General features: G+C 39.5%; 58 protein-coding genes and 2 pseudogenes (2 of these 60 cut by a window edge). 10 read left to right on the forward strand and 50 right to left on the reverse strand.

Annotation, left to right across the window (positions count from 1 at the left end):
* The 8 genes from JOD45_RS04895 to JOD45_RS04930 form a co-directional block, all read right to left on the reverse strand.
* Nucleotides 1–224, reverse strand: the 5' portion of a protein-coding gene (locus JOD45_RS04895; protein ID WP_205002748.1) for an FxsA family protein. The gene continues 178 nt to the left of window position 1, outside the view; 224 of the gene's 402 nt are visible here — the first part of the coding sequence; its start codon is at nucleotides 222–224; the stop codon falls past the left edge of the window.
* 4 nt (nucleotides 225–228) lie between these two features.
* Complete coding sequence (locus tag JOD45_RS04900; protein ID WP_205002749.1) at nucleotides 229–651, reverse strand: acyl-CoA thioesterase; 423 nt, start codon at nucleotides 649–651, stop codon at nucleotides 229–231.
* Between the two features lie 87 nt (nucleotides 652–738).
* Nucleotides 739–2,490 carry a pyruvate kinase gene (gene pyk, locus JOD45_RS04905; RefSeq protein ID WP_205002750.1) on the reverse strand — a complete coding sequence of 584 codons (1,752 nt, stop codon included), beginning with the start codon at nucleotides 2,488–2,490 and terminating at the stop codon, nucleotides 739–741.
* Nucleotides 2,491–2,521: 31 nt separating this feature from the next.
* Nucleotides 2,522–3,481, reverse strand: coding sequence for a 6-phosphofructokinase (pfkA, locus tag JOD45_RS04910; RefSeq protein ID WP_205002751.1), 960 nt, complete (start codon nucleotides 3,479–3,481; stop codon nucleotides 2,522–2,524).
* 64 nt (nucleotides 3,482–3,545) lie between these two features.
* Nucleotides 3,546–4,523: an acetyl-CoA carboxylase carboxyl transferase subunit alpha gene (gene accA, locus JOD45_RS04915; protein WP_205002752.1), complete on the reverse strand. Its 978-nt coding sequence runs from the start codon at nucleotides 4,521–4,523 to the stop codon at nucleotides 3,546–3,548.
* Nucleotides 4,523–5,380 carry an acetyl-CoA carboxylase, carboxyltransferase subunit beta gene (gene accD / locus JOD45_RS04920; protein ID WP_205002753.1) on the reverse strand — a complete coding sequence of 286 codons (858 nt, stop codon included), beginning with the start codon at nucleotides 5,378–5,380 and terminating at the stop codon, nucleotides 4,523–4,525. Before accD ends, accA begins: the two co-directional genes overlap by 1 nt.
* Before the next feature lie 220 nt (nucleotides 5,381–5,600).
* Nucleotides 5,601–6,803, reverse strand: a complete 1,203-nt coding sequence (gene ystJ, locus JOD45_RS04925) for an NADP-dependent malic enzyme (protein ID WP_205002829.1) — start codon at nucleotides 6,801–6,803, stop codon at nucleotides 5,601–5,603.
* 161 nt (nucleotides 6,804–6,964) lie between these two features.
* On the reverse strand, nucleotides 6,965–10,339 hold the full coding sequence (locus JOD45_RS04930; RefSeq protein ID WP_205002754.1) for a DNA polymerase III subunit alpha: 3,375 nt from the start codon (nucleotides 10,337–10,339) through the stop codon (nucleotides 6,965–6,967).
* Between the two features lie 123 nt (nucleotides 10,340–10,462).
* Here JOD45_RS04930 and JOD45_RS04935 point away from each other — a divergent pair, with 123 nt between their 5' ends.
* Nucleotides 10,463–10,795 carry a YtrH family sporulation protein gene (locus tag JOD45_RS04935; protein WP_205002755.1) on the forward strand — a complete coding sequence of 111 codons (333 nt, stop codon included), beginning with the start codon at nucleotides 10,463–10,465 and terminating at the stop codon, nucleotides 10,793–10,795.
* A gap of 3 nt (nucleotides 10,796–10,798) precedes the next feature.
* Entirely contained in the window at nucleotides 10,799–11,311 is a 513-nt protein-coding gene (ytrI, locus tag JOD45_RS04940; protein ID WP_205002756.1) for a sporulation membrane protein YtrI, read from the forward strand.
* A gap of 70 nt (nucleotides 11,312–11,381) precedes the next feature.
* Here ytrI and JOD45_RS04945 read toward each other — a convergent pair whose 3' ends face one another.
* The gene (locus tag JOD45_RS04945) at nucleotides 11,382–12,314 is read right to left on the reverse strand and encodes a DHH family phosphoesterase (RefSeq protein ID WP_205002757.1); all 933 of its coding nucleotides are present in this window, start codon (nucleotides 12,312–12,314) and stop codon (nucleotides 11,382–11,384) included.
* Nucleotides 12,315–12,412: 98 nt separating this feature from the next.
* Between JOD45_RS04945 and JOD45_RS04950 the strand changes: the two genes are divergently transcribed.
* The gene (locus JOD45_RS04950; RefSeq protein ID WP_205002758.1) at nucleotides 12,413–12,736 is read left to right on the forward strand and encodes a YtpI family protein; all 324 of its coding nucleotides are present in this window, start codon (nucleotides 12,413–12,415) and stop codon (nucleotides 12,734–12,736) included.
* Here the strand turns inward: JOD45_RS04950 and JOD45_RS04955 are convergent.
* On the reverse strand, nucleotides 12,720–14,033 hold the full coding sequence (locus JOD45_RS04955) for a DRTGG domain-containing protein (protein WP_205002830.1): 1,314 nt from the start codon (nucleotides 14,031–14,033) through the stop codon (nucleotides 12,720–12,722). The two genes, JOD45_RS04950 and JOD45_RS04955, sit on opposite strands and share 17 nt — an antisense overlap.
* A gap of 114 nt (nucleotides 14,034–14,147) precedes the next feature.
* A complete protein-coding gene (locus JOD45_RS04960) occupies nucleotides 14,148–14,831 on the reverse strand; it encodes a metal-dependent hydrolase (protein ID WP_205002759.1) in 684 nt (227 codons plus the stop codon).
* A gap of 529 nt (nucleotides 14,832–15,360) precedes the next feature.
* Here JOD45_RS04960 and JOD45_RS04965 point away from each other — a divergent pair.
* Nucleotides 15,361–16,461, forward strand: coding sequence for a M24 family metallopeptidase (locus JOD45_RS04965; protein ID WP_205002760.1), 1,101 nt, complete (start codon nucleotides 15,361–15,363; stop codon nucleotides 16,459–16,461).
* A 46-nt stretch (nucleotides 16,462–16,507) separates the two neighbouring features.
* Here the strand turns inward: JOD45_RS04965 and ald are convergent, their stop codons facing one another.
* The 4 genes from ald to JOD45_RS04985 all read right to left on the reverse strand — a co-directional run bounded on the left by ald (nucleotide 16,508) and on the right by JOD45_RS04985 (nucleotide 19,291).
* Complete coding sequence (ald, locus tag JOD45_RS04970) at nucleotides 16,508–17,632, reverse strand: alanine dehydrogenase (protein WP_205002761.1); 1,125 nt, start codon at nucleotides 17,630–17,632, stop codon at nucleotides 16,508–16,510.
* A gap of 179 nt (nucleotides 17,633–17,811) precedes the next feature.
* Complete coding sequence (locus JOD45_RS04975) at nucleotides 17,812–18,174, reverse strand: hypothetical protein (protein WP_205002762.1); 363 nt, start codon at nucleotides 18,172–18,174, stop codon at nucleotides 17,812–17,814.
* A 42-nt stretch (nucleotides 18,175–18,216) separates the two neighbouring features.
* Nucleotides 18,217–18,987, reverse strand: a complete 771-nt coding sequence (locus JOD45_RS04980; protein ID WP_205002763.1) for an SDR family oxidoreductase — start codon at nucleotides 18,985–18,987, stop codon at nucleotides 18,217–18,219.
* A gap of 139 nt (nucleotides 18,988–19,126) precedes the next feature.
* On the reverse strand, nucleotides 19,127–19,291 hold the full coding sequence (locus JOD45_RS04985) for a hypothetical protein (protein ID WP_205002764.1): 165 nt from the start codon (nucleotides 19,289–19,291) through the stop codon (nucleotides 19,127–19,129).
* A gap of 130 nt (nucleotides 19,292–19,421) precedes the next feature.
* Between JOD45_RS04985 and JOD45_RS04990 the strand changes: the two genes are divergently transcribed.
* A complete protein-coding gene (locus JOD45_RS04990; protein WP_205002765.1) occupies nucleotides 19,422–19,721 on the forward strand; it encodes a hypothetical protein in 300 nt (99 codons plus the stop codon).
* A 17-nt stretch (nucleotides 19,722–19,738) separates the two neighbouring features.
* Here JOD45_RS04990 and JOD45_RS04995 read toward each other — a convergent pair whose 3' ends face one another.
* A complete protein-coding gene (locus tag JOD45_RS04995) occupies nucleotides 19,739–20,242 on the reverse strand; it encodes a molybdenum cofactor synthesis domain-containing protein (RefSeq protein ID WP_205002766.1) in 504 nt (167 codons plus the stop codon).
* Nucleotides 20,223–21,083 (reverse strand): EcsC family protein, encoded by an 861-nt coding sequence (locus tag JOD45_RS05000; protein WP_205002767.1) that lies wholly within the window; start codon nucleotides 21,081–21,083, stop codon nucleotides 20,223–20,225. The genes JOD45_RS04995 and JOD45_RS05000 overlap by 20 nt, the downstream gene beginning before the upstream one ends.
* A gap of 153 nt (nucleotides 21,084–21,236) precedes the next feature.
* Between JOD45_RS05000 and JOD45_RS05005 the strand changes: the two genes are divergently transcribed.
* On the forward strand, nucleotides 21,237–22,043 hold the full coding sequence (locus JOD45_RS05005) for a uroporphyrinogen-III synthase (RefSeq protein WP_205002768.1): 807 nt from the start codon (nucleotides 21,237–21,239) through the stop codon (nucleotides 22,041–22,043).
* A 64-nt stretch (nucleotides 22,044–22,107) separates the two neighbouring features.
* On the opposite strand, the gene JOD45_RS05010 is transcribed toward JOD45_RS05005, so the two are convergent.
* The 5 genes from JOD45_RS05010 to JOD45_RS05030 form a co-directional block, all read right to left on the reverse strand.
* Nucleotides 22,108–23,298 (reverse strand): acetate kinase, encoded by a 1,191-nt coding sequence (locus tag JOD45_RS05010; protein WP_205002769.1) that lies wholly within the window; start codon nucleotides 23,296–23,298, stop codon nucleotides 22,108–22,110.
* A 14-nt stretch (nucleotides 23,299–23,312) separates the two neighbouring features.
* The gene (locus JOD45_RS05015; RefSeq protein ID WP_205002770.1) at nucleotides 23,313–24,314 is read right to left on the reverse strand and encodes a class I SAM-dependent methyltransferase; all 1,002 of its coding nucleotides are present in this window, start codon (nucleotides 24,312–24,314) and stop codon (nucleotides 23,313–23,315) included.
* A 112-nt stretch (nucleotides 24,315–24,426) separates the two neighbouring features.
* On the reverse strand, nucleotides 24,427–24,924 hold the full coding sequence (gene tpx, locus JOD45_RS05020; RefSeq protein ID WP_205002771.1) for a thiol peroxidase: 498 nt from the start codon (nucleotides 24,922–24,924) through the stop codon (nucleotides 24,427–24,429).
* A gap of 108 nt (nucleotides 24,925–25,032) precedes the next feature.
* Nucleotides 25,033–25,572, reverse strand: a complete 540-nt coding sequence (ytfJ, locus tag JOD45_RS05025) for a GerW family sporulation protein (RefSeq protein WP_205002772.1) — start codon at nucleotides 25,570–25,572, stop codon at nucleotides 25,033–25,035.
* The gene (locus JOD45_RS05030; RefSeq protein ID WP_239549095.1) at nucleotides 25,545–26,189 is read right to left on the reverse strand and encodes a DUF2953 domain-containing protein; all 645 of its coding nucleotides are present in this window, start codon (nucleotides 26,187–26,189) and stop codon (nucleotides 25,545–25,547) included. The genes ytfJ and JOD45_RS05030 overlap by 28 nt, the downstream gene beginning before the upstream one ends.
* Before the next feature lie 224 nt (nucleotides 26,190–26,413).
* Between JOD45_RS05030 and JOD45_RS05035 the strand changes: the two genes are divergently transcribed.
* Entirely contained in the window at nucleotides 26,414–27,214 is an 801-nt protein-coding gene (locus tag JOD45_RS05035) for an NAD kinase (protein ID WP_380897185.1), read from the forward strand.
* 24 nt (nucleotides 27,215–27,238) lie between these two features.
* Here JOD45_RS05035 and JOD45_RS05040 read toward each other — a convergent pair whose 3' ends face one another.
* From JOD45_RS05040 to refZ, 8 genes are all read right to left on the reverse strand, one after another.
* Nucleotides 27,239–28,837: an amidohydrolase gene (locus JOD45_RS05040; protein ID WP_205002775.1), complete on the reverse strand. Its 1,599-nt coding sequence runs from the start codon at nucleotides 28,835–28,837 to the stop codon at nucleotides 27,239–27,241.
* Between the two features lie 66 nt (nucleotides 28,838–28,903).
* Complete coding sequence (gene mbcS / locus JOD45_RS05045; protein ID WP_205002776.1) at nucleotides 28,904–30,472, reverse strand: acyl-CoA synthetase MbcS; 1,569 nt, start codon at nucleotides 30,470–30,472, stop codon at nucleotides 28,904–28,906.
* 153 nt (nucleotides 30,473–30,625) lie between these two features.
* Complete coding sequence (locus JOD45_RS05050) at nucleotides 30,626–30,835, reverse strand: alpha/beta-type small acid-soluble spore protein (RefSeq protein WP_275583925.1); 210 nt, start codon at nucleotides 30,833–30,835, stop codon at nucleotides 30,626–30,628.
* Between the two features lie 148 nt (nucleotides 30,836–30,983).
* Complete coding sequence (gene thiI, locus JOD45_RS05055) at nucleotides 30,984–32,186, reverse strand: tRNA uracil 4-sulfurtransferase ThiI (protein ID WP_205002778.1); 1,203 nt, start codon at nucleotides 32,184–32,186, stop codon at nucleotides 30,984–30,986.
* A 5-nt stretch (nucleotides 32,187–32,191) separates the two neighbouring features.
* Nucleotides 32,192–33,334, reverse strand: coding sequence for a cysteine desulfurase family protein (locus tag JOD45_RS05060; RefSeq protein WP_205002779.1), 1,143 nt, complete (start codon nucleotides 33,332–33,334; stop codon nucleotides 32,192–32,194).
* Between the two features lie 147 nt (nucleotides 33,335–33,481).
* Nucleotides 33,482–35,164, reverse strand: coding sequence for a septation ring formation regulator EzrA (gene ezrA / locus JOD45_RS05065; RefSeq protein ID WP_205002780.1), 1,683 nt, complete (start codon nucleotides 35,162–35,164; stop codon nucleotides 33,482–33,484).
* A 386-nt stretch (nucleotides 35,165–35,550) separates the two neighbouring features.
* Complete coding sequence (locus JOD45_RS05070) at nucleotides 35,551–35,817, reverse strand: hypothetical protein (RefSeq protein ID WP_205002781.1); 267 nt, start codon at nucleotides 35,815–35,817, stop codon at nucleotides 35,551–35,553.
* Nucleotides 35,818–35,847: 30 nt separating this feature from the next.
* A complete protein-coding gene (refZ, locus tag JOD45_RS05075) occupies nucleotides 35,848–36,522 on the reverse strand; it encodes a forespore capture DNA-binding protein RefZ (protein ID WP_239549084.1) in 675 nt (224 codons plus the stop codon).
* A 144-nt stretch (nucleotides 36,523–36,666) separates the two neighbouring features.
* Between refZ and JOD45_RS05080 the strand changes: the two genes are divergently transcribed.
* Both JOD45_RS05080 and rpsD read left to right on the forward strand, forming a co-directional pair.
* Nucleotides 36,667–37,146: a GAF domain-containing protein gene (locus JOD45_RS05080; RefSeq protein WP_205002782.1), complete on the forward strand. Its 480-nt coding sequence runs from the start codon at nucleotides 36,667–36,669 to the stop codon at nucleotides 37,144–37,146.
* 227 nt (nucleotides 37,147–37,373) lie between these two features.
* Nucleotides 37,374–37,976: a 30S ribosomal protein S4 gene (gene rpsD, locus JOD45_RS05085; protein WP_205002783.1), complete on the forward strand. Its 603-nt coding sequence runs from the start codon at nucleotides 37,374–37,376 to the stop codon at nucleotides 37,974–37,976.
* Between the two features lie 335 nt (nucleotides 37,977–38,311).
* Here rpsD and JOD45_RS05090 read toward each other — a convergent pair whose 3' ends face one another.
* The 4 genes from JOD45_RS05090 to JOD45_RS05105 form a co-directional block, all read right to left on the reverse strand.
* Nucleotides 38,312–38,797, reverse strand: a complete 486-nt coding sequence (locus JOD45_RS05090) for a DUF1648 domain-containing protein (protein WP_205002784.1) — start codon at nucleotides 38,795–38,797, stop codon at nucleotides 38,312–38,314.
* A 693-nt stretch (nucleotides 38,798–39,490) separates the two neighbouring features.
* A complete protein-coding gene (locus tag JOD45_RS05095) occupies nucleotides 39,491–39,667 on the reverse strand; it encodes a hypothetical protein (protein ID WP_205002785.1) in 177 nt (58 codons plus the stop codon).
* Nucleotides 39,668–39,787: 120 nt separating this feature from the next.
* The gene (locus JOD45_RS05100; RefSeq protein ID WP_205002786.1) at nucleotides 39,788–40,354 is read right to left on the reverse strand and encodes a hypothetical protein; all 567 of its coding nucleotides are present in this window, start codon (nucleotides 40,352–40,354) and stop codon (nucleotides 39,788–39,790) included.
* A gap of 333 nt (nucleotides 40,355–40,687) precedes the next feature.
* Nucleotides 40,688–42,064: an MATE family efflux transporter gene (locus tag JOD45_RS05105; protein ID WP_239549085.1), complete on the reverse strand. Its 1,377-nt coding sequence runs from the start codon at nucleotides 42,062–42,064 to the stop codon at nucleotides 40,688–40,690.
* 116 nt (nucleotides 42,065–42,180) lie between these two features.
* On the opposite strand from JOD45_RS05105, the gene JOD45_RS05110 reads away from it, so the two are divergent.
* On the forward strand, nucleotides 42,181–43,002 hold the full coding sequence (locus JOD45_RS05110; protein WP_205002787.1) for a MerR family transcriptional regulator: 822 nt from the start codon (nucleotides 42,181–42,183) through the stop codon (nucleotides 43,000–43,002).
* 35 nt (nucleotides 43,003–43,037) lie between these two features.
* Here the strand turns inward: JOD45_RS05110 and JOD45_RS16515 are convergent.
* The 16 genes and pseudogenes from JOD45_RS16515 to acsA form a co-directional block, all read right to left on the reverse strand.
* A pseudogene (locus JOD45_RS16515) lies at nucleotides 43,038–43,344 on the reverse strand (transposase); the annotation flags it as partial.
* 93 nt (nucleotides 43,345–43,437) lie between these two features.
* Complete coding sequence (gene wrbA, locus JOD45_RS05120; RefSeq protein WP_205002833.1) at nucleotides 43,438–44,049, reverse strand: NAD(P)H:quinone oxidoreductase; 612 nt, start codon at nucleotides 44,047–44,049, stop codon at nucleotides 43,438–43,440.
* 102 nt (nucleotides 44,050–44,151) lie between these two features.
* Nucleotides 44,152–44,760, reverse strand: coding sequence for an alpha/beta hydrolase (locus tag JOD45_RS05125; RefSeq protein WP_205002788.1), 609 nt, complete (start codon nucleotides 44,758–44,760; stop codon nucleotides 44,152–44,154).
* Nucleotides 44,761–44,811: 51 nt separating this feature from the next.
* Nucleotides 44,812–45,786: a VOC family protein gene (locus JOD45_RS05130; RefSeq protein WP_205002789.1), complete on the reverse strand. Its 975-nt coding sequence runs from the start codon at nucleotides 45,784–45,786 to the stop codon at nucleotides 44,812–44,814.
* A gap of 132 nt (nucleotides 45,787–45,918) precedes the next feature.
* Nucleotides 45,919–46,362, reverse strand: a complete 444-nt coding sequence (locus JOD45_RS05135; RefSeq protein WP_205002834.1) for a MarR family transcriptional regulator — start codon at nucleotides 46,360–46,362, stop codon at nucleotides 45,919–45,921.
* 158 nt (nucleotides 46,363–46,520) lie between these two features.
* Nucleotides 46,521–47,429 (reverse strand): class A beta-lactamase, encoded by a 909-nt coding sequence (bla, locus tag JOD45_RS05140; protein WP_205002790.1) that lies wholly within the window; start codon nucleotides 47,427–47,429, stop codon nucleotides 46,521–46,523.
* A gap of 162 nt (nucleotides 47,430–47,591) precedes the next feature.
* Entirely contained in the window at nucleotides 47,592–48,779 is a 1,188-nt protein-coding gene (locus JOD45_RS05145) for a CynX/NimT family MFS transporter (RefSeq protein ID WP_239549097.1), read from the reverse strand.
* A 222-nt stretch (nucleotides 48,780–49,001) separates the two neighbouring features.
* Nucleotides 49,002–49,162, reverse strand: a pseudogene (locus JOD45_RS17025) (IS110 family RNA-guided transposase); the annotation flags it as partial.
* 108 nt (nucleotides 49,163–49,270) lie between these two features.
* On the reverse strand, nucleotides 49,271–50,401 hold the full coding sequence (locus JOD45_RS05150; protein ID WP_205002792.1) for an NADH-dependent flavin oxidoreductase: 1,131 nt from the start codon (nucleotides 50,399–50,401) through the stop codon (nucleotides 49,271–49,273).
* 373 nt (nucleotides 50,402–50,774) lie between these two features.
* Nucleotides 50,775–51,959 carry a D-alanyl-lipoteichoic acid biosynthesis protein DltD gene (gene dltD / locus JOD45_RS05155; RefSeq protein WP_205002793.1) on the reverse strand — a complete coding sequence of 395 codons (1,185 nt, stop codon included), beginning with the start codon at nucleotides 51,957–51,959 and terminating at the stop codon, nucleotides 50,775–50,777.
* Nucleotides 51,956–52,195, reverse strand: coding sequence for a D-alanine--poly(phosphoribitol) ligase subunit DltC (gene dltC / locus JOD45_RS05160; protein ID WP_205002794.1), 240 nt, complete (start codon nucleotides 52,193–52,195; stop codon nucleotides 51,956–51,958). The genes dltD and dltC overlap by 4 nt, the downstream gene beginning before the upstream one ends.
* Before the next feature lie 48 nt (nucleotides 52,196–52,243).
* Nucleotides 52,244–53,395, reverse strand: a complete 1,152-nt coding sequence (gene dltB, locus JOD45_RS05165; protein WP_205002795.1) for a D-alanyl-lipoteichoic acid biosynthesis protein DltB — start codon at nucleotides 53,393–53,395, stop codon at nucleotides 52,244–52,246.
* Nucleotides 53,392–54,921, reverse strand: a complete 1,530-nt coding sequence (dltA, locus tag JOD45_RS05170; protein ID WP_205002796.1) for a D-alanine--poly(phosphoribitol) ligase subunit DltA — start codon at nucleotides 54,919–54,921, stop codon at nucleotides 53,392–53,394. Before dltA ends, dltB begins: the two co-directional genes overlap by 4 nt.
* Before the next feature lie 15 nt (nucleotides 54,922–54,936).
* Complete coding sequence (locus JOD45_RS05175; protein WP_205002797.1) at nucleotides 54,937–55,083, reverse strand: teichoic acid D-Ala incorporation-associated protein DltX; 147 nt, start codon at nucleotides 55,081–55,083, stop codon at nucleotides 54,937–54,939.
* Between the two features lie 199 nt (nucleotides 55,084–55,282).
* Nucleotides 55,283–56,503, reverse strand: a complete 1,221-nt coding sequence (locus JOD45_RS05180; protein ID WP_205002798.1) for a serine hydrolase domain-containing protein — start codon at nucleotides 56,501–56,503, stop codon at nucleotides 55,283–55,285.
* Between the two features lie 261 nt (nucleotides 56,504–56,764).
* Nucleotides 56,765–57,671: the 3' portion of an acetate--CoA ligase gene (gene acsA, locus JOD45_RS05185; RefSeq protein WP_205002799.1), read on the reverse strand. It continues 812 nt past the right edge of the window; 907 of the gene's 1,719 nt are visible here — the last part of the coding sequence; the start codon falls outside the window, past its right edge; it ends in the stop codon at nucleotides 56,765–56,767.

A 57,671-nucleotide genomic window follows, 5' to 3' on the forward strand; every position in this document is an offset into this window, starting at 1 on the left:
ATGATTGACTGACCCGGGAGCCGGCCTGCGGAAAGCTCATAACGTATCGTTCTAAGGGCGGCGAGCCCCTCCCGTTTAGCCAGCCAAGCGCCTAAAACACCGGTTATAACAATGAGCAATATAGTAATGGGTATCCCTAAATATTTCCCGGATAATACAAACAAGGAAATTTCAATTGCTGGTATAAGAATAAAAATAAACAATAATGGCCTTGGCCCTTTCATTCGTCTATTGCTCCTTACAAGCTGTTTCGATTTTTTGATGAAGATCTGCCGCGACTTTCTTTAGAGCCACAGGCTTAAGATCCAAATTTGTAAAACAGTGCTCGGTTATGCCGTCGGCAACCAGCTTTTGGTCATCTTCTTTTACAAGCTCATAACGGAAGGTTATCCGTATGCCATTATATTTTGCAATTGTCGTTTTAACAATCAGTGCATCTTCATATTTTGCAGGCGACCGATAATTAACCTCAGAGCGGATCGCCGGCAGCATCAATCCATCCTTTTCCATCTCACTGTAAGGTTTCCCCATTTGTTCTCTAATGCAATCCGTTCGGCCAATTTCAAACCAATTAATATAGACGCCGTGATGAATGACTCCCATTTGATCTGTTTCTGAGTAGCGGGCAACAATTCGGGATGTTGTTTCCATAGTATCACCTTCTATAAAATTTTTACTTCTTTGCCGCTAAGATTGTTATTTTATAAAAAAAAGAGAAGGTCAACACCTTCTCTTTTACTATAACACTTTTGCATGTCCATCATAAATATTTCCGCGTTCAGCATCTACAGTTACAACCTGTCCATTTTTCAGAAGCTTTGTTGCATCTTCAACGCCAACAATGACAGGAATCTCGAGATTCAAACCAATAACGGCCGCATGCGATGTTAAACCGCCTTCTTCGGCAATAATGGCTGATGCGCGCCGGCATGCATCCATCATTTCCTTGTCTGTTCCTCTTGTAACGAGAATTGCGCCGTCAGGCATGTTTTCGTTAGCCGTCTTGGCATCATTCGCTACAAACACTTCTGCAGTCGCTGTTTTCCGGCCAATCCCTTGTCCTTTGCCAACAGTGCCTCCAACCACATGAACTTTAAGCAGATTGGTTGTACCGACTTCTCCAACAGGAACGCCGGCTGTGATAACGGCAAGGTCGCCGTGTTTAACCATACCGGATTCAAGAGATTTGTCTACAGCTAAATCGAGCATTTCATCAGTTGATGAACAATACTCCCCAAATTGCGGGAACACGCCCCAAACAAGCGATAATTTTCTCAATGCTTTCTCAGTGCTTGTAACAGCAACAATATCGGCCTTTGGACGATATTTTGAAACGACACGGGCCGTATGACCGCTCACAGTTGCAGTAATGATTGACGAAACATTAAGGTTAAGAGCTGTATGTGATACAGCCAGTCCAATCGCATCTGTTATCGTTGCTTCACTTGCCTTGCTTCGTCTGCTTAAAATTTCACGATAGTCTAATGCTGTTTCAGCTTTGGAAGCAATGCGGTCCATCGTTTTTACAGCTTCGACAGGGTAGTCGCCGGCCGCTGTTTCCCCGGACAGCATAATGGCATCAGTGCCATCGAAAATGGCATTTGCAACATCGCTTGCTTCAGCGCGGGTTGGCCTTGGGTTTCTTTGCATTGAATCAAGCATTTGCGTCGCTGTGATAACCGGTTTGCCGAGCCTGTTGCATTTCTTAATTAAATGCTTTTGGACAAGCGGGACTTCTTCAGCAGGAATTTCGACGCCGAGATCACCGCGGGCAACCATCAACCCGTCTGAAACATCAAGGATTTCATCAATATTATCGACACCTTCGCGGTTTTCAATTTTAGGTATAATATCGATATTTGCTTGATGTTCTTCAAGTAAACGGCGTATTTCAAGAACATCGGAAGCTCTGCGTACAAAAGACGCAGCAATGAAATCAACATCTTGTTCGATGCCGAATAAAATATCGTTGGCGTCTTTTTCAGTAATTCCCGGCAAGTTAACGCTGACGTTAGGCACATTGACGCCTTTTTTGCTCTTTAGTTCGCCGCTGTTTAAAACTTTTGTAATGATTTCATTATTGTTTTTGCCAATGACTTCAAGTTCGATCAAACCGTCGTCAAGCAAAATTTTTGAACCGGCGGATACGTCATCAACAAGGCCTTTATAAGTGACAGAAATCCTTTCGCTTGTACCTTGGACTTCATCCATTGAAATGATCAGCTCTTTGCCTTTTTCCAAATATACTTTCTCGGCGGCCATCATTCCTGTCCGAATCTCAGGCCCTTTAGTGTCAAGCAGTATCGCCACAGTTTTATTCGCTATTTTAGCGGCTTCTCTAATATTTTTTATTCTTTGGCCGTGCTCGGCATAATCACCATGAGAAAAATTTAAGCGGGCAACATTCATGCCGGAATTGATTAATTCAACCAGCGTCTCAACGCTTTCGCTTGCTGGTCCTATCGTACATACAATCTTCGTTTTTCTCATTATTCATTTCCTCCATTTACTTCAAACAAAATTATATAGAAAGTTCTTTGACAAGTTCAATCAATTCGCTGTCAATATCATGCTTTTTCGTTAATACATCTTCTATATCATGATAAACGACTTGATTCTTTTGTATCCCAACCATCTTGCCGGCTTTTCCATTAATCAATAAGTCAACAGCTTTAGCTCCTAAACGGCTGGCAAGTACACGATCGAAGGCTGTCGGCGATCCGCCGCGCTGAATATGTCCAAGCACAGTCACCCGGGTATCCAAATCGGCTTTCTTTTTAATTTCATCGGCTACATGAGCTGCGCTTCCTACTCCCTCAGCCACAATAATGATGCTGTGTTTCTTGCCTCTTTTATGCCCATGATAGATACGTTCAATAACGCCGTCAATGTCTTCAGGCCTTTCAGGAATGATAATGGATTCAGCACCGTCGGCCAACCCTGCCCATAATGCAAGGTCACCTGCATCGCGCCCCATGACCTCAATGATAAACGGGCGTTCATGAGACGTTGCCGTATCTCTAATTTTGTCGATAGCGTCAATAATTGTATTTAAAGCTGTATCAAAACCAATTGTAAAATCTGTACCAGGGATATCATTATCAATCGTTCCAGGGACACCAATCGTCGGAATGCCGTTTTGCGATAATTTAACTGCTCCTCTGAAAGAGCCGTCTCCTCCTATAACGACCAAACCTTCAATGCCAAACTTACGAAGCTGTTCGATCCCTTTTTTCAAACCTTCTTCAGTTTTAAATTCTTCGCATCTTGCACTGTAAAGCATCGTTCCGCCGCGATGAATGATATCACCGACAGAACCGACCTCAAGCTTCTTTATATTTCCTGAAATAAGTCCTGAATAGCCTTGGTAAATACCATAGACTTCCAGTCCATGATAAATGGCTTTTCTTACGATAGATCGAATGGCCGGGTTCATCCCCGGTGCGTCGCCTCCGCTTGTTAATACACCAATTCTTTTCATGCTAACACCTCTTTATGATACTCAAAAAAATGTGAAAGAAAAGTGCTTTCTAAGAAAGAAAGCACTAACTTTGATGGGTGAAATCGCTTGCAACCCCGTATTTCCCCATTTTACGATATTTTTCCAAACGTTTTTTGACAAGTTCTTCCGGATTAAATGGATTTAGGTCCTGCCATGCATCCCATAAATATTGATCAATGGTCTTCGCTTGTTCCTCTGGATTATGATGAGCCCCGCCCAAGACCTCCGGAATTAATTCATCTATAATGTTGAGTTCTTTTAGATCTGGTCCAGTAATTTTCATCGTTTTTGCTGCCCTTTCCGCCAGTCCGGAATCTTTCCATAACAACGCTGCCGCGCCTTCCGGTGAAATAACAGAGTACCAGGAATTCTCAAGCATTAAAATTTTATCTGTCACGCCTAAAGCCAAAGCGCCGCCGCTTGCTCCCTCGCCGATAACAACAGATATCATCGGCACTTTAAGTCCAGCCATTTCGAACAGATTGCGGGCAATAGCTTCGCCTTGGCCGCGTTCTTCAGCCGCTTTGCCTGGAAAAGCCCCCTTAGTATCAATAAATGTGATAACAGGACGCCCAAACTTTTCAGCCTGCTTCATAAGTCTCAGGGCCTTACGGTAACCCTCAGGGTGGGCCATACCAAAGTTCCGTTTAAGATTCTCCTTAGTATCTCGGCCTCTTTGTTCGCCGATAACCGTCACAGGATGGCCATGGAATTTAGCGATACCGCCGACAATCGCCGGATCATCGCCGAATAGACGATCACCATGACATTCAATAAAATCGGTGAATAAGTGCGGGATATAATCAAGTGTCGTCGGACGATCCATATGCCGCGCTATTTGCACACGATCCCATGGCGACATATTGCTGTAAGTCTCTTCTTCCAACTCTTTTAAGCGGGTTTGCAGGCGTTCTAATTCATCTGTCAGATCAATATCTTTTTCTTCCATAAAAGATTTTAATTCTCTTATCTTTTCTTTAAGTTCCTCAATCGGTTTTTCAAAATCTAATCCCGGTGCCACTATTTTTCACCTCCTCCTGTATGAATGGATAATACAGTAGACAGCGTTTCTTTCAATTCGTCTCTTGGAATAACCTTGTCAAGCTGCCCGTGTTTTAATAAAAATTCTGCTGTTTGGAAGTCTTCCGGCAGCTCCTCGCGAATTGTCTGTTCAATAACTCTTCGGCCTGCAAAGCCGATTAATGCACCGGGCTCCGCAAAATTATAGTCTCCCAATGATGCGAAGCTGGCCGTTACTCCGCCGGTCGTCGGATGAGTCATAACCGTGATGAACAAACCTCCGTCATCACTAAATTGCTTTAATACAGCACTTGTCTTAGCCATTTGCATCAGACTAAGCATACCTTCTTGCATGCGCGCCCCGCCGGAAGCAGTAAAAATAATGACTGGCAGGTTTAACTCCATAGCTCGTTCAATAGACCGCGCAATTTTCTCTCCGACAACAGAACCCATGCTGCCCATTCGGAACCTTGAATCCATCACAGCTACAACTGTGCTGTATCCGTTAATTTTTCCTTTACCGGTAACAACAGCTTCATTTAAACCGGTTTTTTCCCTGTCTTTATCAAGCTTCTCCAAATAGCCAGAGAAATCTAAGGGATTTTCAGAAATCATTTCCCGGTCAAATTCTTCAAAGCTGCCTTTATCAAACAAGATTTCGACTCTTTCATAAGCCGTTAACGGATAATGATAACCGCATGATTGACAGATATATAAATTCTTTTTTAATTCTTTAGCATACATGATCTTTTTGCACTGCGGACACTTCTTCATGATCCCTTCCGGCACTTCTTGTTTCGCCTTTTGGGAAGGGACTGTTACATACTTCTTCTTTTTCACAAAAAAATCTTTTATCAAAGCATATACACCTTCTTAACTGCCGATTCATTTAATGTATCGAACTATCAGTTTGACAAGGAAATGTAAAAAGTTACGGAGACAATTAACCATATAGCAAGGAAGGATGAAAGCATAGATGGATACTTTTTTATCCTCTCTTACTTTACACTCTAATCCTTCCTATTTCAATTAATTTTGTCTGCCCCTTTGTTTGAATTTTGGCCGAATGTATTTATTTCTAACCAATAGATGCAAGTTTTCTCGTTTTTTCAGCAATTTCTTCAGGATTTGCCTTTTTCCTAGCAACTCCGGTTTCCATAGCGGCCTTTGCTACCTCAGCTGCAACAGACGGTGCTACCCTTGGATCAAAAGGCGCCGGAATAACATAATCATCATTGAGGTCTTTTTCGCTAATAAGGTTGGCAATGGCATATACCGCCGCTTTTTTCATTTCTTCATTAATGTGTGTAGCTTGTACATCTAGAGCGCCGCGGAAAATGCCCGGGAACGCCAAAACGTTATTGACTTGGTTCGGAAAATCCGACCGTCCGGTGCCGATTACTTTTGCTCCGGCAGCTTTTGCATCTTCCGGCATAATTTCCGGAACCGGGTTGGCCATCGCAAAAATAATCGGATCATCATTCATTGTTTTGATCATTTCTTGAGTCAGCGCCCCTTCAACTGAAACGCCAATAAATACATCCATGCCTTTAACAGCATCTTCAAGTGTGCCAGTGATGTTATTGCGGTTAGTAAATTTGGCAACAGCGGCTTTGACATCATTCATGCCGTATTCTCTGCCTTCGTATACAGCGCCTCGCGAATCGCACATCACAATGTCTTTGACTCCAAATCGGTTAAGCAATTTTATAATAGCGACGCCCGCTGCGCCTGCACCGTTAACAACGACTTTTATTTCTGACATCTTTTTATTGACAAGTTTTAATGCATTAACCAAGCCAGCTAATGTAACGATGGCTGTTCCATGCTGATCATCGTGGAATACAGGGATATTTGTTTCTTTTTTAAGTCTCTCTTCAATAATGAAACAGCTCGGTGCAGCAATGTCTTCTAAATTAATGCCGCCAAATACAGGCTCCATTAATTTAACCGTTTCAACAATTTGATCAATATCTTCGGTTTTTAGACAAATAGGAAATGCATCTACACCGGCAAAGCTTTTAAAAAGAACGGCTTTACCTTCCATAACGGGCAGAGAGGCTTCCGGTCCGATATTGCCAAGACCTAAAACGGCTGTACCGTTGGAAACGACGCCAACCATGTTGCCTTTCATTGTATATTCAAATACTGATTCTTTATTGTTATAAATTTCTTTACAAGGTTCAGCAACTCCAGGAGAGTAAGCCAGACTTAAATCCTTTGCATTTCGTACAAGTACCTTTGATTTGGATTCTAATTTACCTTTATTATCTCGGTGCATTTGAAGCGCTTCTTCGCGAATGGTAGACACTTCGATTTCATCTCCTCGTAAAATGTATAGTATATATGAATATCACTACAGATGTTCAAAAATTCTTCTTAGCTTCATTGAACATCACGCACAGCTCTATTTAACCACAACATTATATCAAAATATGAATTTTATTTTAAACCCTTTATGACAACATTCTCAGATCCAAGACATTGTTTTAGCGAATGAATCAGCTTTTCGCTTGGAGACACAGCATATGATTCCGGCAATTGGATGATTTTTTTATTGGTCGAATAGTAAATAATCACCTGCATGCTGCCGGGATGGCTCGTAATCATTTCCTTTACTCGGTTTAGAACGGGTGTTTTTTCTTGATGAGAATCAATTTTAAGATAAAGTTTGCTGTTTTTGTTTTGCCTTATCTCTTCTATTGGTTTTGCCTTTTGCAAGATTAGCTTCCTTAAGTTCCCATCCTTTTCAATCTTTGCTTCTATAAAAAGCATTCTCCCCTTTTGAAACAGCTCTTCACGGCCTCGATAAAGTTTTGGAAACACTATCCCGTCTATTTGTCCGGTTTGGTCACTTAAACTAAGAAAGGCCATAAATTGTCCTTTTTTTGTTTTGATTTGCTTGGCATCCTCGATCATAACCGCAAGTCTTAATAAGTCATGAGGCGCTTGGCGATGAGCATCTTTTACAGAATTAGTTTGCGGACTTAAAAATTTTTGATAATCATCTAAAGGATGGGCTGTCAAATAAACACCTAAGGCTTCTTTTTCAAATTGGAGCTTTTCCTTTAAACTAAAAGGCGGCACTTCAACAGCTGCATATTCATCAAAATCCGCTTCCAAAAGCGTCGCTTGGTCTCGATTGCGCTGATAGTCTTCGGCAAGTTTTAAAGCCTGATCCAAAGAAGCTATTAAAGACGCTCTGTCCATGCCAAATTCATCCATAGCGCCTGAGAAAATCAACGATTCTATGGCGCGCCGGTTGACTTTCCCCGGGGATATCCGCATGCAAAAGTCAACCAGGTTTTTATAAGGGCGCCCATTTCTCTTCTCTATAATTTCTTGAACCGATCCAGTCCCGAGATTTTTGATAGCATTTAACCCAAAGCGGATACCAAGCCCTTCATTTATAAAAGGCGCCTCGCTCTTATTTACTGATGGCGGATAAACGGTGATGCCTTTTGCCTTTATTTCAAAAAGATAATCTAATAATTTGTCTTGATGATGGATAACGCTTGATAAAAGCGCAGTCATAAAGGCAACCGGATAATGTGCTTTTAAATAGGCTAACCGATAAGCAATCAAACTGTATGCCACTGCATGCGACCGATTAAAGCCATAATCAGCAAATCGAACAATTAACTGATATAAATCTTCGGCAGTTGATTGTGAATATCCTCTTTCAATGCAGCCTTCGACAAAAAATTGCCGCTGCTCCTCCAAAACATGCCTTTTTTTCTTTGAAACGGCCCGCCTGAGAATATCAGCTTCCCCTAATGTAAAACCGGCCATTTTTGCCGCAATTTGCATGATTTGCTCTTGATAAACAATAACGCCATAAGTTGATTTTAAAATAGGAGTCAGATCCTCATGCGGGTAGGCAACAGGCCGCTTGCCATGTTTGCCGTCGATATAAACATTGATAAATTTCATAGGCCCGGGGCGGTAAAGAGCATTGACCGCCACAATATCTTCAAAATCTGTCGGTCCCAATTGTCTTAAAACATCTCTCATCCCGTCGGATTCTAGCTGAAAAATCCCTGTTGTATCGCCGCGACTGAGCAATTCAAAAGTTTTTGGATCATTAAGCGGAATTTTATTGATGTCTATGGATTTACCAGTCTCTCTCTCAATCAAATTGAGAATTGTTTCTATAAATGATAAATTTCTTAGACCGAGAAAGTCCATTTTTAATAACCCTAAATCTTCAAGCACATCCATCGTATATTGCGTCACAGGGATATTCTCATGGCCTTCCTGAAGAGGAACCTTTGCCGACAGAGGAGCTTCGCTGATTACCACACCCGCAGCATGAATGGACGTATGTCTGGGAACGCCTTCAACGGCTTTAGCAAGCTGATAGAGACGGAATAGCTCCTTCGATTGTTTGAGATGCTCGCGAATTTGATGCGATTCTTGATAAGCTTGATCCAGCGTTACGCCGGGACGGGAAGGAATCAGCTTCGCCAGCCGGTCAATTTTTGCTGAATCAATGCCTAATGCTTTACCGACATCCCTTATAGCGGCTTTGGCCGCTAATGTGCCAAAAGTAATAATTTGGGCGACATGGCCGCTACCGTATTTCTCGAAAACATACCGGATCATCCGGTCCCGGTCTTTATCGGGAAAATCAATATCAATATCCGGCATTGTTACACGTTCAGGATTCAAAAACCGTTCAAACAGCAAATGATATTTCAATGGATCAACATCAGTAATTTCAAGGACATAAGCGACTAAGGAACCTGCTGCAGAGCCTCTGCCGGGTCCCGGCATTGAACCGGTCTCCCTTGCGTAGCGAATAACATCCCAAATAATTAGAAAGTAGTCATTAAACCCCATTTGATCAATGACCGCTAATTCATCATCCAGACGTTTTTGGATTGTATCATTTATTTCTGCATATCTTTTCTTTAAGCCTTTTTGGCATTGATTGCGCAAATATTCTTTACTTGTCCACCCTTTAGGCAAGTTAAACTTGGGAAGGACCACCTGATTGAAAGAAAATTCAACACGGCATTGGAACGCAATTTTTTCTGTATTAGTGATGGCATCGGGATATGATTCAAACAAAGACGCCATTTCCTGAGGAGATTTAAGATAATACTCGTCATTAATGGGTTTGTTTTCATTTCCGTCTAAGCTTTCCCCCTCGCGGATACAGGCTAAGCACTGGTAAGCAAGGGCATCGGCCTTTTCAAGATAATGGACATCATTCGAAGCGGCAAGAGGGATATCCAACGCTTTGCTTATTTTTAAAATTTCAAGCTGGCATTCCTTTTCAACCGGCATGCCGTGATCTTGGAGCTCCAAATAAAAGCGGCCGGGAAAAAGCTCTTTATAATATTGGGCTAGACGGTATGCTTTTTGTCTGTCCCCATTTAGAAGGGTTGTTTCAACATCTCCTTTTATTCCTGAAGAGAGAACAATGAGACCTTCTTTATAGTCTTCCAGCTGGCTTCTTTTCAGCCTTTTGGCTTTGGCGGCAGAAGTTTGCAATAAAGTACTTAATTTGACTAAATTCTCATAGCCAGATTGATCTTGCGCCAGTAAAATAAGCGAATGATCTCTAGGGGCAGTTTCTCTTAACTTCGACCCGCTGCCATTCTCCATATAGACTTCCATGCCTATGACAGGATGGATGCCTTCTTCTTGGCAAGCCTTATAAAAAGGAATGACACCGTACAGGACATTCGAATCCGTAATGGCAAGCGCTTTATACCCTTGAGACTTTGCCTTCGCAACCAGGCTTTTAATGCGGCATGAACTGTCAAGCAAACTGTATTCGCTATGTACATGTAGATGGATAAAAGCCATTCTTTTCAACCCTCTCAAAGTCATTCCCGTTTTTTTTTTATTATAGTACACCTCAAAGAAAAAATGGTATACTTTCAAATCTTGTCCCATAGAATGGTACAAAGATGGGAGGAGCTCTTAACCATGGATTTTCGGACATTTGCAACGATGGCGATTATGAACTTTTTCATTTCCTTCGGCGTCTTAATCGGCGGTTGCTTCATAGGCGGGATCGGGGCATTTTTGGTCAGCCGCCCGCCTTTAAGCGAAATGAATAACCTTGCAGCAAATATGAAAATCTGGGCGATCGTTACTGCCATTGGCGGCACTTTCGATACAATAGAACGACTAGAAAAAGGGTTCCTTGACGGTACGCCAAGCGAAGTCGTTAAACACCTGCTCCTGATTGCTTCTGCCATGACCGGTGCACATACGGCAACGATGATTGTGCATTGGTTTACCCAGCGGGAGTTATAAAAATTGCGAATCCCTCCATATTATCGAATACCGAGCTGGCAGCGTTTCTTATCTGGCGTCGCCATCGGCATGATCATCGGCTTTTTATTTTTTGTGCTATTATTCGGCTTGGCGCAAGAACGGCAAATAAACAAAATTAAGGAGCAGGCTACAGAGATAAAATCATTAGAAAATGACAAACGGGCGTTATTGGAAGATCAAGATAAAGAAAATAAAGAATTGGAAAAGAAACTTAAAGTTCAAGATGTACAAGTCAACATTCTATCTAGCCAAAGAATCAATTTGGACAGAATTGTTCGTTATGAGCTGGAACAGCAAATTTCTGAACGGCTGCATTCTCTTATAAAAAATGACATTGAGTCAGTTGCTGTTAATAAAGAGCTTATCTACAAAGCTGTTGAAGGACATCCATTTACCATTGATAAAAATTCCTATTACTTTAAAGTTAAAAGTCTTGTCATCTATTCGGTTATTGAAATTAATGTTGTACCCGTTCAGCCAAAAAAGAAAACATAAGAAACCTGGCCAGCGCCATTGCATGCTTTCCCAGTGCATAAAGATACTTGCCGATTGGCAAGCTTTCTATTTAAGCCATTTGGCACGCATGATTTAAATCATTTAACACTTGTTCTGTTTCTTCCCAAGAATAAATGGTCGCCCCAGCTGCATTAGGATGGCCGCCGCCGCCGTAGCGCTCTGCAATGGTATTGACTACGATTCCTTTTGAACGAAGACGCACTCTAATTTGATCCTTTTCTTCTATAAAGAACACCCATGCTTTAATATTTTCTACGTTTGAGAATGTGTTCACTAGAAGAGAGGCTTCTGCAGGCGTTACTGAAAAAGATTCCATCAGATCTAAAGTGATTTTCATGCATCCTACACCATGTTCGTTCAATGCAAAGTTCTGCAGCACATAGCCTTCTAATCTTGTTAAATGAAGCGACGATTTATAAAGGTTATCATGAAGGATTTGCCGATCAAAATCTTTCTTTACAAGCAATGCCGCCTTTTTTAAAGTTTCCGGGCTTGTCGAAAATAAAAACCGGCCGGTATCGCCTACAATGCCTGCATACAAGAGCCTCGCCGCTTCATTTGACATATGAAAATCGGGACGGGCTTCATACATATCAACAATCATTTCACTGACAGAACTGGCATCTGTATTGACCAGAACAATATCGCCGTATGGATCAACATTAGGATGATGGTCAATTTTAATTAATTTTTCTCCCATTGTATATCTTTGGTCGCTCACTCTTTCTTGATTTGCTGTATCGCAAACAATAACTAAAGCTCCCGAATAAACATCATCCTCTATTTGATCCATGCGATTTAAAAAGGTTAAGGACGGCACTTCTTCACCGACTGCATATACCTTTTTTTCCGGGTAATTATCCTTGATAAAACAGGCCAGCCCGCCTTGAGAACCTATGGCATCAGGATCCGGCCGGATATGCCTGTGAATAATAATTGTGTCATAAGACTCAATTGCTTTAAAAATTTCTTCTAGAATCATAGTGTTTCCCCCTGAAATTATTTTAAAATGATTAGCAATTGTGCAAAAAAAGCGTTAGAATAAATGTAAGAACTTTCATCTTGGAGGGTTGTCATTTTATGCCAACGTTTATCATCCTCATCGTTCTTGCTCTCATGGCTTTTATTTTCTACCGCATTAAGGTCTGGCGGATCCAAGAGCCTTATAAAAAGCTCTGGACAAGTTCTAAAGCGCATATTGCTATGGGCGCTTTCCTTTTCTTCTTTGGATTGAACAGGATTCTTTTCAGGCCTTCGAAAATCAGCATTATCGTTTGCGCTATTTTCATGTTATACGGCGCCTTTATTATTTACAGCGGCATCAAAGCATTCCGGCATTATTTGCCTTTGGCAGTTAAAGAGGCCGAAGATAATTACCGGGAGACCGCTAATAACGGTCAATAAATTGAACGATCAAAAAGGCCTTGCATACAACGACGCCTTTATGATACATTTCAATGTCGATTTTTCCATAACGGCGGGTAATTTCTAAAATTTTCGGCTGAATTTCAATAGTTGATTCAATTTGAACGGGCTTTAAGAAATACAGGGTGACATTTTCTACGACAAGGTCGCCCTTTCTTTGTTTATTAAGAACTCTTCGCCCCACTGTTGTTACGATCGAGGATACAACGCCATAGGACAGTGTCCCTAAATAATTGGTCATTTGCGGCGTCACATCAAACTGGTATAATTCATTATTCCGTTTCGAACAATCGGTCAGCTGAGCTTCAATAAGATCCTCTATGGTTTCCCCTACTTGCGGCTGCTGCTGAACCATCTGCATCGCTTTAAGAACATCCTGTCTCGTAATAATCCCAAGGAGTTTATGGATATCATCAACAACCGGCAGACACTCAATGCCTTCCCAGATCATATTATGTGCAGCTGCAGCAACAGACGTTGTCGGATTAACAACCATCGGATTTCTCGTCATCACTTGCTCAATGCGATTATTCACGTCTTCGCCAATAATGTCTTTCGACGTGACTATTCCTTGCACTTTCATGTCCTTATCAATAACCGGATAGCGGCTGTGGGTCGTTTTGCGATTCATTTCATGCCACTTTCCTACTTTGTCGTCACCATACAGAAAATCGGTATCCTCAATTGGAATCAAAATATCTGAGACGTGAAGAATTTCCTTTTTAATGAGCTGATCATAAATCGCACGGTTAATTTTTGTCGCAACCGTAAAAGTATCATAAGATGTTGAAATCAAGGGAAGTTTCAGCTCATCAGCTAATTTTTTAACCGATTCTTCCGCGTCAAAGCCGCCGGTAATTAAAACGCCCATTCCAGCCCTCAAAGCTATTTCATGAACGTTATCCCGGTTCCCTACAATCAATAGCCCGCCTGCATCAACATAACGCATCATCGCTTCTAACTTCATCGCCCCGATGACAAAACGGTTTAAAGTCTTATATAACCCTTCACGGCCTCCCAAAACTTGTCCGTCTACAACATTGACCACTTCAGCATAGGTCAGTTTTTCAATATTTCCTTTATCTTTTTTCTCAATTCTAATCGTGCCGACACGTTCAATCGTGCTGACATAGCCTTGATTTTCGGCATCCTTAATTGCCCGGTAAGCGGTTCCTTCACTCACTTGAAGCGCCTTAGCAATTTGCCGGACAGAAATTTTATGTCCTATTTCCAATTTTTTTATATAGGATAAAATCTGCTCATGTTTTGTCGCCAATTCATTCACCAAACTTTCATAATAAAGAAAACTCTGCTAGTGCCAGTTTCTATTGCCGAGTCATTCCTGATTGTATGAGAACAAGCGGATCAACAAAAGATCCGCTTATCTTGCTTACAATTCGATTGATCCGCCGGAAACCAGAGCATTTCCTTTGCCTTTTAATTTTGATACAAAGTCTACTGGATCCTGCTCGATGACGGGGAATGTATTGTAATGAATCGGGACGACTGTTTTGGCTTGAAGCCATTCAGCGGCTGTTAATGCATCTTCAGGACCCATTGTGAAATTATCGCCGATAGGAAGGAATGCTAAGTCAATTTGATGCCTTTCGCCAATTAATTTCATATCAGAGAAGAGCGCTGTATCTCCTGCATGATAGATGGTTTTTCCGTCAATTTCTAGTATAACGCCGGCTGGCATGCCTGTATAAACAATTCTTTGATTGTCTTCTTCCGTATAACTGGAACCATGGAATGCCTGAGTTAATTTGACCCTGCCAAAGTCAAAGTTAAACCCGCCTCCAATAGACATACCGTGCGTGTTAAGGCCTTTCCAGCCCAGATATGTAGCGATTTCTGCAATGCCAATCACTAGAGCATTATTTTTCTTTGCAAGTTCCACCGTATCGCCGAGGTGATCATTATGGCCGTGTGTAAGAATAATGACATCAATTTTCGGCAAATCTCCGACGCTGATATTCGCTTGGCTATTTCCTGTAATAAAAGGATCAATGATAATATTAGCCTTTGATGATTCAATGAGAACAACCGAATGTCCATGATAAGTAACTTTCATTCTGCCTTCCTCCCATTTTTTTATTGTGCTGATCTACAAGTTTAGCAATAGTTAACTTTTTTCTCCTTTTGACTGCCACTTCTAAAAAAGGGGAAAATATTCTCTATTAATAATATAACCATGCTTGACGATACATTTCAATTAAATAGGGATGAATTCATGTATTGGGACGCCATTTAACTTTTCCTTTCTCGAATACGTTTTCATTCCATTTGCCAAACTTATCTCATGAATGCAGCCATGTATCGGACAAATAAGCATTTGATATGCTGCAGTCGTGTTCATCATCGTTCATTTGCCTGCAGCCTTAACATCGCTTATTCATAAGCTGCCATGTTCCATTAAAATTCGCATTAGAGGGTCAGACTGAGAAAAACCCCATCATTTCCACCTGTCTATTGCTTTTATTATAGAAAAGGCCGGCATATTCTTGCTGCAAAAATTTTTAAAATAAAGACTTAAATATTTCTCTATAAATTTAACTTATGGTAAATTAAAGTTAACCGTATCATTGATAGGAGTGTAAATAATGAATCAACGAATTAATCGCATACAACAATGGCTGCAGCAAAACGATTATCAGTTCGCATTTATATCCGATCCTACAAATGTTTTTTACTTGACCCGCTTCATGTGCGAACCACATGAACGCTTGTTAGGCCTATTTATCTTCCCTGAAAGCGAGCCATTTCTGATTTGTCCGCAAATGGAAGTGCATCAAGCCCGAAATGCTGGCTGGCATTTTGAATTAATCGGTTATCAAGACCACGAAGACCCATGGGAAAAAGTTGAGAAAGCCTTTCAAAACCGCAAACTGAATGGTTCGCCGACCGCGGCAATAGAAAAAGATACATTGCCATTTCAAAAAGCTATGTCTCTTCGCCGCTTGAATGAACAATTATCTTTTGCTTCCATTGAATCGTTTATAGCTTCTTTAAGAATGATTAAAGACGAAAAGGAAATTGAAATATTGCAGAAAGCTGCGGAAATGGCTGATTATGCTGTCAATATCGGCGTTAATGCCATTAAAAAAGGAAGAACTGAACAAGGGATTATCGCTGAAATAGAATATGAATTAACGAAACGCGGATATTCAGAAATGGCTTTTCCAACCATGGTGCTGGTTGGCGATAACAGCGCTTCCCCGCACGGACATCCCGGAAACCGGCAAATTAAAGAAGGTGATTTTGTTTTATTTGATTTAGGCGTTGTTGTTGACGGCTATTGTTCAGACATTACAAGAACTGTTTGTTACAAACATGCCAGCGATGAACAACAAGCCATTTATGAAACTGTCCTTGAAGCAAACCAAAAGGCTATCGAGGCGGCTAAATCCGGTGTCAGAATCGGTGACCTTGACCGATTGGCAAGAGATATTATCGCTGATAAGAATTATGGAGACTATTTCACCCATCGTTTAGGGCACGGCTTAGGGCTTGGCGCACACGAAGCCCCGTCAATAAATGAAAGTAATGATGATCAATTAAAAAAGGGTATGGTCATCACCATCGAACCGGGTATATATGTTCCGGAAGTAGGCGGGGTTCGAATTGAAGATGACGTTTACATAAGTGAACAAGGACCCGTTACCTTGACAAAGTTCCCTAAAACACTGCAAATTATATCCTAAAAATAACATAAACAATGCCTTCTCAAAAATGAGAAGGCATTGTTTATTATACGTGTTGTTTTATTAAAGATTCAGCGTCTTTATATTCTACACCATGAGCTTCCGCAACAGCCTTGAAAGTGACATAGCCGTCTAATGTATTCACACCTTTTAATAGGGCAGGATCATCAAGACAAGCCTTGACATACCCTTTATTAGCGATGTTCACGGCATAAGGCACGGTTACATTTGTCAGACCGATAGTTGAAGTTCTTGGCACAGCGCCCGGCATATTAGCTACAGCATAGTGTACGACACCGTGCTTAACATAAGTTGGGTCATCATGCGTTGTAATCCGGTCTGTCGTTTCAAAAATACCGCCTTGGTCAATGGCAACATCAACGATAACAGAGCCTTCGCGCATTGACTTAATCATGTCTTCCGTTACAAGGCGAGGCGCCTTGGCACCAGGAATTAATACCGCTCCGATAACAAGATCGGATTCTTTCACTTCTTGAGCTATATTAAACGGATTAGATATGAGTGTATTAATGCTGTTGCCAAAAATATCATCTAGCTGGCGGAGCCTTTCCGGATTAAGGTCAAGAATTGTCACATCAGCGCCTAACCCAACTGCAATTTTAGCAGCATTTGTACCCACAATGCCGCCGCCGACAATAGTCACTTTAGCACGCTTAACTCCCGGAATTCCGCCTAGTAAAATCCCTTTGCCGCCGTTAATTTTTTCAAGGAATTGCCCGCCGACTTGCGCAGCCATGCGTCCGGCAACTTCACTCATTGGCGTTAACAATGGTAATGAACGATTAGGCAGCTGAACCGTTTCATAAGCAATGCCGACAACTTTATTATCAAGCAATGCCTTAGTCAATTCAGGTTCTGGAGCAAGATGGAGATAAGTAAATAGAATGAGTCCTTCATGGAAGAATGGATACTCTTCAGGAAGCGGTTCTTTAACCTTCATAACCATTTCAGCAGACCAAGCCTCTTTAGCGGACGGAACAATTCTGGCTCCAGCGCTTTGGTATTGTTCATCTGTAAAGTTTGATCCTATGCCTGCATTTGTTTCAATGAGAACTTCATGTCCCGCCTCAACAAGATGGTGTACACCAGCCGGAGTCATTGCGACACGATTCTCGTTATTTTTTATCTCTCTAGGCACACCAATTCGCATACATTATTCCCCCTAAAATATTCTATTATTTTTTCCGAATGGATAGATAACAAATTATGAAATCCCTTACATCTGAATCGTACGCCTTTTTTGGGACTTTTTCAAGTCAAAATGATAAAGCTGATAGAAGTTCGAAAATTAAGATTCTGTTCCTTACTGCTTGGGGGAAGATATCTGTCTTACTTTTGCCAGACCCATGTATATAATTCTTCATTACTGTTAATGACTCTCACATCCAATTTATCGATATTTTTATAACTGTGCCGTTTTAAAGCATTAACCATATCTTCAGCTTTCGCTTTTTTTGACACGTTCAGAAGCTGATAAATCATTTTCACTTTCTTTTCAGCTTGCTTCCCTTTTATCACACGGCTGCCTTTTTCGAACTCGTATTCATCGGGGTTAACGTACTCCCATTCATACTCTGCCCCGTTCACTATAACCGTCGCCTTAAAAGAACGCTGATCTTCTAAGCTTGATGCATAACTAGTTAGAACTGGAACAAACAGCATACAAACTGTACAAATCATCCACCGTTTCATAAAAAATCACCTCATGTTTAACATGAGGAAAATGCTGCTTATTTATTCAAATGCAGGACGGAAACGATTAATCACTTCTACTGCTCCGGTAACATCAATGACTGAACCCGTAACCATTTCTGTATCATCTTTGCTTAAGAAAAGTATCATGTTTGCGATATCTTCTCCTGTTACAGAACGCCCAAGCGGTGTCCTTTGTTCATTTAAGCGTCTGGCCTCATCTATAGTTGACTCTTTCATGTCAGACAGAATCATGCCCGGACAAACCATATTAGCCGTAATGCCGAACTCAGCCTCTTCAATGGCCAGTGTCCGCGTCAGCGAAGCCGCCCCTGTCTTCGCCGCAGCAAAAGCGCCTCGGTCGATCCACCCCGGAGCCGATCCCGCATCCTGAAAGCCATATGTAATAATCCTGCCAAAGCGCTGCTGTCTCATGACAGGAACGACTCGTTTGACTAAATGAAAAACGGCGCTTAAATTGCCATCAATCATTTCCTCCCATTCCTCATCTGAATGATCAATCAGTTTTTTTCTTTCAAATATAAAGGGACCCGCATTATTAATTAATCCATCAATTCTATTAAACCGAGTCATGGTTTTATCTACAAGCTCAATAATATCCGCCCGCTTAGTGATATCGCCTTTAACAAATTGAAGACGGTCAAGGCTGTCTTTCCACTTTTCTTTCATTTGCTCAACAGCCTTTTCATCGCTTCTGTAATTAACTGTAACCGAGTATCCCTGTTGAAGAAATTTCTCTGTGACCATGCGTCCGATACCTTTTGATCCAGCAGTAATGAGTATGTGGCGCATTGGATTCACCCATCCTTTTCCATTAAATAAATACTATTAAAATTATAAACGAGCGTTTCCGCCTCTGTAAACTGAAGGCAACTTGATTAAAAGCTTTATAAATTGGAAAAGCTACCACGTTTGACGTGATAGCTGATCATTACGCTTCGTTCTTGTCTTTCTTATCACCTGTAAAAACATTTTGATCGGTGACATAAGAATCAACGACACCGCTTTGATAAGCTTCTGTTAACTGCTGATGAACAATATTTTCCCCTTCTTCATCGTACATCAAATCGGTATGCTTATTATGTTCTTTTGCCATTAAACTTCCCCCCTCATCGTTAAAAATAACGAAAAGCTTTCACTCTTCATTATTAGCTTTTGTGAAAAATGTAGAACTTATACAAAACAGATGATAATATCTTGCTAACAGAAGATGGAGGAAAAAAAATATGCCATACCATTTTGTATATGATAAACGCTTGGGGATACAAATACCTGTACTTGAGAAAACATGGGAAGAATATCATCAAGAAACACAAGAACAAATCATTTCAGATTGGGAAAAAATAAGAGGGAAAATTCCAGATCGCATCAAGCAGCTTGAAGGAGAAATTGCAGAAAAACAAAATCAGCTCAGCCAAGAAGAGAACTTCGAAAAAAGCTGTCGATTAAACAGCAAGATAGCTGATCTTGCTTCAACGATTAATGATTTATGGATATGGTACCGAACACCCTTGAAAATAAGCTAAATACCTCAGTATTTAGCTTATTTATTGATTTCATGAATGATATGCGTTAATTCCGGAATGATTAATTTATCCATTGCTAGTTGAACAGCACCCGAAGACCCCGGCATTGAAAAAACAGCAGTTTTCCCGATAACCCCGGCAGACGCCCGGCTAAGAATCGCTGCTGATCCAATATCTTCTGTATAGCTCAGCATTCTAAAAATTTCTCCAAAACCGGGGATTTTCTTATCAACCAGCCTGTTGACCACTTCAATGGTAACATCCCGTTCAGCTATGCCTGTCCCGCCATTAATTAATAACACATCAATGGATTGGGAAACAATTTCTTTGATCGCTAATTCGATTTCCACTGCTTCGTCTTTCACTATCATGTAAGATTCCACATTGCAGCCGTGGTCTTTTAACCGGTCAATAATTAACTGACCGCTTTTATCCGTTTTTACATCGCGGGTGTCGCTTACAGTTAAGACGCCGCATTGACATTGATCCAATTTATGAGATTTATGTTCTTTGACTGACACGTCCTTCGCCTGCCTTTTCCATTAAATAACGTTTTTGATAAAAGCGATGAGCAATTTCTGTAATATGCTTGGTGGAACGATAATTAAAGCCTGCCCCAAAAGCCATTCCCATTAAGGGAATACCTTGAAATATTTTCTTCTTTAATTGTGATATGACGATTGTTTTTCCAAGCTGCTTAATGCCGGTATCAACCCAAGATAAATTCATCACATCGTCTTGGCCTTCATAAAAATATGGATTAACGCTCGTATGTATCACTTCGTCCTCAAGATCCTGCCAAGCTGACCTTTTTATTTGTTTCGGCAATAAACCGATTTCAAAAACCTTTAATGCTGTGACCATCTCAGCGGGCAATGTGACCTCATAGCCATAAGTCAGCGCTATTAACTGAACTGTATACATCTGAATTGAAAATAACAAAGGTATATCCAACCCTAATAACAAAAAACCTCCCGTTCCGGTTAATCCGCCTTGGACGGTTGAAATTAGGCGCTGCTTGCCGATATGTTTCTGTGCAATAAAATGAAGCTGATGAACATTTAATTTCTTCATGTCTTCTATATGATTAATTTCAGGCAGCAATGCTTTTCCTTCATTAATAAGCTGTGTTCGAGCATTTTGCTGCCATGAGGTGCTTTGCAATAAAGCGTGACATTGAAAAACCATCTGATCAATAGCTTGGCTTAAACTGCTTTGCCATTTCGGAGAAACCTTTGCCAGCTGATTTCGCACCCATTCCTGGTATAGCACCGTAAAATCAGTCGGTTCATATGTAAAGAATTGTTCTTCCCAAACTTTTATTTGTGAGAATACAGCCTGTTCTGTTTCTGACAAGGCCACATCAATCTCTCCTTCATCACTTTTAGTTTTATTATACTTGATTATTACCAATTGATAAAATAGTGAAACATTAGGCTATAATTATTGCGTCAAATACTGTAGAATATATTGTATACGAATTAAACTCATAAAATAAAAAGAGGTTCGCCATTTATGAAAGGTTTAAACGGAAAAACGATCGCTCTCGCTTCCTTAAGAAAATCAAAAGAAATAAGTCAATTAATTAAAAAGCATGGAGGGAACGTCAAAACATACGCTTTACAGGGGACGCGTTTCTTAAGAGAAGAAGAGATCTTAAAAGACATCAATCAGTTTATTGAATCTGATCCCGACTGGGCTATTTTCACAACAGGCATGGGAGCGGATGCCCTATTCACCACCGCTGAAAAACATCAGATGCTCGAGCCTTTCATCGATCATCTCAAACGTGCAAAAATTGCTGCAAGAGGACGGAAAACAGTTCAATGCCTTAATAAATATCGGCTTGCTCCGGTAATAACCGCTCATGATGGAACAGTAAAAGGGCTTATTGAAAATTTTCGTTCGGCGCCGCTAAAGGGCAAACGCGTTTTCCTGCAATTGTATGGCGAAAGTGCGCCTGAGCTTGTCCATTGGCTTAAAAGACAAGAGGCAGAGCTGATTGAGGTTATGCCTTATCGGCACATTCCCCCTGAACAAAATACCGTTCAAGCGCTTGCCGAAGAAATTATTTTTGGACATGTTGATGCCGCCGTATTTACAAGTGCCATTCAAGTCAAACATTTATTTGCTCAAATTAAAAGCAATGATTCAATATATCATAAAGTCATCGCTGCATTTAACAAGAAGGTCGCCGCTTGCGCCGTAGGTCAAGTCACTTCAAATGCTTTAAAGGATAATGGGGTCAAACGCGTGATTGCTCCCGACAATCAGCGAATGGGTGCAATGATTGTAAAACTGTCAAATTATTTCCGCGAATAGATGAAAAAAACAACCTTTTTTCGCTATACGAAAAAAGGTTGTTACAGGCAAACAGAGCGTAAAATTATAAATTCGCTAATCTTACCGTATCTCTGGCAATCATAACTTCTTCGTTTGTCGGAATGATGATGACTTTAACCGGTGAGTGCGGATAGTTAACGAATGCTTCCTTGCCTCTTACCTCATTGAGGGCCGGATCCCAATAAACACCCATAAATTCTAATCCTTTTAACACTTTAGCACGGACGACATCGCTGTTTTCGCCAATACCTGCTGTAAAGATAATCGCGTCAACACCGTGCATTTTAGCAGCATAAGAACCTAAATATTTGTGGATTCTTCCAGCAAATGATTCAAGCGCTAGTTCTGCTCGTTTATTGCCTTGTCTTGCTTCTTCTTCAATATCTCTTAAATCGCTTGAGAATCCTGAAACGCCCAGCAAGCCGCTCTTTTTATTCAAAACATTAATGACTTCTTCTGCTGTTTTGCCGGTTTTCTCCATGATATAAGGAATCAAAGCCGGATCAATATTGCCTGAACGAGTACCCATCATTACACCAGCAAGCGGTGTGAATCCCATCGACGTATCGATTGATTTTCCGCCTTCAACCGCTGCGATGCTCGCACCGTTTCCTAAATGGCAGGAAATAAGGCGCAATTGCTCGATCGGACGTTCAAGCAATTCAGCCGCGCGTTGTGTCACATATTTATGGGAAGTCCCATGGAAACCATATTTTCTAATACCGTATTTCTCATAATACTCATACGGCAAGCTGTACAGAAACGATTTCTCCGGCATTGTTTGGTGGAAAGCCGTATCGAACACAGCGACAGCAGGTACATTTGGCAAAACCTTCTGGAAAGCTTTAATACCTGTAATATTTGCCGGGTTATGAAGCGGCGCCAAATCTGACACTTCTTCAATAGCCTTAAGCACTTCATCCGTTATGAGCACGGAATCGTTGAACACTTCTCCGCCATGAACGACACGGTGTCCGATACCATTGATCTCTTCTAAAGAATCGATAATGCCAAGCGTTGTCAGCTTATCTAATAAAATTCTCACTGCTTCCGCATGATCAGGAATATCCCGTTCTTCTTTTTGTTTTTCACCGTTTGCTTCAATTGTAAAAATTGATTTCGGCAGTCCAATTCTTTCTACAAGTCCTTTTGTGATCACTTGTTCTTCCGGCATCTCTAACAATTGAAACTTTAAAGATGAGCTGCCGGCATTAATTGCTAAAATCTTAGCCAATTTCCTTCATCCCTTCATTGATGGCTTTCTTCATTATGTTGTTCTAAGTGGTGTTGAAACCAGTCATTTAATTTCACCATCATTTTTGACATGGCTTCTTTGTTTGAAAATCTTGGCATTTCAGCAAGTAACGCTTGTTTCGGAGGCACGACATGAGGCCCCTTTTTTTGTAGGATCAATATACTTCTGGCATGCTTTTCATTTTGAAACAGCGATATCGGGAGCTGTAATAAGCCTAAGATCACGGCCTCATCATACAAAAACTTATGAAACACTTTGTTCTTATCTTGGATAAAAAGATCATTAGGAATTAAATAAACAAGATAACCGGCTTGCTTAGTATATTTCAAACCTTGTTCAATCATAAGAAAATGACTGTAGGATTGGCTGTCCACTTTACCGAGCTTAAATGTTTCGGCATTCTTTTGATCCGGATATATGCCAACCGGGCTGTCGCATACGGTTATATCTACCGGATCTACAAGCATTGGGCGCAAGCTGTCTTGATGAAAAAATTCGATGTCCTTTTGTTGTAAATTAGCGTTCGTGCAAGCTAACTTTATCAGAAGATCATCTATTTCGACCCCATAGCCGCGAATATCATCGGTATGGCTTTGATTCATAATTCCCGTCAACAGATTCCCAGTGCCCGCAGCAGGATCAAGAATCGAAAACTGCTGACGTGATGATAACAATCGATTGACGAGATAACCAATAAAAATAACAACGCTGTCAGGCGTCATTTGATGCTGAGTCTGTGTAGATGATTTCATGCCTTTTAAGACGGCTAATTGGAACGACCTTCTGACGTCCTCTGCTGACATCCCTTCTTGAAAAAAGTGAGCATAAAGGCCAGACAACTTATTTTCAAGGGACTTTTGACTTACAGTTTCTCTAAAAATATTTTCACCAGTTAAACAGAGCGCTTCAAGGTAAGAGACATCTTCTTCTTTTTCAATCAACTCGGCTGATTGATCAAAGATCGCAAAAAGATGATCAACCATAGATCTTTGCATATCGCTAATCCTCCTGCAACACCACATTTACACCTATACAATAATACATAAAATACACAGAAAATCAAATAAAGAAAACTCCGACGAATCTTCGCCGGAGTGAATGTTTAAACTATTCCGCACCTTTGGCCGCTTTAAGCGCGCTTTCATAGTCTGGATGGTTTGTACCTTCACTGACATATTCCGCATAAGCCACTTTATTATTGCTGTCAACAACAAATACGGCTCTTGCCAAGAGTCTCAGTTCCTTCATTACAACACCGTATGCTTGTCCAAATGAAAGGTCTCTATGATCTGAAAGCGTTACCGCATTTTCAAGGCCGCTGTCTCCGCACCAGCGTTTTTGCGCAAACGGCAAGTCGCAGCTGATTGTTATCACAGAGACATTATCCAGCTTGGTCGCTTCTTCATTAAAGCGGCGTGTCTGCGCATCACATACACCCGTATCCAATGAAGGCACAACGCTGATAATCCGAACACCTTTATAATCATTTAATGTTTTTTCAGCGAGACTGTTATCCAACGCTGTAAAATCTGGTGCCTGATCCCCGGCTTTAACCTCTTCACCAATAAGAGTGACTGGATTTCCTTTAAATGTTACTTCAGCCAACGCTATTCCCTCCTAACAAATATATGTATAATTTAATCATACCTTATACTCGCTTTAAAATTCAAACAAAACAGCTGCAGAGCAAAAAAACTAACTGAAAAAAATCAGTTAGTTAAAAAAATCGTCTTGCTGCTGTTCGCTGTTTCTTCTTTGTTTCATCGACATTCCGCCGCGCTGCTGCTGCCTATTTTGCGAGCTGTTAGAGCTTTGCTGTCCCGATTTATTGTTTGATTGATTATTTGAAACCATTTGCTGAATTTTATCAACAGCTTGAGGAGCTAAATCAAGCAATTTTTCATATATATGGGTGCTGTTATCTAAATGAATCGTTTTCACACCGTATGGACCAACAATTAAGAAAGCAATCGGTGTAATCGAGACGCCGCCGCCGCTTCCTCCGCCGAAAGGAAGCTGGCTGCTTTGGCTGTCGTCTGATTGATCGCTGTCGCCATAGCCGCCGCTAGTGTGGTTATTGACTTGAAATTCACTGCCGCCGGCAGCGAAGCCAAAACCAACTTTAGAAACAGTTAATATCACATTGCCGTCTGGGGTTTCAATCGGATCTCCTATAATGGTATTCACATCGGTCATTTCTTGAAGACTTTCCAGGGCTGTTTTCATTAAGCCTTGTATTGGATGTTCTGACATGCAGGATGATGCCTCCTTTTCCAATATTTTGCGATCCTGTATCCTGTGATGATAGCTTTCCCGAGCCGAAATGAAATCATGCACGAAAATTCGGTTTCAGCCGCAAATGATTGGTAGACAGGCCAAACATCGATAACAGGTCTTTTTTTTAAAACAAACCACTCATCAATAAGCCTGATCAGCTGTATTTTAATCATCCAAATGACACCGGCTGAAATACCTGTTAATGCCGCATCATCTAATCCAACCTTCGTTCTCCACATTAAATGTTTTATTTTAAACCATTTAAGCAGTTGATAACGTTGATTTAAGTCTCCAAGCAGTTTAACGCCTTTCATCATTTTCGAAAATCCAGCCTTAAACTCCTCTATATTAACGGAAACACGGTCATTATCCCCATCGCTTTTTAATACCATTTTGAATGGCGAAACATCCAAATCAATATCTTCTAGATTTTTTTTTAGAATGGTCACTCCCCATACCTTTATTTTAAGTTCCCCATCAATGTCTAACTCGCTGATCAATCCTTGCAAATCAATAGATATATAAGTGCAAAACCATAATATAACGAACAGGAAAACAAAGATTAATAATATAACCAGACCTGTCATGACCATAAGCACACACTGCCCTTTATAAGTTATCCTTATTATCACCGGACTTTTTTAAAATCAAACCTTTCTTAGGGAATAATAAAGAAAACGGGCCGGCGCTCAGCCTTAGAGAAGCTGTATAACAGGCGCGCCAAAAACTAGAGAAAAGATTTTTTTATGTTGAAGCTTTGTTATTCTTATATCTTTTCTGATAATATTAATAATAGTAGTAGATAAAGGAGGCAGCTTTGATGGAACTAAGAAACAAACTTTATTTCTTTTACAAGAAAACATCGGAAAACAGAGACCAAGTCGATGCATTAAAAACATTCGCTGTTAAGCAAGGATTTAATATTGTGCAAAATGCTGAAGAAGCAAATATTATTGCCAGTATCGGCGGAGACGGTGCATTTTTACAAGCCGTCAGAAAGACTGGATTTCGCGATGATTGCCTCTATGTAGGTGTCAGCACCGGACAGCTCGGGCTTTATTGTGACTTTCATATCGACGAACAGGAAAAAATGCTTGAAGCGATGCAGCGTGAAGAAATTGAGGTTAGAAAATATCCCATCATTTCAGTCGTCATTGATGGCGAAACGCAATTTTTCTGCTTAAATGAATGCTCAATCAGGACATCAACAATAAAAGTGATGACCGCAGAAATATATATTAATGATTTACATTTCGAAACGTTTAAAGGCGACGGCATTATCGTAGCTACACCTTCGGGAACCTCCGGTTATAACAAATCGGTAAGCGGCGCTTTGATTGATCCGAAACTGCCATGCATGCAAGTCAGCGAGCTTGCTTCTGTCAATAACAATACTTTCCGGACATTAGGATCTTCTTTTGTTCTTAACGACGATAAAGAACTGACATTAAAAATTAAAAAGGGTGATAACAGCTACCCAATTATTGGCCTTGATAATGAAGCATTCAGCATTCGCTCTAATAGAGAAATTAAAATAACTTTGCCTGAACGGCGCATAAAGACAGTTAAATTAAAAAACAATTCCTTTTGGCATAAAGTAAAAAGAAGTTTTCTTTAAATAAATGAAAGCGTTTGAGCGAGCTCAAACGCTTTTATTATGATACACAATTTGATTATCTACAACCGTGCATGCTACTTTTGTTTTTAATATCTCTTCTGCCGGAATTGATATAATGTCCTTGTTTAAAATGGTGAAATCAGCTTGATAACCCGGAGCAATTCGGCCTGTTTTCCCTTCCATGCTTATGATAAAAGCGCTGCCATAAGTATAGAGCTTAACAGCGTCATACACTGATAATTTTTGTTCTGGACCGTAACCTTGATGATTTTCGCTGGGCTTCTTTCTCGTTACCGCAGAATATATTCCTGACAGCGGATTTGCCAATTCTATCGGCGCATCCGACCCCCCTGCACACACGATCCCTTCATTGATAAGTGTTTTCCAGGCGTAAGCATCCGGCAGCCGGTTTTCTCCCAGCCTTTCAATAACCCAAGGAAAGTCCGAAGCCACGAATTGAGGCTGAATATCAATAGCGGCCGGCAATTTTTTAATGCGTTCCCGAAGATCAATAGGAACAAGCTGGCCATGAATGAGACGGTCCCTTTTTCCTTTCGGCGGAGGATATGTTTCTATAGCATCAACAGCATATTCAAGCGCCAAATCTCCAATGGCATGTATAGCTACCGGCATCTGATATGTTCTTGCTTTATGAACCAATTTCTTTAATTCCTCAGGCTTGTGTATGGGAACCCCGTTGGTTTCCGGTACATCATTATAGGGATGCCTTAATAATGCCGTTCTTCCTCCAAAGGCGCCGTCCGCAAAAATTTTCATTGCGCCAAACTCGATATCGCCAATTTTCGAATCGCTGGTCCATCCGGCTTGGTGCATATCATCCACCACTTCATGATGGACTAACAAGTGAAGCCGAAACCTTCTGTTTGTCTGATTAAGGATTCGCCGGTATGCATTCAGTGTTCTTGTAAAACCGCCGTAGTAGTTAAGATCCTCACTATGTCCGCCAACACAGCCAACAGACAGTAAATAATCAATTGATGTCTGGCATATATGATCCAATTCGGCATCGGTTTGCTGCGGAATAACTTCCGTTAATAAAAATTTTGCTTGGTCCAACAACAATCCGGTCGGTTTGCCATCAGCATCGCGAACAATAATCCCTCCCGGCGGATCAGGTGTATTTTCATCAATTCCCGCTTCAGCCAAAGCCAGCGAGTTTGCTAAAATGGCATGCTGACATACTCGAGTTAAGGCCATCGGATGATGCGGAGCAATGGCATCCAATTCTCTGCGATGAAAAATTTTTCGATCGGGAAAATTATTTTCATTCCAAGCATCCCCAAGCACCCATTGGTTTGTCGGCGTTTCTCGAACGCGGCGAATTAATAGCTCCTTCATCTCTTCGCTGGAGGTAACTGTTGACAAATCAAGTCTTGATAACTTTAACCCATTGGCTAAAATATGCAAATGGCTATCAACAAATCCAGGAAAAATCGTTTTATCATGCATATTAATGATCTGGTCAATGCAATATTTATATTTGTCCTTAAGAACAAATGCCTTCCCAACTTCTTGTATCAAACCGTTTTCAACATAAATCGCTTCCTGGACATCATTTTCATTGACCATCGTTCGGACTCGTCCAAGCCAGAGAGTTCCCATGATTAGCCTCCTTTTTAGTTCAGCAGAAAAAGCCGATGCAATGATCGGCATTTTCCTGACAAGTTCTCAGACAGATTCCCTTTGCCTCAGTTCAACCCTGCGAATCTTACCGGATGCAGTTTTTGGCAAATCTTTGACAAATTCAATTTTTCTTGGATACTTATACGGTGCTGTTATGTTCTTAACATGATCTTGCAATTCTTTAACAAGATTTTTATCTTGGACGTCATCTGGATTTTTTAAAATAATAAACGCTTTGACAACATGGCCCCTTATTTCATCCGGACTTGCTACAACAGCGCATTCCTTTACTTTCGGATGTTTAACTAAGGCATCTTCTACTTCAAACGGCCCGATTGTATAACCGGAACTTATGATGATATCGTCTCTTCGTCCTTCAAACCAATAATAGCCGTCTTTATCTTTTCTAGCTTTATCTCCCGTAATATAGTAATCACCGCGATAGGCCGCTTTCGTCCGTTCCGGATCTTTAAAGTATTCCTTGAACAACGCCGGAGTGCTGCGATGCACCGCAATATCGCCAATTTCGCCAATATCGGCGGCATCGCCTTCTTCATTAATAATTTCAACTAAGTTTCCCGGAGTCGGTTTACCCATTGAACCGGACTTCATTTCCATGCCTTTGACAGTACCGACAAGAAGGGTATTTTCCGTCTGCCCATAGCCGTCGCGAACATTAATGTCAAAATAGCGCTTAAATGTATCAATAACTTCACGATTTAATGGTTCTCCTGCGGAAACTGCGCTTCTTAATTCCTTAAGGCGATAAGCGGATAAATTATCTACCTTAGCCATCAGCCTATATTCAGTCGGTGTACAGCAAAGCACATTAATTTCATATTTTTCCAACAAATTGAGGTATACTTTGGGATCAAATGGTCCCTGGTAGATAAATCCGGTTGCCCCGCTGCCAAGCGTGGAGATAAATGGGCTCCAAATCCATTTTTGCCAGCCGGGACCCGCAGTTGCCCAAACTGTGTCATTCATTTGTATATCCAGCCAGCTTGTTGAAGCCGTGCGAAGGTGAGCATAGGCCCATCCATGGGTATGTACGACGCCTTTTGGTTGACCGGTTGTCCCTGATGTATAGGAAATAAACGCCATATCATCGCTTTTAGTTTCTATTAGCGGGTTATGAGCTGATTGATTTTCAGTTATCTCATCTAACGTCATCCACCCTTTTCTAACGGCAGGCCCGGTAGTCGCTTTTAACAAAAGCTTTTCCTCATCATGCTTGTCCACACGATCGACAAGTTCTTCATGAATAACAGCCGCTTTTACTTCAGCATGTTCGATCCGGTAAGATAAATCTTTGGGGCGCAGCATTTCTGATGATGGTACAATGACTAATCCGCACTTTAAGCTTGCTATATAGGCAATGTATGTTTCTATTGATCTCGGCAGCATCATTAAAATTCGGTCGCCTTTGCCTAAACCTTTGGATAACAAACCATTCGCTAACTGATTTGAACGTTTGATTAAATCAGCATATGTGATTTCATCCGTTCGGCCCTTAAAATCCTCATATTTCAAAGCCAATCTTCGAGGGTCCTTTGCAAATTTTTCTATCTCTTCTGTTAAATTATATATTTCTGGAGCAATAAGATCTTTCACTGAAAACACCTCCCATAGTTAAGGTTAATCCTATTATATAAAATCATAGGAATATTTTGAAGATATAATCGATTTATTGCCATTAATCAGTCTTTAAACATAAAAATAAGAGCGGCAATATTGCCGCTCTTTAGCCAATGGATATATGATTTGTTAAGCTTGAGGAAAACCTTGGCCACCCAATTGTTGTTGAGCAGCTGCCACAAGACGTTTAGTGATTTCACCACCAACAGAACCGTTAGCACGAGAAGTTGTATCTGCGCCAAGTTGTACACCGAATTCTTGTGCGATTTCCACTTTCATTTGATCAAGAGCTTGTTCAACACCAGGTACAAGAATTTGATTGCTTCTGTTTGCCATCATTCTCACCTCCTTGTGCTTTTATGATTTGCTTGAGCAGACGTTTCAATTCATCATTTTCTTGGTAATTATTGATAAAACGAATGGCAATTTTTACAGTGCTCCCCCTAAGAGAAATTCCCGCCCTTCTATCATGAGGACGGGAATTTCTTTATAATAATTCATCCATTAATGTTTTATCGCTTTGCTCTCTAATATCAATCGTTTCAACGCCGTCTAAAGCTTCCTGAATTAAGGCATCAATCGGAAATTCAGCTTCAAACTTATTAGCATGTTCCCTGTTGGGTTTCGTTTTTGGCGCGCTAGGCAAAAACAACGTACAGCAATCTTCATAAGGTCTAATCGAAATATCGTAAGTATCAATTTTTTGAGCAATATCAATAATTTCAACCTTGTCCATTGTTAACAGAGGCCTGAGCACCGGCAAGTTAGTCACTTCGTTAATCGTATTCATGCTTTCAAGTGTCTGACTGGCCACTTGCCCTAAACTCTCGCCTGTAGCAATCGCCAGCGCCCCTCGTTTTTCCGCGAGCTTTTCAGCGATTCTCAGCATCATTCTTCTCATCATCGTCATTCGATAATTATCTGGCATTTTATCCCTAATTTGAAGTTGGATATTAGTAAATGGGACGATATGAAGCTTTACTTGACTGCCAAAGCTGGACAGCTTTTCAGTAAGATCGATCACTTTTTGCCGGGCGCGTTCATTAGTATAAGGAGGACTGTGAAAATGTACAGCCTCTACTATTGCTCCGCGCTTTTGCATTAAATACCCGGCTACAGGGCTGTCAATGCCCCCGGACAGCATCAGAAGAACCTTGCCGCTCGAACCTGCCGGCAAGCCTCCGGCACCCTTGAAATCTTTGCCGTAAATTCTCGTTTCATGTTCCATCACTTCGACCCTGAGATTAATGTCAGGATTGTGAACATCCACTTTAATATTTTCAGTATTCGTTAAAATGTGTGCGCCCAGCGAACGATTTATTTCATCAGATCCCATAGGAAATCTTTTGTTTTTTCTTTTGGCCGAAATTTTAAACGTCTTAATGCCATCTTCATAACTCTCAATAATATCTAATGCGCCTTTTTTCATACTCTCAATGTTATTTTCAACCTTGATGGCAGCACGAATCGTTTGTATACCGAATATTTTCGTCAAGACATCTGTCACTTGCTGCATGGGCTCGCCATTAAGCTGAACCTCGATGTCATCAAAGTGTTTTTTGAGCTTAAGCTGTTTAAACGGTTTTAATTTTTCCTTAACCGTTAAATAAAGCCTGTCAATAAATTTGCTTCTATTTTTCCCTTTTAAGGTTAATTCGCCAAATCGGACGATTAGATAGTCATAAATCACTCAGCTCACCTCATTATCGATTTTAACTGTGTCACTTTTTTATTCAGCGTGTCAATAAAAGTCATTATTTCTGCTTCCGTCGTTTGATAAGATAAACTTACTCTAATCGCTTGAGCCGCTTCATCTTCCGGGACACCCATAGCTAAAAGAACTCTGCTTGCACCGCCTTCTTTTGAAGAACAAGCCGATTTTGTAGATACATAAATGTCCTCTTCCTCCAGGGCATGAACAAGAACTTCCGACTTAATCCCTTTGACCGTCAAATTTAAAATATGAGGCGCGGCATGACAGTCAGGCGTGTGGACAACCATATGTTCATTAGTATTAAACGCATCCCTCATTTTATTTTGTAAATCTTGCAGCCTTCCCAGATGCTGTCTAGATTCTTCCAAGGTTATTCTCAGCGCTTTAACCATAGCGGCAATACCCGGCAAATTCTCTGTTCCTGCCCTGCGGTTTAACTCCTGGCTGCCGCCGGAAAAAAGCGGTGATAAATTGACGCCGCGGCGCACATATAACAGTCCTGTTCCTTTTGGACTATGGAATTTATGACCCGATATTGAACACAAATCAATACCGCTGCCAGAAAGCTTAAGCGGTACTTTACCAATGCCTTGAACATGGTCAACATGGAATAAAATTTTATTAAATGATTGAAGATAACGGCCAATTTCTTGCACAGGTTGAATCGTGCCGACTTCATTATTGACATGAATGATCGAAACCAAGATTGTATCTTCTCTTATTGCCTCTTTAACATCCTGGACAGATACGCGGCCGTCTTTTGCAACCGGAAGATAAGTAACGTCAAAACCTTCATTTTCTAATTGTTTAAAGGCATTGTAACCTGATGCATGTTCCACTCTTGTCGTAATGACATGCTTCCCTCTGCTGCGGTAAGCAAAAGCAGCGCCTTTGACAGCTAAATTATTGCCTTCAGTCCCCCCGGATGTAAAGATAATTTCGTCGTCTTTAACCCCAAGCAACTGTGCCGCTTGATGCCGCGATTTCTTAAGCATTTCCTCGGAAAGGCTCCCCAAATTATGGAGCGATGACGGATTAGCAAAGAATTTTTCAGATACAATACGAAAAGTATCTAATACTTCCGGCAATGGTTTTGTTGTAGCGCTGTTATCAAGATATATCATAAATAATAACCCCTTTGAACCTTGGCAGATTATGCGGTCAAGATATATATTGTATGTTCATTATTTTATTCTCTAATAAAGCTTGTACTCAGCGACATATATTTTAACACATCTTTCGCTATAAAAATAACCCCTGCTTGACAGGAGTTATTTTTGTTCTTCTATTTTTTTCATAACATCCGGCTCATATGACTTAATTGCTGATAAGGCGATTTCAAACGCATCCTGATAATTATAATCTCTAAAGGACTCTTCAGCTTTCATTAATTCTTCGCGAATCCGCACATCACGGATTCGATACCGGTTGCCGTATTGAATTAAACGTTCAGCCAATTGGCATGCTCTAACCATTTCATTTGTTTTCTCATAAACGTCATTCACTTTGTCGGTGGCATCATCCAGAACTTGATGGACCGCCATCATTTCAAGAGGTTTTTTATCAAGTTTTTTATTGACTTCTGCCAATACTTCTTGAGCCTCTTCCAGGACTGTAACATAAGCCTGCGGAACACCCGGCAAATTGCTTTTTCGGACAATCCTTCGGCAGTCTTGCAATTTCTGTTTCAAATTCTGAACTGATTCTTTAGCCACAAGCTCGTCCTTTCTCAGAGCTTTTATCTTTTCTTTAAAGTCATCGGCTGAATCACGCAATGCGCTTGCTTGTTCTTGCATCGCTTCAACCTTTTCTAAAATGATGCTAAAGGCTTCTTTTTTTTCTTTTAAAACTTCATCCACTTCTTTGAACTCTTCTTCAAGCTTAGCGTAAGCATGATCAATATCATGATGGACTTTTAAATCATCAATGTCTATTTGGTAGCTTTTCTGAACAGCTTCAGTTTCTTTGTCCAATTCACTTATTTTATTCCGAACGACTACCAGATCCCGTTCCAATGTCGGAGCGGCTTCTTGAAGGTGCTTTCTGCTGAAAACTTCCCTTTCAAGCTGCTGATACAGCCATTCCAATTGATCTTGAATGGTTTTAACGCCTTCGGAGATCTCATTAAATTCAGCTCTCTTCATGCCCTTTTCAAACTCTTTAAGCTTTTCTTCCATCTCTTTAACAAGATTTTCGATATCTAGATGACGGAGCACATATCCTTGTTCGATCATTTCATGATAGCCTTCATAAAGCTCTTTAATTTGCTGCGGTAAATTAATTTGAATTTCCTTATACAGGATCGGAATTTCTGCAATATATCTTAAAATAGCGTCCAATTGATTTTTTATCTGAACAAGAATTTCTCTCGCTTTTATGTAATTGCCATTTTCATTTTCTTCATGATAGCTTTTCAAGTCTTGGCTTATTTCTTTAACAGCACTATCCAAATAAGGAGCCGCATCTCTTAATTGGCTGCGTTTTGTTATCATTTCTTTTTTGACTTGATGATAGGCTTCGTTAACTTTAACGATATCTTCCCGGTTTTTCTGCTCGCTGTCAACAACTTCATGAAGTTCTTTTAACATCAACGCAATTCTTGACTCAATTTGGTCCAGTTTTTCATGTATGTTCTTCAATATTTGCTCAGCACGGCCAAAACGATACTTGTCAGCCGCTTCTTCTGCACTGAACAGCATCTCTTCTATCTCCGGGATTTCATTAGTGACGATATCGTCCCAGTTCTTGCGCCATCTTTCAAACTTTTTCTCAGTTTCACCGATAACATTTAAATCTTTTACCCTGGAAATTTCCTCTGTAATGCGGCGATTCATAATATCTATTTTCCATGATTCATACTTATCAATTTGTTTGTATGTTTTTCTCCTCATCCAAGTCCCGTATCCCGCAACAAGAATGAGCATTATAATGATACCCAAGACAATATAAAACATATGGAAGCTTCCTCCATTCTCCCTTTTCCAAAAAACGACAAATAATATATTATTATATCAAAAAGCGACGTCATATTAATATTTATGCACTATTTATCATATCATTTTATGAGCGTTTTGCTAAGATATTTTCAAAATTTTTATTAATAAAAACTGACAATTGTAAAGTTTAAATGATCATTTTGAAAAAAGGATAAAAAAGCGTGAAGAATTGAACTCTCCACACTTTCCCTTTTGATGCAAACCGCCAAGCTTCTTAATTCGCTTTTTTCAAACTCATGTTTATTTCTATTGTATAATAATCGACCCTATTTGTTTACTGTAAAAGTGATATTTTGCCTTTTTTCGTATAAAGATAATCTTAAATGTCTTCGTGATCGATCCGTTCATCGGGCTCTCCCATTTTTTAATGACTTGATTAATGGGAAAGCTGCCAAGCGGCAAGGGGATCCTTTTACTTTGCCTTTTTCAAACAATTGATTGGTTTCTTTATCTAATGCTGCAAAACCGTGTTCCTTCTCACATTTTTGATTTGGCATAAGAGAGTCTTGCCATACTAAAGTAAACCAATGACAAGCAATATGATGTTCTTCATCTTTCTTCTTCCTGTTCTTTATTCCTTGCCTGTTAATGGTTCCCAGTCCGCAATACATTTGTGTTCAAATGCGTCTGATCAGCCTCATTTATGTTGCCTTTGCTTTTAAACTCGGATACGGCAATACATGATCATAAGGCTGACCGGTTAAAATTTGGTTGGTCCAGTGTTTGATAAATGTTAGATAACAGCGGCGAAAATAATCATCTTTTGGCTGCATGTAATAGACCTTTCGTATATACTGAGGCTGAAGAAAAGGCATAATAATCATATCGCGAAACTGCATAACTAATAAATCAATTGGAATATTCTTAATCTGTCCCGTTTTAATGCCTGCTTCAAAGACTTTTTCAAAAATATACTTTTCTTTCATCAGATATGTCGACATCAATTCTCTGATTAAAACCGAATCCAGTGTCATTTCCCTGTGGACAAAGCGGGCTAAATAAAAAGCTTCTTGTTGATATTGAATCAATTGGTCAGCAATCTCCAACAATCGTTCACTAATCGTCACATTGGCTGATTCCGTGTCAATAAACGCTTGTTCTAAGTGTTGAATATAACCTTCCAAAAAAGATGACATTAAATATTCTAAAAGACCTTTCTTACCGCCAAAATAATAGGAAATAAGCGCGACATTAACACCTGCGTCAGCCGCTATGGCACGTACAGAAGTCCCATTGTAGCCGTTCATATTAAATAATTTAACCGCTGAATGAATGACTTCTTTTTTCGTTTTTTGCCCTTTTTCTTTAATATTCAATGATCATCACCTCGAATGTTCTCTATATTAAACATTCTAGGGCTTAAAAACCTTTCCTCTAAAAAGAACTCGACATTTATGCTGAAACATTCATCATTTTTTGATAAAATATTATTATTTAAACGTAAATTTGGAGGAATGATGATGTTTTCTGTCTCACAATATTCAGGCACAATAGATGAAAACTATCAATTAGTTATTAAACAATTAAAAGCTCTTGTCGAAGGTGAAACAGACCGCATTGCGAATCTCTCTAATGCCTCTGCCCTGCTTAATCAATTTTTAGAAAAAATAAATTGGGCCGGTTTTTACTTATTTGATGGAAAGGAGCTTGTTCTTGGCCCGTTTCAAGGACTTCCCGCATGCGTACGCATTCCGCTCGGAAAAGGCGTTTGCGGCACGGCCGCCAGCACCGGCAAAACAATGCGTGTTGAAGATGTCAGCCAATTTCCCGGCCATATTGCTTGCGATGCGGCAAGCCGGTCAGAAATTGTTGTGCCTATGATTAAAGAAGACCGTCTTATAGGCGTGCTCGATATTGACAGCCCGATCACCAACCGGTTCACAGAAACTGATCAATACTATCTGGAGAAATTTGCTGCTGCATTGCTGCCTTATATCTAGCCTTGACAGCCGGAAACGTGCAATATATAATGGAATTTGTGTAAAATAAGACAGCTTCCCAATACACGTATAGGAAAACCCTCTTCATTTTGTTCCTCATTTTTGAGGTGCATCGCGTAACTTTACTGTCGAGCGAGGATGCATGAAAACAAAATGACCTATATGGTGATATTGGTTTTCTGTCATTTTATGCAACTCAAATAAAATGACAAAGGAGGAGTCATATAATGGCTCGTTATACTGGTCCAACTTGGAAAAAATCTCGCCGTTACGGCATTTCTTTGAGCGGAACTGGCAAAGAACTTGAAAAACGCCCTTACGCTCCAGGAGAACATGGTCCAAACCAACGCAAAAAGCTTTCTGAATATGGTTTGCAATTGCAAGAAAAGCAAAAGCTTCGTTTTATGTACGGTTTGAACGAAAGACAATTCCGTCGTCTATTCGATGAAGCGGGCAAAATGAAAGGTGTACACGGTGAAAACTTCATGATTCTTCTTGAATCTCGCCTAGACAACCTTGTTTACCGTCTTGGTCTTGCACGCACTCGCCGTCAAGCTCGCCAACTTGTAAACCACGGCCATATTACAGTAAATGGAAAACGTGTAGGCATCCCATCATACCGTGTAACTCCTGGCGATGTGATCGGTGTCAGAGAAAAATCACGCAACCTTGACATCATCAAAGAAGCTCTTGAAGTTAACAGCTTCGTACCAGAATATCTTACATTCGACGAAGAAAAATTAGAGGGTACTTTTAATAGACTTCCAGAACGTTCTGAACTTCCTGCAGAAATCACTGAAGCGCTTATCGTCGAATTCTACTCTCGTTAATAGAAAAAACCTCGCAAATATGGCATTTGCGAGGTTTTTTAATGGTTATCAAAGCATGAAAAATTTATCTGAAAGGGCACTTTTTAAATCTTGCCCGAGAAAGTTTGTTGGGGATTAGCTTTTTTCAAGGGATTGATACTATTGGTTATTTTTGAATTTAACTACTTGACCAGAACTTTTATCTCGAAACGACTTATATGCTAAGAATAATAAGTATGCTGCTCCCAAAAAAGATATGATTGACAGAAAGTCCATATTTAGCCCCTTCCCTAATGTTTTTATGCGATTATAGCATACAAATCTTTTAAGAAGCATTATATCAACTCATATCATCATCACTTAATACGTGATCTAAGAACCAAGCCCATTATAACGGTAAGAATGATAATGAGGAAACCAATGAGTGCATACCAAACAGGGTATCCCGGCTGGCCTAGTGCATCTTTAACAAAACACCAATTGATATAGGCAAAATTCAAAACAACCTCAAGTTTTATCCAACTCACCAAAATTTTTGAATGCCGATAGAAGGCATAAGCATTATTTCCTGACAACCTGTCTGGATAATTGTACTTTTTAGGATATTTCTGTAAAAACCCTATAAAAATATAGAGAATAACTATAATAAATGGCATGATCAAACACATCCATCTACTGCCCCATCCATTTGCTTCACCTTTAGCGTTGGTATGGATAGGAATTGTATCGGTCATTTGCAATATTGACAGAACCGTATACACAAACATGCCAATAATGACAATTACGCAAGCCAAATCATGCAATTTTTCAATTTTTGATTTTGAAATGGGACGATGATTCAAAAACATCCCTCCGTAACATAATCTATTAAAAACCTCGTTGATCTCATAAATCTGTAATAATTAAAAATACAGATAAGCACTATCCCTTCCTTATTAAGGATTTCTGTTTTAAATAGCATCTCTAATAATAATAAACAAAAGTTTCGATTTATGCGAAATATATTTACAAAAAAAAAAAAAAAAAAAACGATTATTTCATTATTTCATTATTTCATTATTTCATTATTTCGGAATCAATTTTTTCAACTATGTAAATCATTAAAGCTAGCTTTATATTACAAATGTATAGGCTAATTCATCATATTATATCGTTTCATGGTGAGATCTATAGACTGTCAAGGAGCAAATAATAAGGCGGCAAACCTCTACATTTTTCTATTGCAAAGTACATACGATATTATCCTTTTTTATTGGCTTTTCATCAAGCTTTAAATGTTATAAACAATCGAAGTAATCCGGAGAAACCACGAGATCGTAGCTTTTGATTATAAACCCTATTTTCACACTTATTACTGGTATGAAAATTAACCGATATAGGCGAATTTGACCGAATATCAAATTTTTTCTTTTTCGGTGGTTCAGCTAAGATGAGTTATGTTAATTATGGAAAAATTCAAGATAAATTCAAGGTAAATTCAATACAAAAGCAAACTAATAAAAAAGATGCCACAACTTAGTGACATCTTTACCTTTCTAAACCACCCAAATAAAAAGCGCAGAAATTATAATTGTTTGTATAACTGAGATAATAGCTAAAGACAACATATTTTTATTGTTTATCTTACCCACAATGAGCCTTTGCCCTACATAATTTAAAACAAGTAAAATAATTAAAGTGGCAACAATCGTTAAAACAATCTCAGTTGCCATATATAGTGATAACCTCCCTATAAAAAAGATGACTTATTTCATTATATATGAAAAACACCTTCTCGATAAGAATTATTATGAATATTTATTATTTTTATTTTAAAGAGTTATGGGGTTATATTAAGCTCCCCGCAATTTCAATATTCTGTAAGTACCACTTCCATACAATCTAACAATAATACTTGTTGTGTACTCAACAGGTGCATATTTTAATGCCTTAAACTTACCATTACTAGAAACTTCGACTACACTACTATCAATTCTTTTAGAATGTGTTGATGCAGATTTACTATAGAAAGGACCTGATAAATCGACATGCTTTGTGTATTTACCTACTTTCCCTTTACCATAAAGAAACGTTCCATATAATCTATGAGAGAAGTTAAATCCAGCTGTATTTTTAACGGTAGCTGAATAACTTTTTTGTCTTTGCGATGCAGCTGCCAATACTAATCCATTTCTTTCCAAAGTAGGTTCAGAATAAAAGCTAAAGCTAATATTTTTATTATTAACCTTTTCCGAAACAGTAAAGTTTTCATCATTTTTTGCTAATTTTTGATTTGCCTTTTTTCTTAAGTCCTCCAATGCATTGTTTAACTCGTCTTTTTGGTTTTTTGTTAATGTTAATTTTTGATTGTTTGAATTATTTTTGTTACTAGTTTTAGCACTTGAAGTATGAACCGACACTACAGTAAGACATAAAACCAAACACAAAGTTAAGCGAATCATTTTTTTATCACTTCTATCTCCTTAGTATTTTTTAAACATAACATATAATTAGAATATTATCAATAAATTGATTAGAGGTATAATTGTGTGTTTATCTATAGGAATATGAATTTCTCAATATTAACCGAATATTATACAATAAGACATTTTTTGAGAGAAAAAGACGATTTTCCCTACGTTCAGGGCAAAATCGTCTTTTAATTTTGTTTCCTATATGGGATTTAAACCAATCAATGAACTCTTGTCATCCGACGGGCGTGTTCACTTTTCCTATAATTACGCATCATCCCTTTATTTTTGATTAACTTGACTTTTGGGCAGCTCCGGCATTTCTCTTGGGACAAGTTCTATCCATTTAAATTTTAATGCGAGATAAGTGATAAGAAGCGTTAACCCTTCAGATATTGGAAAAACAAGCCAAATTGTATTAGGTCCAAAGAGACTAGGCAAAATCCAAAGCAAAGGAATGAATAAGATAATGCTGTGACATAAGATCATCCATATAGCAACGCGGGTTTTCTTAATGGATTGATAAAATTCTACAAAGACCATGTTAATTCCTAAAAATAAATATCCTGCAAAAAAGTAAACAATTCCAATTCTTGTATAATTTATAATTTGAGGAACATCGATCCCGAATAAGTCAATCATCAATCCTTTTCCAACTAGACCAACAATAAATACAGCTATTCCTAGACTTAATCCTGTGATAATCGCAATCCTGATAAATTCTTTCATGCGTTTATAGAGTTTCGCACCGTAATGATAACTTGTAATCGGTTGAATGGCGGCGCCAATCCCGATAAAAAGCATAAGAAACACCGTATGCATATAGTTGACGGCTGCATAGGCTACAATCCCCGTTTCTCCAACAAAGTGGCTAAATGTTATATTGAATGCAACCATCGTCAAAGCGGCTGAACCTTCCACGATAAAACTTGGAAAGCCAATCAAAAGAGTGCTGCCAACTATTGAAAAATTAAGCTTTGTACGGACGAACCCTAATTGTTTTTTCTTCGTCAAAAAGTGTGTGAGTAAAATGAGAATCCCTATAAAAGTACCGATTACTGTTGCATAAGCTGCCCCTTTTACTCCCCAACGGAAAATGAAGATAAAAAGATAATTTAAAATAATATTCACAACGGATGTCACGATTAGTCCCAGCATTGCAAGCGTAGGATTTCCGTCATTTCGGATAAAAATACTTAAAATATTCTCGATTACAAAGACAAGTCCAAATAACAGGATAATGTGAAGATAACTGTCAACGTATGAAATAATCGAATCATTTGCCCCGAATAAATAAGCAAGCGGCTGCTCAAATAATAGACAGAATACGATAATCAATCCTGTCGTCGCGATTGCAAGGATAATCGAATGTGTAAATACTTCTTTCGCACGGTGTTGATTGTTTTGGCCAAGTGCAATCGAATACAACGTGGCGCCTCCCATGCCAATCCACAAAGAAACGGATAAGATGACCGAATAAATAGGCACTGCGATGTTAACCCCCGCGAGTCCTTTATCTCCAACACCATGACTGACGAATAGACCATCGACTAAAATATTGATAGCCATCAATATCATTCCGAATAAAGAAGGAATTAAATACTTTATAAATAATTTATTGGGCTTCATCGTTTGCATGATTGAATGCTTTTTTTCCATAATATCACCTAAGTTTATATTCTTCGAAATCTGCTCCGCTCATTTCATGTCCTTTCTATGATATGATGATAAAGTATTAGGTTACCGTATAGTCAACAGTAAAGAGGTGAAAAAAATTGGAGTCTGCAAAAAAACTGTTTACGACTGGAGAATTTGCAGATTTATGCGGTGTGAAAAAGCAAACGCTTTTTCATTATGATGATATCGGCCTTTTAAAACCAGAGTATAAAAACGAAAATGGGTATCGCTATTATTCCGTTCAACAAGCAGAGGTTTTTAGCGTCATAGAAATGCTAAAAGAAATGGGTATGTCTTTAGCTGAAATTAAGGACTTTTTACATTTCAAAACCCCCGAGGAAACCATCAAATTATTAACGGAAAAAGAAGCAATGATGAAAAAGAAAATCGCGAAAATGCAGCGTACACAGCAAATTATCCGAAATAAGAAAAAGCAAATTGAAGAAGCATTACGGCTGAATTTTGATAGGTTTACAATCGAAAAGATGGAAACAGAATACTATGTATTAAGTGAAAATATTTTAGACTGCTCTGATAAAGAATTTACGAAGTCGATTATGCTATTTATTAAATATACAAAGCGGGAAGAGCTTGATTACGGCTATCCTATTGGCGTTTTGATTCGTCAAGAGCAAGTAGAGGCAGGAGATTATTGGAATTATTCGCATTTTTATATGCGTGTGGATCAATCCGATCTAGCAGAACCTTTTATTAGAAAAGCCGGAAAATATGTAATTGGCTATCATAAAGGAAGCTATTTGACAATTCACGAAACCTATAAAAAGATGAAAACTTATTTATGTGAGGAAGGGTATCGGATTTGCGGCGATAGTTTTGAAGAGTATGTCATTGATGAGGTAAGTGTAAGTGGAGAAGATCATTATGTAACAAAAATAATGATACAAGTAGAAGAAAAGTAAGAAGCACATGCCTATGCCAGCATCACAAAAAGAAAATCTTCACTCCCGATCATGTCATGGTTTTTGACAATATCGGTTGAGATTTTGTGCAAATAGTCATTTCGTGCATTAGTGATATGTTCGTGAATCCTAGCAACTTTAATCCGTTGTTTATGCCAGTTAGAAGAACCTTTTTTCTCCTGTCAATGCCAATAGAACCTGTTTTAGGCAATTCCTCTGCTTCTGTTTCCGCCATAACAGATACAAAATATTTTCCGCCTTGATCTTGCTTCCGATAATCGCAATGCTGCCATTTGTATGTTTTGTTGTATATGACTGAACTTTTGACGATTGCGATTGAAAAATATAAGAAGGGGCTGTCCAAAATTTTTTGGACGGCCCCTTATATCTTAAGTAGATCAAAGAACGGGATCTCTACATTTTTTAAAGCACTGCTTATTGATTTCCTTTTTTAACCCATTCCGCAACTTGTACTGTACGTTTCGCTTGATGTTTAACGGCTGCTTGGACGTCTTCAATCATTTTTCCATCCTGATCTACAGTTACACTTGTTCCATAAGGGTTGCCCCCTGCTCCGAATAGTACTGGATCTGTATAACCCGGTGCTGCAATGATTGCCCCCCAATGCATCATAGAAGTGTATAAAGAAAGAAGGGTTGCTTCCTGGCCGCCATGTGGATTTTGTGCAGATGACATTGCACTTACCACTTTGTTCACTGTTTTGCCATTTGCCCAAAGACCGCCTTGAATATCAAGGAATTGTTTCATTTGTGATGGCATGTTACCAAATCTGGTTGGTACACTAAAGATAATAGCATCTGCCCACTCAATATCTTCTGATGTTGCAACTGGAACGTCTTTCGTCGCTTCAACTGTAGCTTTCCATCCTTCATTTCCTTCAATAACGGATTGCGGCGCCAATTCTTGTACTTTTAATACTTTAACTTCAGCTCCGGCTTCCTTCGCTCCTTCTTCAGCCCACTTAGCCAATTGATAATTTGTTCCACCCATGCTGTAAAAAACCACCGCTAATTTTACGTTTGACATTGTACCATTCTCCTTTTTCGATGAACTCCCAAATAACTTGGATAAAATATCCATATTTTCCACCCTCCCTATTTCAAAATATATTAGCCTTGTATACCTTATTTAAAAAGTTTCTTTATACCAACTCGCAGCAGCCTCAATTTCTTCCATCGTCAACTGATGATCTTTATTTTCCCAATGAAGTGTCACTTGAGCATTTGCCTTTTCTAATAACGATTGCAAGTCTGTAGACTCTGAAGCTGAACACATAGGATCATTCGTTCCAGCTGCTATAAATACTGATTTTCCCGTTAAATCAGGCAATTCCACTCCTCGTCTCGGCACCATCGGATGGTGAAGTATCGCCCCCTTTACAGCGGTTTGATAATGAAATAATAAACTGGCGGCTATATTGGCTCCATTGGAATAACCAATTGCTATGATGTTATCTCGGTTAAATTCATACCTTTCGGCAGATTCATCCAAGAATTCATTTAACTCTTTTGTCCGGAAAATCAGATCATCTTCATCAAAAATGCCCTCGGCTAATCGTCTGAAGAATCTAGGCATCCCATTTTCCAGCACATTCCCGCGAACACTTAATACGTTTGCCTTTTCATCAACCATTTTAGCAAGAGGCAGCAAGTCTGATTCATTGCCGCCTGTACCATGAAGCAATAGCAGCGTTGGCTTATTAGGAGGATCTTGTCCTCCATTAAAGATATGTTTCATTCGTTATCCCCCTGCAAGTCTCGCTTTCTTCCGAAACCACGTTTGATTGGTCTATTCTTTGATAAACGCCTTTGTACTTCTCACTGTATCTATTGGGCGGACCAGTTTTTCTATTTCGGCACGTTGAGGTTCCAGAAATGGAGGCAAAGATAATTTTTCCCCAAGCGTTTCATAAGGTTCATCTCCCATAAAACCAGGACCATCCGTTGCAAACTCAAATAAAATTTGCGGTGCGACTCGTGCGTATAAGGACTCAAAAAAGTGCCGATTTACATAACCCGATGTACGGAATCCAACACTTCTCATTCGCTCATCCCATCCATCTAATACTGAACGATCCTCCACCCGGAATGCCGTATGGTGCACCGTGCCATAACCTTGGCGCGCTTGAGGCAGAATCGTATTATGTTCTACAATGACTGAAGCACCATTGCCGCCTTCCCCTACTTCAAATAAATGGAATGGTCCTTCTTGTGCAACCTCTTTAAACAAAAGAACTTTTTCCAGCATTTCTTTAAAGTAATCAAAGTTTGCAATACGGATAAAGACAGGCCCTAAACCAGTAATAGCATATTCCAGTGGAACGGGGCCCTTTTGCCAAGGTGTACCTGGTTTCACCCCTTGGTTGAATTCATCTGATATCAACTGATATTGTTGATCATCAAAATCAACGAAAGATAGCGTTTTTTTGCCAAATTGTTCTTTAATTCCAGTATGTTTAACTTCTAGACGATCAAAACGTTTTACCCAATAATCTAATGCAGCATCACTTGGTACTCGAAACGATGTCTTGGATATCTCGTTGGTACCATGCACACCTTTCGGAATTCCCGGGAAGTCGAAGAAAGTCATGTCTGTGCCTGGGCTTCCTTTGTCATCGGCAAAGAATAAATGATAGGTTTGAATATCATCTTGATTAACCGTTTTTTTAACTAAGCGCATGCCCAAAACATAAGTGAAAAATTCATAGTTTTTTTCCGCACTGCTTGTAATAGCTGTTACGTGGTGTATTCCTTTGATTTCCACAGGATATACCTCATTTCTTTTTCAAAATAAGTTCATTTACTTTCCTTCTCACTCATAGCGATTTTATTTTATTTAAATTGGTAAATGACTTTGGTTTATATCTTGACTAGTCAAGTGATTGTCCAAAAAAAATTACCTGTCAGGTAATTCTCTTTTTAGACTGTATTTATGCACACGTGTTATAAGTGAATATAATGTTTTCTTTTCTTCCTCACTTAAAACATCATCAAAAAATGATGATTGAAACTCAAGTTGGGCAGGCATTGCCTTTTTTAATATAGACTCGCCTTTCTCAGTCAGGCTGATTATTTTTGTTTTCCAGTCTTGCTTGCGGTTAATATAGCCATCCTTTTCAAGGCGTACGAGCATACGGGAAATACCGCCTTGCGTAACTGTTACTTTTTTCGCTAATTCACATTGGGTAAGTGGTTGATATACTTGAATTTGCACAAGAACATCAAATTGGGCAGTAGTTAAACCAAACTGCTTTAGAAAGCCATTCGATAAATGGTTGCTTTGGTTTGTAAAACGCGCCAGCCGCAGCCAAATTAACGATCCAATTGTATTATTACGTATGTTATTTCCCTCCTTGCCTCGTCTTCTTATTATCACTTTACCAATCAATTGATAAAAAATCAAGGGACTGTCTAAAAATTTTTGGACAGCCCCTTATCCAAGACGAGTGGCCTAATGAAATAACCAATCTAACTCAGGAGGTATTTCTTACAGGCTCATCATGATTGTTTATTTGTTTGCTTAAAAGTATCGAGTGTGACCTTTGCAGCTTGTGCTATAAGTTTGTCATTATATGCTGCATCTTTTTTATCGCGGCTTGAGAGTATGGCAAGGACAATAGGATCTCCTTTTTTTGGCCAAACAACAGCAATATCATTACGGGTTCCGTAGTTTCCGGCACCGCTCTTATCTCCAACTTCCCATCCTTTAGGGGCACCTGCCCGGATCAGCTTGTCCCCGGTTGTGTTAGCCCGCATCCAATCTGTGAGGATCTTTCGTTTGTCTTTCGGGAGTGCATCGCCAACCGCAAACGCTTTAAGGTCGTTAGCAAGTGCTTTAGGGGTACTTGTGTCACGTATGTCTCCAGGAGTTGCTTCATTCAGATCTGTCTCAATGCGTTTAGGCTTTGTAACATGATCACCGATATTTTTAAGTACAGTTTTAAAGCCTTCAGGACCGCCCAATTGCTTAAACAAGAGGTTTCCTGCTGTATTGTCGCTGTAAAGAATAGCAGCTTTGCTAATTTCTCTAAGCGTCATCCCAGATTTTACGTGCTTCTCTGTTATTGGCGAATAGGTAACCAAATCTTTGTCCGTGTATTTAATAACTTTATTCAGTTCATTGTTTGAATGCTGTTTTAGTACCGCGCCTGCTGCAAGAGCCTTGTATGTAGACGCGTAGGCAAATCGTTCATTAGGTCGATAAGACACCGTTTGTCCCGTCCCGGTATCAATCGCGTAAATACCTAGCTTAGCATCAAATTTCTTCTCTAGATTACGGAATTCTTGATTAGTTGCCGGTTTTGACGACTTCTTTTGAACGCCGTTTGAACAACCACTGAGCGGAACGAGTAAAACCAATAACATGAATAAAGACATTTTAACGAATTTAGATCGATATGGTCGCATGAATTTAACCTCCATTCAAAAATTACGTTTAATATCACATTTATTGTTTACGGAAATCCAGAAGTTAAACATTGGCATTTTTAGGTGTTCGCCGTTAATTTCTTTCCTCTGCTCCCCAACGATATTCCCCACAAAAGCTTGGCAATTGCCATTTTTACCCTATTATGTTTCTCTTTTTAAAGGATAATCATCGTTATCTGATGAAGTGACAAATTTATTAGAACCGGCGCCCATTCCAAAAATAAAGGTAAGAAGCACGACTATAACAAGCATAAATAAGGAGATTGTCCAGCTGTGAGTGACATCGTGAATAAAGCCAAAAAATGTTGGGCCTATTGCGGCCAATAAATAACCAATAGATTGAGCCATACCTGAAAGTTCTGCTGATTCATGAACATGACGTGTACGCAATACAAAAAACATATTAGCCAGACTGAATAAAGACCCTTGCGCTATACCAATCAGAATAACAAATAATGGAACAAGTGAAGTGTTTCCAGTCATAATGCCAATAGAGCCGATAAGCATTAAGAAAACAGTAACGGCTACAAGACCGCGCTGACTTGAATAGCGGCCGGCGATAATAGGTACTATGAATGATGACGGTAGAATGGCAAATTGTATTAATGACAGTACCCATCCGGCAGCTGATAAACTCATGCCTTGTTCATGTAAAATCTCAGGCAGCCAAGCTGCAAGAACATAAAAAATCATTGATTGCAGACCCATGAAAAAGGTTACTTTCCAAGCAAGGCCGGAACGCCACAAGTACCCTCCGCCTGGCACTTTAGATCCGATAGAATGATGTCGGAAACGCATTTGCGGGAGCCAGATTATCACTGTAATGGCAGAAAGAATTGCCCAGCATCCAAGAGCTCCGCGCCAACCGAATCCGGCTTCAACGGCTATTGGAATACTAATTCCAGAAGCAACGGCCCCGCTTATATTCATAGAAACTGAATAAACGCCTGTCATAAGGCCGACATGATGCGAAAATTCCCGTTTAATTAAACTTGGTATTAATACGTTACCTGCAGCGATTCCCATCCCAAGCAAGGCCGTTCCAATAAACAGTGTTGTTATGGAAGGTATGGATCTTAAAATAATGCCAATGGTTAATATAACAAATCCTGTCAAAAGTGTGATTTCCATCCCAATACGCTTGGCTATTTTTGGAGCAAGTATTGAGAAAACTGCAAAGGAAAGTAAAGGTAATGTCGTCAGCATCCCTGCTAATGTATTTGATATTCCAGTGTCCCCGCGGATTTCTCCTATAATTGGCCCCACAGCGGTAATCGGTGCTCGAAGATTAGCGGCAGCGAATAAGATTTCTATAATCAGAAACCACATGCCTATACGTGAAACGGTATGAGAATGGGTATTAATTGCTTTTGATTCTTTCATTCTTCCTGTTCTCCTATCTATTTAAGCTTACTCGATTAAGTACGGCTTTTTTAATAAAATAAATGCTGACTTTTAAAGGGTGTATTAGGACAAGGTTGTATTGAAAAAAAGTTAATTATAATTAACATAAAGTATAATATAATGTATCATTAGTGATGTCAATTAATTAAGCTCACCCATCAGTTTCATATCTGATTTCATTTTCTTCACTTTCACATCGTGGGCGTGAAGCTCCTTGGATTCGGGGTGACCATGGTCATTGCCGCTAAATACAGATAGCGCCGCAGACGGGATCCCCCGCGTTTGGAGAGAACAATTTGGCCCTTCCATTATAGGTTCCCTATAGAGCATATAAATATTAATGGCACTTAAGCGTGGACAAAGAAAAAACTCCCAAATTGAAATACTAGGTTTCGATTTGGGAGTTATATGTCTTTTTAATCTTCAATTGGAAACCATCCAGGTCTGCTGAGAATGACTTGCCAAAGAGGATTTGGTATGACAAGGCGTGATTTGGCGTCTTTCTTTAGCTTTGTTTCAATTTCAGACTCTTTTCCTTTTCTAACCTTTTCAACCCAATCAGGATCAATGATGAGCTCTCGTCCGATTGCAATCATTGAAACACCTGTCTGAATCGCTTTTAAAGCATCGTCTGCTGTGTAAATTGAGCCTACACCAATCACTGGAACGCTTTCTCCAACTCTCTCCTGAATAATTTCAAGACGAGAACGGGAATCTTCAACACCGCGTCTCGGAGTTGACCAGAACTCCATTAAGGAAACATGAAGGTAATCAAGCTCTTTACTTGACAAAACATCTACTAATGCAAGAGTGTCTGCCATTGTTATTCCAGGTGTTTCAGGTTCTTCTGGTGAGAATCTATATCCAACGAGGAATGGTTGTTTCGCATGTTCAGCTACTGCCCTTTTCACTTCATCTACAACGGCAATTGGAAATGTTAATCTTTTTTCTAAACTGCCGCCGTATTGATCTTCACGCCGGTTTGAATGTGGTGAAAAGAACTGCTGAAGTAAATATCCATTAGCTCCATGTATTTCAACCCCATCAAATCCAGCTTCGATCGCTCTCCGGGTAGACTCGCCAAAATCACGAATAATGGATTGAATTTCTGTCTCAGTCAAAGCGCGAGGAACTTGACCAGATATTTTTCCTCGTTCTGCCGGAACAGCGCTAGCACTTACAACTTCTCCATTTGGAACTAACTCTGGAGGACACAGCCTGCCGCCATGGTAAATTTGGAGAACTGCTTTTGCTCCTTGTTCTTTAATGGCAGAAGCCAGCCGGCGTAAACTTGGAATCAAGTCATCACGATCGCTTCCAATTTGACCAGGAAATCCTTTTCCGTTATCTGTGACATATGCACAAGCTGTGACAACCATTCCGACTCCATTTGAACGGCGGCTATAGTATACTAATTCTTCATCTGAAACTGTACCGTCTGAATTTGAAGAATAATTGGTCATTGGCGCCATAACGATACGATTATCTAATTGAATTCCGCTGCGTAAGGTCATTGGCTGAAATAGCGGTGTATATTTTGAATTCATAATTCTTGCCCCCCGTATTTTAGTGAACATTTTTATCATACTTTTAAGATATAAAAAACGCATTAAATATGCTCCGTATTAATTTTCCAGTCATTGAGCTAATTATTCCAATTCGCTGATATCGGGCTTTTTAAGATAGGGTAATAATGAAAACAGGCTTATGATTAAAAACAATGGTCTCTCAATTTCTCCAGGGATTGCTTTTTCCATGCAACTCTATATCTATTATTTAATTGAAATAAACCCCTAAAGATGATAAAGATGGGGTTTGATAATTTAAGAAGAAAAATCGAAAAAATATAAAAACAAGTGGAGAAAACAATTTGTTTTTCTCCACTTGCTTCATTTTAAGGACTTATCAGACAGCCCCTTCTTATATTTTTCCATTAGGACTGTTATAGAATTTTTTAATCGCTTGGTCAACATACACCCAGCCCTTCCAGCCGAGATGCATTGTATCCTTTAAGAAGTATTTGTCATATTCATGATTTGAAAAATCGGCTACTGGAAAACCTGCATCTTCCACTTGTTTTTTGATCCTGGTGTAATAATATTGCCTTGTTTTTTTAGGTACACCGGCAAAATCATACCAGCGGCCGTTCTCTGGAACAGAGATAAACAATGCCTTGGCATGTTTTTCCTTTAATAAGTCTAATACAAGCTGCAAGTCGCCGTACTCTGGTGAATGATAATAATTTTCATGCTTTCTAAACCCTTTTAGATGACCGATTTTCGCTTGTATTTTCTTTCTATAATAATGGTCATTAATTCCATAAGGGTTAGTCTTCGTATCATTTTCACCCATTAAATCGGCACGGTGCTGAAGTTCTTTCCAGGAAAGATGCTTTAAGCTTGGATCAACGTTAGGACGGTGAGGTTTAACAGAGAGGGACTTAAACGTATCTCTCCAGATAAGCACTCTATAGTTGAATTGTCCTAACGCTTTCTCATAACCTAACTTCAAGCTGTTTACTTTGTCATGATAAGCGATGCCTCTTAACAAGTAAGCAAGGTTCTTATCTTTCCTAATAAACCCGAATTGGAGCAAACGTTTTGCAGCATCTTTCTTCAATGTTGGGTCAATGTCTTTATTAAACACAAAATCATACGCTTGCAGCTTTGAAAAGTTCGGATCAAAATGCATGCTATCCAATCCCTTTTCATTAAACCATTGCGGGGAAAGGATAAAAACAAACTTCCTGTCTTTCAGCTCATTAGACATTGAAGCGAAGTTCAAAAAATGCACAAGGGATTGCATACCGCCCCGCCCCACTAGAAACGGGGTAAAACCGTCATAATTGACTTTAAAATAGTTGGACGGGTGGTAAGGATCTAAACGCAGCAGTTCAGATGATCCAAATATAGGAAGATACTTTTTGTCATCCATCATTTTTTGCTGCAGGGCTATACCTTGAAACATATTTGGATCTAAGCTTGTCGCTGCTTGGTTTACCTTCTTATTGCTTATAAGGGCATGCTGAACGCTCGCCGGTGTAAACAATAAGGCAAGGAAAATAATGATGGCCAAGATTAATGGGCCATACCTTGGCTTTTTCATTTCATTTCAGCCAACTTATTAATAATAAGATTCGGCGTAGCCCATTCTTCGCGATCAAATTCAGAAATGGATACAGGAATGCCTAATTTATCTTCAATTTCAACTAAAAGATTGACAGTGCCGAAAGAATCTAGAATGCCTTCTTCAAAGATTTTTACATCAGGATTTTCCTTAACAATATCGTTTTCACAAACTTCTTCAAGAATATCCAATACTTGTTCTTTAAAATCAGCCATGATTATACGTCTCCTTTATAAATAAAAGTTCTATATTTTAATAAGTTTTTAAGTGAATAATCTTCCTGAGAAGATTAGGAAACTGAAACATACAAAATTAAATGTAATGACCACAGAAACAACATGCATGAACTTATTGTCCGGCCAAAACTTATGCTTTTTATTTTTCCTCTCAAATATATCAAAGGAAATGAAATAAAGCGTGTGGAGCAATCCATAAACAATATAGTGCAGGTACGGACCATGCCATAGCCCCATCACAAAGAAATTGAGAAATATGCCTATATAAGAAATTGTGTAACGGTTTTTAATCACTTTCTTTTTGGTCATCGTAAAGACAAAACGCATAAAAATATAATCTCTAAACCAAAAAGATAAAGTCATGTGCCAACGATTCCAGAAGTCCTTGATGTTGCGGCTGATGAACGGCTTATTAAAGTTTTCAGGGGACTTAATCCCGAGAATATAACTTACGCCGATAGCAAAATTGCTGTAGCCGGCAAAATCAAAGAACAAGTACATACTATAGGCATACATATATATCACAATACTTAAGAATGTATCATGTTTTAGATACTCGGACATTAGGATATGCTGATTAATGAGATACCCAATGATAAATTTGTAAAGGAATCCTTGAATAATCCGGTTTATGCCCCGATAGAGAAGTTCCCTGTATTCTTCTTGTGTCGGCGTATGATTAATATCTTTTTCAAATCGTCGATATCGGTCAATAGGCCCCGATGTAAATGTCGGGAAAAACAACAGGAAGCGAAGGAAGCGGTAAACCGAAACTTCCTTCAACTGCCCGTCGCGAATGTCAATGATCATTTGAACGGCTTTAAATGTTAAATAAGAAATCCCTAGAAAGCCAACCATGCTCAAGCTTTTAAAATAAGGCGCGAACTTAACGATTACAAGCGGTATAATGGATAACGCAACCGCTAAATAGAATATGCTGGTAGGGTTATTTTTCTTGCGGATAGGCAAATAGGCTTTAATCACTATAATTTGCCATATCACAAAAATAATTAACGAGATAGCTTGCGGCGGCTTATTGTAGAAAATAAGCGCCAAAAATACAATCGTAATAACTGCATTATATGTTTTAAATGATTTTCCATTAAGGCCTGCTATGATTGACGGAATTAATAGTATCGCAAGGATGAAGAAATAGAGAAATGTTGCATAAGGAATCATACTGTCATTGTTACCTCTTTCAATAACGCTTTGCGATCTACCTTTCCGTTAGCAGTCATTGGAATGGAAGATTGGTAAACGAATTTTCTTGGAATCATATAAGCTGGTAGTTCAGCTGCCAGTTCTTTTTTAATCGCTGATGTAAGCTGGAATTCCTTCTCAAATGAATGTTCATTTGGAACAACGATCGCTAACAGATAGTCGTAAGCATCGTTTCTTTTTATCGGCAATACAACACCAGCATTCACATAAGAACTGGAGCGAAGATGATGTTCAATTTCTTCTATTTCCATACGATATCCATGCAATTTAATTTGGTTGTCCATCCGTCCGTGACAGAAAAGCAAGCCGTCTTCTAAAATCCCAGCATCTTTTGTTCTGTAAGCTCGCTCCCCATTCACAGTCATAAACGCTTTTTCCGTTAACTCCGGCGCACTTAAATAGCCTTTGCTGACACTTGGGCCGACAATAACAATTTCACCTTTTTCGCCGTCGGCGGCTATTGTGCCGTCCTCTTTCATAATTAGAATTTGGCAATCGCTCTTACAATAGCCGACTGGCAGTGAATCGTATTTTTCAATGATGTCCTTGTCAATAGTAATGCTTGTGACAGCAACCGTTGCTTCGGTTGGTCCATATGAGTTGATAATTTCTGCTTCCGGAAATCTTTCTAACAATTGTTTGGCTACATTGTTTGGCAGCACTTCCCCGCAGAATAGAAACTTTTTAAGGGAAGGCAGCATGTCACTTGAAAAGTCAGGCGCCATTAAGCACATTTCTGCAAAAGACGGCGTAGAAGTCCAAACTTCGATATTGGATTGGGCAAATGATGCGAATAGTTCCTTAGGCTTCGCAATCATTGCTTTATCAATAGCCCACAACGTACCGCCAGTATAGAGACAAGGATAAAGATCCATAACTGAAAGGTCAAATGAGAACGGCGCTTGGTTTAAGAAGACTTGCCCTTGCTGCAATCCAAAGTCATTTACCGCCCAGTTCACGAAACTTTCCAGACAGTTCTTTGTAATTTGAACGCCTTTAGGGTTGCCGGTGCTTCCGGAAGTATAGATGATATAATAGTTATCCTCGCCTTGAACGGCTTCTTCAGACTGAGGCTTTTGCCCTTTGTAAGTTTCAAAAATTTTGTTTAAATCAAAAGGATTAATAGACCGAATCTTGTCTGTACCGTTAATTGTCAATGCTTCTTGTGAAATGAAAAGTTTCGCTCCGGAACCTTCAATCATGCGATGAATGCGGTCTTCCGGAATGGAAATATCAACAGGTATATAAGCATGGCCGGCTTTTACTGCCGCCAAAAAACAAATGATCATTTCTGGCTGCATATGTCCATGGACTAAAATTGGTGAATCATCATTTGGATATTCGTTAGTTATCCAACACGCCAGAGCATCGGAACGCTCTTTCAACTGACGATAAGTGAGCTGCTGCTCTCTCCAAACAAATGCTTTTTTGTCAGGATTCTCTACAGCCCATTTGTCAATCGTTTCGATTAATTTTAAATTCATCATTATCATCACCTTTTAAAATTCATTATAAATAAATGGACTTGAATGTGTGGCCTTAGCCCCATACAACCAAACAAGAGCAACAATGATCACAAGATAGTAAAGTGTTTTGATAAACCACTGTGTCACTGGACGCGACCACAGTTTTTGGATTGTTTTCATACTTTCACTCCTTGATTCAAGGAAATCTCATTTATTGGTGTGATTTTTAAATAAAGTTGAGATCATTAAAGCTTTTTCATTATATAACACCAATGACATATTTTTTACCCTTTTTCCAATAATGTTACCTTTTTGTAACCACTCAAAAAACAGATATAATGCTTGATGCATCCTTGTTCAGATTAGCAAATGACAGGTTTTATGGATGAATATGCTGGTTTTGCGGAAGATCAGTTTTGTCTAATTTTGCATAAATCGTCTTATTTAAAAGGCCAAGATTTTTGATGTTATTTTGTATATTTGACAGCAAGACGACGTACTCGCTTCCGTCCTTTTGATAGCCATTCATCGCATTCCACCCCGACAATACGCCATGATTGGAGAAATTTGTCGGTTTCATATACCATCCTGGACGATTAACATACCAGCCAAAGCCATAATGGTGTTTATAAGGTGTCATCATTTGTTGGTAACTTTGTTTTGAAATAAGTTTTCCGGATGCTAACGCCCGGTCAAATTTATATAAATCTTCAGCTGTCATATAAATATCTCCGCAGCCAAATATCTGTGAAAAATCAGGCATGATCGGCTTATATGAAAGGCCGGATAATATTTTATACCCAGTGGAAGGGTACATTTCATTTTTAAGCTGGCTGCCAAAACCTGACTGGTTCATTCCAGCTGGTTTGAAGATATGTTCCTTGATATACTCATGTAACGGCTCGCCGCTTATTTTCTCTACGAGATACCCTAAGACAGAATAATTGGCATCGTTATAATCAAATTGCGTGCCCGGTTGGAATTTTAAAAACTCTGAGTCAAATCCAATGCGCTTGACTAATTTATTCGGCGAGAGCTTCACCTTTGTTTCAAGATGTTTTCCGATGCCGGACGTATGGGTCAGCAAATTGAATATTTTTATTTTATTGGCATTCGGAAAAGAAGGAAGATATTTGGATAATGGATCATTAATATTTATTTTCCCTTGCTGTTGAAGCTGCATTACTGCTGTCGCAACAACCGGTTTGGTAACGGAGCCGATATAATATACCGTATTTGGATTGTTTTTAATTCTGTCGTTTATATTTGCGAATCCATAGCCCTTATTGATGATCACCCTTCCATTTTTTACAATAAAGGCCGTGCCGTTAAAGTGAACTCTTTTTAAATATTGGTCGATATCCTTATTGCGGACAATATTGGCAGTCGGCCGCTTTGTTTCAACCGTTTGGTTTTCCGCCGCTTTGTGCTCAGTATGAATTGTTTTTTCTTTTAGATACTGCACTCCCTCTGTCTGCACATTCTTTGCAGATAAATGTTTTGAATAAAGAAAGAAGGAACCTATACCAATAACAACTGCAACACCGCAAAAAGCAATAAATTTTTTGAAGCCACTTTTTCGTTTGATTCTTCTTTGCATATGGTCCTCCGCTGATATTCTGTTTTAATTATTTTGCTTGAATTTATATAAACCCTTATGTTAAGGTTAATATTTACCTATTTGCTTAAAAAAATAAAGGCTTTAATAAATATAATTTAGAATAGCACACCCTTGCTTTTAAATGATTACAAAAAAATGACAAAGTTAATAAGGCGAATGTTTGTTCATTTTATTTGCAAATAAAAACCCATTGAATGGATAATATGCCGCCATTCAATGGGTTTTTAACAACCAATAGATTTAATCTTCCATTGTTGACAAGTCTCCGGTTGGCAAATCCAACTCCCAAGCCTTTAAGACGCGTCTCATAATTTTTCCGCTTCTTGTCTTTGGCAATTTATCACGGAATTCAATTTGCCTAGGCGCTGCATGTGCAGCCAAACCTCTCTTCACAAACAAACGAATGTCCTCTTTCAGTTCGTCGCTTGGTTCATATCCTTCACGAAGGCCAATGAAGGCTTTGATAATTTCTCCCCTGACAGGATCCGGAATACCTATGACCCCGGCTTCCGCTACAGCCGGATGTTCAACAAGCTTGCTTTCAACTTCAAAAGGACCGACGCGTTCGCCGCTCGTCATAATAACATCGTCAATGCGTCCTTGGAACCAAAAGTAGCCATCTTCGTCCATGTAGGCTGAATCGCCGGATACATACCAGCCTTCCGGAGTAAAATATGATTGATATTTCTCTTCATTATTCCAAATTGCTCTCATCATAGACGGCCAGCCTTTTTTAAGGGCTAAATTTCCCATTGTATTAGGCGGGCATTCATTGCCTTGATCATCAACGATCGCAGCGGTTACGCCAGGAATCGGCTTACCCATTGATCCCGGCTTTAACGGCATGGACGGGTAGTTGCAGATCATCATAGCCCCGGTTTCGGTCATCCACCATGTATCGTGAATTCTCTTCTGAAAAGCCTTCATTCCCCAACGGACAACTTCCGGGTTCAACGGTTCTCCGACAGACAGGATATGGCGCAAACTTGATAAATGATATTTTTCCAATAGCTCCTGCCCGGCGCCCATCAGCATCCGGAACGAAGTCGGTGCGCTGTACCAAACCGTCACACCGTAATCCTCAATGGTTTGGTACCAATCTTCCGGACTAAAGCGTCCGCCGCGAATCACACTGGACGCGCCGTTT

The sequence above is a fragment of the Scopulibacillus daqui genome, from assembly GCF_016908855.1.
Classification (GTDB): domain Bacteria; phylum Bacillota; class Bacilli; order Bacillales; family Sporolactobacillaceae; genus Scopulibacillus_A; species Scopulibacillus_A daqui.

Bases quoted from the DNA above. Each gene is read 5' to 3' on its own strand.
- JOD45_RS04900 (WP_205002749.1), bottom strand. From the start codon at position 651: ATGGAAACAACATCCCGAATTGTTGCCCGCTACTCAGAAACAGATCAA.
- pyk (WP_205002750.1), bottom strand. From the start codon at position 2,490: ATGAGAAAAACGAAGATTGTATGTACGATAGGACCAGCAAGCGAAAGC.
- pfkA (WP_205002751.1), bottom strand. From the start codon at position 3,481: ATGAAAAGAATTGGTGTATTAACAAGCGGAGGCGACGCACCGGGGATG.
- ystJ (WP_205002829.1), bottom strand. From the start codon at position 6,803: ATGCACCGAGATAATAAAGGTAAATTAGAATCCAAATCAAAGGTACTT.
- JOD45_RS04930 (WP_205002754.1), bottom strand. From the start codon at position 10,339: ATGGCTTTTATCCATCTACATGTACATAGCGAATACAGTTTGCTTGAC.
- JOD45_RS04935 (WP_205002755.1), top strand. From the start codon at position 10,463: ATGGATTTTCGGACATTTGCAACGATGGCGATTATGAACTTTTTCATT.
- JOD45_RS04945 (WP_205002757.1), bottom strand. From the start codon at position 12,314: ATGATTCTAGAAGAAATTTTTAAAGCAATTGAGTCTTATGACACAATT.
- JOD45_RS04950 (WP_205002758.1), top strand. From the start codon at position 12,413: ATGCCAACGTTTATCATCCTCATCGTTCTTGCTCTCATGGCTTTTATT.
- JOD45_RS04960 (WP_205002759.1), bottom strand. From the start codon at position 14,831: ATGAAAGTTACTTATCATGGACATTCGGTTGTTCTCATTGAATCATCA.
- JOD45_RS04965 (WP_205002760.1), top strand. From the start codon at position 15,361: ATGAATCAACGAATTAATCGCATACAACAATGGCTGCAGCAAAACGAT.
- ald (WP_205002761.1), bottom strand. From the start codon at position 17,632: ATGCGAATTGGTGTGCCTAGAGAGATAAAAAATAACGAGAATCGTGTC.
- JOD45_RS04975 (WP_205002762.1), bottom strand. From the start codon at position 18,174: ATGAAACGGTGGATGATTTGTACAGTTTGTATGCTGTTTGTTCCAGTT.
- JOD45_RS04980 (WP_205002763.1), bottom strand. From the start codon at position 18,987: ATGCGCCACATACTCATTACTGCTGGATCAAAAGGTATCGGACGCATG.
- JOD45_RS04985 (WP_205002764.1), bottom strand. From the start codon at position 19,291: ATGGCAAAAGAACATAATAAGCATACCGATTTGATGTACGATGAAGAA.
- JOD45_RS04990 (WP_205002765.1), top strand. From the start codon at position 19,422: ATGCCATACCATTTTGTATATGATAAACGCTTGGGGATACAAATACCT.
- JOD45_RS05005 (WP_205002768.1), top strand. From the start codon at position 21,237: ATGAAAGGTTTAAACGGAAAAACGATCGCTCTCGCTTCCTTAAGAAAA.
- JOD45_RS05015 (WP_205002770.1), bottom strand. From the start codon at position 24,314: ATGCAAAGATCTATGGTTGATCATCTTTTTGCGATCTTTGATCAATCA.
- ytfJ (WP_205002772.1), bottom strand. From the start codon at position 25,572: ATGTCAGAACATCCAATACAAGGCTTAATGAAAACAGCCCTGGAAAGT.
- JOD45_RS05030 (WP_239549095.1), bottom strand. From the start codon at position 26,189: ATGGTCATGACAGGTCTGGTTATATTATTAATCTTTGTTTTCCTGTTC.
- JOD45_RS05040 (WP_205002775.1), bottom strand. From the start codon at position 28,837: ATGGGAACTCTCTGGCTTGGACGAGTCCGAACGATGGTCAATGAAAAT.
- JOD45_RS05050 (WP_275583925.1), bottom strand. From the start codon at position 30,835: ATGATGGCAAACAGAAGCAATCAAATTCTTGTACCTGGTGTTGAACAA.
- JOD45_RS05060 (WP_205002779.1), bottom strand. From the start codon at position 33,334: ATGATATATCTTGATAACAGCGCTACAACAAAACCATTGCCGGAAGTA.
- ezrA (WP_205002780.1), bottom strand. From the start codon at position 35,164: ATGTTTTATATTGTCTTGGGTATCATTATAATGCTCATTCTTGTTGCG.
- JOD45_RS05070 (WP_205002781.1), bottom strand. From the start codon at position 35,817: ATGTATTGCGGACTGGGAACCATTAACAGGCAAGGAATAAAGAACAGG.
- JOD45_RS05080 (WP_205002782.1), top strand. From the start codon at position 36,667: ATGTTTTCTGTCTCACAATATTCAGGCACAATAGATGAAAACTATCAA.
- rpsD (WP_205002783.1), top strand. From the start codon at position 37,374: ATGGCTCGTTATACTGGTCCAACTTGGAAAAAATCTCGCCGTTACGGC.
- JOD45_RS05095 (WP_205002785.1), bottom strand. From the start codon at position 39,667: ATGGCAACTGAGATTGTTTTAACGATTGTTGCCACTTTAATTATTTTA.
- JOD45_RS05105 (WP_239549085.1), bottom strand. From the start codon at position 42,064: ATGGAAAAAAAGCATTCAATCATGCAAACGATGAAGCCCAATAAATTA.
- wrbA (WP_205002833.1), bottom strand. From the start codon at position 44,049: ATGTCAAACGTAAAATTAGCGGTGGTTTTTTACAGCATGGGTGGAACA.
- JOD45_RS05125 (WP_205002788.1), bottom strand. From the start codon at position 44,760: ATGAAACATATCTTTAATGGAGGACAAGATCCTCCTAATAAGCCAACG.
- bla (WP_205002790.1), bottom strand. From the start codon at position 47,429: ATGCGACCATATCGATCTAAATTCGTTAAAATGTCTTTATTCATGTTA.
- JOD45_RS05145 (WP_239549097.1), bottom strand. From the start codon at position 48,779: ATGTGGTTTCTGATTATAGAAATCTTATTCGCTGCCGCTAATCTTCGA.
- JOD45_RS05150 (WP_205002792.1), bottom strand. From the start codon at position 50,401: ATGAATTCAAAATATACACCGCTATTTCAGCCAATGACCTTACGCAGC.
- dltD (WP_205002793.1), bottom strand. From the start codon at position 51,959: ATGAAAAAGCCAAGGTATGGCCCATTAATCTTGGCCATCATTATTTTC.
- dltC (WP_205002794.1), bottom strand. From the start codon at position 52,195: ATGGCTGATTTTAAAGAACAAGTATTGGATATTCTTGAAGAAGTTTGT.
- dltB (WP_205002795.1), bottom strand. From the start codon at position 53,395: ATGATTCCTTATGCAACATTTCTCTATTTCTTCATCCTTGCGATACTA.
- dltA (WP_205002796.1), bottom strand. From the start codon at position 54,921: ATGAATTTAAAATTAATCGAAACGATTGACAAATGGGCTGTAGAGAAT.
- JOD45_RS05175 (WP_205002797.1), bottom strand. From the start codon at position 55,083: ATGAAAACAATCCAAAAACTGTGGTCGCGTCCAGTGACACAGTGGTTT.
- JOD45_RS05180 (WP_205002798.1), bottom strand. From the start codon at position 56,503: ATGCAAAGAAGAATCAAACGAAAAAGTGGCTTCAAAAAATTTATTGCT.